A 51,374-nucleotide genomic window follows, 5' to 3' on the forward strand; every position below is an offset into this window, starting at 1 on the left:
CCCCCCCCCCCCCCCCCCCCCCCCCCCCCCCCCCCCCCCCCCCCCCCCCCCCCCCCCCCCCCCCCCCCCCCTTCCCCGCGATGACGGCCTGTCAGGCGACACAACTTCGCTCAGCTCCCACCCTCGGTTCTGCGACTGCTCACTTCCGCTGGCACATCATCTCCAGCCATACGCTTGCGGAACAACGCCGCCCGAGCCAGCAGCAAGGTGGTCACCGGCATGGTGATCGACAGCAGAATCGGGATTAGCCAGGCGTGCAGTACCGGGCCGGACTTGAGTGCCGAGAAATAGATGATCGAAGCCAGCGCCACGCACCAGGCACCCAATGTCGACGCCAGGGCGGGTGGGTGCATGCGCTGGAAGTAGTCCTTCATCCGTAGCAGACCGAATGCGCCAATCAGCGCAAACAGGCTGCCGAGCACCAGGAGGATGGCCACTGGAATCTCGATCCAGAGTGGCAATTGGCTGAAAGGATTCATTCGATCACCTCGCCACGCAGCAGGAATTTCGCCAGCGCAAACGAGCCGACAAAGCCAAACAGGGCAATCAGCAGTGCCGCTTCGAAGTAGGTGTCACTGGCATAGCGGATACCCAGCACCAACATCATCAGCATCGCGAGGATGTACAGATAGTCCAGTGCCAGAACCCGGTCCTGGGCCGACGGGCCTTTGAACAGACGGATCAGGGTCAGGGCCATGGCCACGGAAAAAAGCAACAGACTCAGCAGAACCGCATTCGAGAGCAGGGCACTCATTCGAAGATCTCCATCAATGGACGCTCATAAGTCGTCTTGAAGTGCTGGATGAATTGCGCATCGTTATCCAGATCGAATACATGCAGCAGCAAAATGCTGCGGTCCAGCGCCAGCTCCGACCAAACGGTGCCGGGAATCACCGTGGTGATCATCGACAGCGCGGCCAGGCCATTGGCGTCACGCAGCTCCAGCGGCACCTTGATGAACCTGGAGCGCGGCGCCCGGCGCCCGGCGTTCAACACGCCCCAGGCGACGGCGATGTTGGACACCAGCACATCGCGACCGACCAGGAAAAACAACCGCACAATGACCCCGGGCCGGCGAACGCGGATCGGCAGTGGCCGCAAGGGTTTCATCATCAGCGGCGCGACAAAGCCAAGCACGGCACCGAGCAGCAGGTTGCCGGGGCTGACAGACAGGTTCAGCACCAGCCACAACAGCCAGAGCGCCAGCGACAGCCATGGAGCAGGGAACAGACGCTTCATGGTTGCACCTGCGGCAGCGCAGCTTTGGCTTCGGGACTCGGTATTGTGCGCGTGCCCCGCACCGCCATGACGTATTGCTGCGGGTCATTCAGGGTGTCGGCAGCGGCCTGGGTATAACGCAGCAGCAGTTCGGCCTTGAACGTCAGCAGGATGCTCAGGCCCAACAAGGCGATGATCGGCACGCATTCCAGGCGTCGCAGCAGTGGCGACGGGCGCTCCTTGGGTGTCCAGAAGCGTTGAATGCCCATACGCGAGAAGGCGATCAGTGAAGCCAGTCCGGAAAGGATCAACAGCGCCAGCAAGCCCCAGGCGGCATTCGAAACTGGCTGGTCGGCGGCGTTGCCCAGGCCCAGTGGGTTGAGCAGGGCGCTGAGTAAACCGAGCTTGCCGATGAATCCCGACAGCGGCGGCATGCCGATGATCAGCAGGGCGCAGGCAATGAAGCTCAAGCCTAGAAAGGCCATGGTCCACGGAATCACCTGACCGACCACGGCTTTTTGATCGTCATCGAGGTTGGTGCCTTTGGGCGGCTGCAAGGACTCCATCGGTCTTGGCAAGGCTTCGATCTCATCGTCCAGCGGCATTTCATGGGCTGAGCGCGAACGTTCGATCAGTTCCGCCAGCAGGAACAGTGCGCTCAACGCCAGGGTCGAGCTGACCAGATAGAACAGCGCGCCGGCGGTGAGGTTCGGTTGGGCGAAACCGACGGCTGACAGCAGAATCCCCGCCGAGACCAAAATGCTCAGGCTCGCCATGCGTTCCAGCCGTTGCGCCGCGAGGATCGCCAGCGCCGCGCAGACGATCGTCGCCATACCGCCGTAGACCAGCCAGTCACCGCCAAAGTATGCCGAAGCACCGGCTTGCCCGGAGAACAGCAGGGTCCACAAGCGCAGCAAGGTATACACGCCGACCTTGGTCATGATCGCGAACATCGCCGCTACCGGCGCGCTGGCCGAGGAGTAGGCCGGCACCAGCCAGAAATTCAGCGGCCACATGCCAGCCTTGGCCAGGAACGCTACCGCGAGGATCGCCGCACCGGCATGCAGCAGGCCGCGATCAGCCTGCGGCACCAGCGGGATTTTCAACGCCAGGTCAGCCATGTTCAGGGTGCCGGTGACGCCGTAGATCAGCGCCGCGCCAATCAGGAACAGCGAGGAGGCAAGCAGGTTGATCGAAATGTAATGCAGGCCCGACGACACTCGTGCCCGGCCCGAACCGTGCAGCATCAACCCGTAGGAGGCTGCCAGCAGCACTTCGAAGAACACGAACAGGTTGAACAGGTCAGCGGTCAGGAAGGCGCCGTAAAGGCCCATCAACTGGATCTGGAACAGCGCGTGGAAACTCGCCCCGGCGCTGTCCCAGCGGGCCATGGCGAACAACAGGGCGCAGACGCCGATGATTCCTGTCAGCACCAGCATCAGCGCCGACAGGCGATCGACCACCAGCACAATGCCAAACGGTACCTGCCAGTTGCCCGGCAGGTACACGCCGATGGAACCGGGCACGCCTGTTTGCTCGGTCCACTGCAACAGCAGTACCGAAATCCCCAGACCAAGCATGCTCGAGAACAGGTTGATCCGGGCTTTGAGTGGTCGATGCTTTTCACCGAGCATCAGCATCAGGGCGGCTGTCAGCAACGGCAGCAGAATCGGTGCAGCAATCAGATGGGGCATCCCGCTCATTCTTTAGGCTCCCGGCCATCCACATGGTCGGTACCGGTCAGGCCCCGGGATGCCAACAGCACCACCAGAAACAGTGCGGTCATGGCGAAGCTGATGACGATAGCGGTCAGCACCAGGGCTTGCGGCAGCGGATCGGTGTAGTGCAGCAGGTCCTGCGGCACGCCGTCCTTGATGATCGGTTCCTTGCCGATAAACAGGCTTCCCATGCTGAAAATGAACAGATTGACTCCGTAGGACAACAGGCACAGACCCATCACTACCTGAAAGGTCCGGGGGCGTAGCAGCAGCCAGACCCCGGAAGCTGCCAGAACCCCAATGGCAATTGCGATGACTGCTTCCATCAGATGGCTCCTGGCGTGGCAATAGGTTTGGCCTGGATGCCCGGTTTATGGCCGCGCACCGATTGGTGAGCCAGGGCGGTGAGGATCAGCAGCGTCGAGCCGACTACCACGGCGTATACGCCGATATCGAAGAACAGCGCGCTGGCGATATGGATGTCGCCCACTATCGGCAGCCCGAGGTGCCAGGTGTGGGTGGTCAGGAACGGATAGCCGACGGCCATCGCGCCCAGCCCGGTGACGGTGGCGAACAGCAGTCCGGTGCCCATCCAGCGCACCGGCCGTAGACTCATCTGCGCCTCGACCCATTGGGTGCCGGCGACCATGTATTGCAGGATGAACGCCACCGACATCACCAGCCCGGCAACGAAACCGCCGCCCGGTTGGTTATGCCCGCGCATGAACAGGTAGAACGACACCACCACGGCAATCGGCAGCAACAACCGCACCAGCGCCGCCGGAACCATCATGAAGCCCAGTGCGGTGTCGCTGGCGTGGCGCGGGTTGACCAGGTCGGTCACCACGTCGGGTGCCAGCAAACGCTGCTGAGCCGGCAACTGCATGCTTTCCTTGGGCGGGCGGAAGCGTCGCAGCAGGGCGAATACGGTCAGGGCTACAGCCGCAAGCACAGTGATCTCGCCGAGGGTGTCGAAGCCGCGGAAGTCCACCAGCATTACGTTGACCACGTTGCTGCCACCACCTTGCGGCAGTGCGCGGCTGAGGTAGAACGAGGAGATATCGTTGGGCGTCTGACGGGTCAGCATGGCGTAGGACAACAGCGCCATGCCGCCACCGACCACCGTCGACAGCAGCAAGTCGCGCAGACGGCGAATGCGTGCCTTGGGCAGGCTGCTTGGCAATGGCGAGACGTCTTCGATCCGCCGTGGCAACCAGCGCAGACCGAGAAGGATCAACACCGTTGTTACCACTTCGACCACCAGCTGGGTCAAGGCCAGGTCCGGTGCCGAGAACCAGACGAAGGTCACGCACGTCATCAAGCCGCAGACGCTGACCATGGTCAGGGCCGCGAGCCGGTGATACTTGGCTTGCCAGGCAGCGCCGAGGGCGCAGGCCATTGCCAGCAGCCAGAGGGCAACGAACACGATCGAACCCGCAATCTTCGGCCGGTCACCCCAGTTCAGGCTGTAGTGGAGCATCGGGATCAACCCGGCGAGTACCGCCATCAGTACCAGCAGGAACAATTGGGTTTGCAAGCGCCTGGTGCTGACCCGCCGCTCGATGCGCCGGGCCGTGCGCATCATGAACACCAGGCTGCGCTCGAAGATCCGCTTGCCGTTGAAGTAATTGATGATCGGCGGGTAGTTGAAACGCCCGCGCTTGAGCTGATTGCGCAATAGCAGATAGAGCACGATGCCGCCGGACATGGCGATCAGGCTCATGATCATCGGCGCGTTCCAGCCGTGCCAGATAGCCAGGCTGTACTCGGGCAGTGTGCCGCCGACCACCGGCAGAGCGGCCGCTGCCAGCAGCGAGCCGACCACCTGAGCCGGGAAGATCCCCACCACCAGGCAGGTGAATACCAGCAACTCGACCGGCGCGCGCATCCAGCGTGGCGGTTCGTGGGGGGTGTGGGGAAGGTCAGTGGCCGCTGGGCCGAAGAATACGTCGACGGTGAAGCGCAGGGAATAGGCGACGCTGAACGTGCCAGCGATGGTGGCAATCACCGGCAGGGTCATTTCGACCCAGGCAGTGGCGGAAATGAACACGGTCTCGGCGAAGAACATCTCTTTGGACAGGAAACCGTTGAGCAACGGCACGCCGGCCATCGAGGCGCTGGCGACCATGGCCAGGGTCGCGGTGAACGGAATCAGCCGGATCAAGCCGCTGAGCTTGCGGATGTCGCGGGTGCCGCTTTCATGGTCGATGATACCGGCGGCCATGAACAGCGAGGCCTTGAAGGTGGCGTGGTTGAGAATGTGGAACACCGCCGCGACGGCGGCCAGCGGGCTGTTGAGTCCCAGCAACAGGGTAATCAGACCCAGGTGGCTGATGGTCGAGTAGGCGAGCAGACCTTTGAGATCGTTCTGGAACATTGCGCAGTAGGCGCCCAGCAACAGGGTGCAGGCACCGGCACCACCAACGATATAGAACCATTCTTCGCTGCCGGAAAGTGACGGCCAAAGCCGCGCCAGAAGAAACACCCCGGCTTTGACCATGGTTGCCGAGTGCAGATAGGCCGAGACCGGTGTCGGTGCGGCCATGGCGTGGGGAAGCCAGAAGTGGAAGGGAAATTGTGCGCTTTTGCTCAAGGCGCCGATCAGGATCAGGGGCAGTAGAATCGGGTAAAGGGCATGGGCGCGGATCAGGTCACCGGCAGCGAGCACCTTGTCCAGGTCGTAGCTGCCGACGACATGGCCGAGCAACATGACTCCCGCCAGCAGGCACAGGCCACCCGCGCCGGTCACCATCAACGCCATATAGGCGCCACGGCGGGCATCGGCGCGGTGGTGCCAATAGCCGATCAACAGGAACGAGAACAGGCTGGTCAGTTCCCAGAAAAATACGATTTGAATCAGATTGCCGGAGATCACCAGGCCGAGCATGGCGCCCATAAACGCCAGGAAAAATGCAAAGAAGCGCGGCACTGGATCTTCCGGTGACATGTAATAGCGTGCGTACAGCGATACCAGTGTGCCGATGCCGAGCACCAGCATCGAAAACAGCCAGGCAAAGCCATCCATGCGCAGGACGAAATTCAGGCCCAGGCTGGGCAGCCAGAAGAATTCTTCGCGAATGACGCCGCCGTGGGCGATCTGCGGGTAAAGCATGGCGACTTGTATCGTGCCGATCAGTGCAACCAGACCGGCCAGCAGGGATTCAGTATTACGCGCGTTGTGCGGCAGCAGGGCCGCCAGAAAGCTGCCGATAAAAGGCAAAAGCAGTAGAACTATCAGGGACATAGGCTTCTAATCTGCGGAGGTTTGTGAAGGATCATACGTGCCGTACCCCGGATCACCAACTGCCAAGCTGTGGCAGGATCCTACAAGGTAGGTGCAAAAGCGCTGATTTTCCTTGTGTTGACGCCCCGTCTGCGATCGTTCCCACGCTTTGCGTGGGAATGCCTCACTGGACGCGCAGCAATCGCTTTGGCAGTGACGCAGAGCGTCACGGGCTGCATTCCCGCGCGCAGCGTAGGAACGATCATCGTTGGCGGTCCAGGTTACCTCAGGGTTTCTCGCTCCAATGCTTCCTCAGCCTCAGCCTCAGCCGCACCTTTGCCCTTGGTCTTCAACTCGCTGACGATCACCGCCGCCACGATCAACCCTGCACCCAGCAAGGCAATTGCCGGTAACCGTTCACCCGCCAGGCGCCCGACGATCCCGGCCCATACCGGCTCACCGGCATAGATCAATGTCGCGCGGGTCGGTGAAACGCTTTTTTGCGCCCAGTTCATCGCCAGCTGAATCGCCGCACTGGCCACGCCCAGGCCCAAAGCGCTAATCAGCAGCAGCCAGGAAAATTCAGGAATGGCTTCCTGCGTCGGCACCACCATCAGAAATGCCAGCACCGACGTAATGGCCAGTTGCACAACCGTGACCCGGCGAACATCGACCTGCCCGGCGTAGGTGCTGATCAAAATGATTTCGGCAGCGATCGCGATGGTGCTGATCAACGTGGCAATTTCCCCCGGGCTGAAATTCAGCGATGCGCCACTTGGGCCGGAAAGCAGCATCAGACCGGTGAACGCCAGCATGATGCCAATGCTCGGCATCAATCCCGGTCGACGCCCGAACACCAACCATTGCAGCAACGGCACAAAAGGGACGTAAAGCGCAGTAATGAAGGCCGACTGGCTGCTGGGAATGGTCTGTAAACCCACGGTCTGCAGACCGTAACCCAGCATGATCGCCATCCCGATGAAGGCGCCGGCCTTGAACTCGAACAGGGTCAAATTGCGCAGGCTACGGTACGAGAACAGCGCCACGATGCTTGCGGCCGCAGCGAACCGCAAACCGACGAAAAACATCGGGCCGCTGACGGTCATCGCATTTTGCACCAGCAGAAATGTCCCGCCCCAGACCATGGTAATCAGTACCAGCGCACATTCAGCTTTGCTGAATCGCGAGAACAGGGGAGATGATTGGGGGGATTTCACCGACGTCATGGCCTTGCGCGCTACCTGAGTGGGACGCACAATGCGCCTGAATTTGGGCAGTATACTGCGCAATCCAGTAAAGTGAGCAATATAGTGCACAAAGATCCTGCGCAGCGCGCCTCCGTCCTTCAACACGTCAGTCAGAACGTACGTCGCCTGCGACATGTCGCGCAGTTGAGCCAGACGGCGCTGGCGGAAAAATCCGGCGTCAGTCGACGAATGCTGGTGGCCATCGAAGCTGGCGAGAAGAACGTCAGCCTGACGACGCTGGATCGGGTCGCCGAAGCCCTGGACGTTGCTTTCAGCGACCTGATCCAGGCCCCCGATGCCCGGGATTCGAGCCGCATCAATGAGCTGGCCTGGGCCGGGGTAATCCCTGGCAGCAAAGCGGTGTTGCTGGCCAAGGCGACGGCCAGCCGTGAAGTCGAGTTGTGGGAGTGGCGGCTGGAACCGGGCGAGCAGTATCTGTCCGAACCGGATGCCGAGGGCTGGAGCGAGCAGCTCTATGTGTTCGACGGTTGCCTGACGCTGATGCTCGGCGATCAGGCGCGCACGCTTGAAGCCGGGGAGTTCTTCATGTTCGCCAGTAACCAGCCTCACTCCTACCGCAACGATGGGCCGGTGGCAGCGCGTTTCGTGCGCAATGTGGTGATCTGATTCGGGCAGCGGGAACCACTACCATTTTGGGACGAATGACAAGTGAGAACGGCATGAGCGAAACCAAAAGACAGGCCACCCACGCCATCCGCAACGCTGACATTCTGATCGTCGGCGGTGGCTTGAGTGGCGCGTTGCTGGCGGCGCAGCTGTTGCGTCTGCCAGGCAAGCGTCAGGTACTGGTGATCGAGCCCCGTGCTGAATTGGGTCGGGGCGAGGCCTACAGCGCGGTCGAGTTGGGACATACCTTGAACGGCAACGCGGCGCGCATGAGCGTCGACCCGGACAATGCCGATGACCTGACCCAATGGCTGAGTGAGTTCATCGCCGCCGGTGGCTGGCCGGAGTCGGATCAACAACATGTGCCGGTCAGCGAGTTGTTCCCGCCACGGGGGATCTTTGGCCTGTATGTACAGCAACGACTGGCCGAAGCGCAGGCTGTTGGCGCGCGCAATGGCTCCAGCGTCGAGCATGTCCGTGGGGAAGTGGTCGATCTGCAAACGGACGAAACCGGGGCGCTGTTGACCCTCGGCGACGGCACGCAACTGCGCGGTGCGTTCGCGGTACTGGCCACGGGCATGTTCCCGGCCGCACACACGCCGCAAACCGAATCCAGCGGTCTGAACGCTGCAGCGGTGGACCCTTGGGATGTTTCGGCCATGACCCGACTCGATCCGCAGTCCATGGTGCTGATCATCGGCTCCGGGCTGACTATGGTCGATGCCGTGGTGTCGCTGGAACAGGCCGGACATCGCGGGCCGATCGAGGTGTTTTCCCGGCACGGACTGCTGCCCCATGTCCGCCGCCAACCGCCAGGTTGGGTGGATTTTCTTGCCGAGGATCACAGCATCCGCAGCCCGAGACAGTTGCTGCGCGAAGTGCGTCGTCATTGCCAGACAGCACTGGCGGCCGGTATCGACTGGCAGGCGCCGCTGGACACCGTACGTGCTCATATCGGCCGTTTGTGGAGCCAGGCGACCGATGTGCAACGCCGGCAGTTCGTGCGGCATGTACGGCCGTGGTGGGAGAGTCACCATCACCGTTCGCCGCCGTTGAGTGCCGAGTTGGTGGAGCGTTTGCACGCCGAGGGGCGCTTGCGGATTCATGCAGCGTCGTTCAAGGGCCTTGAGCACTCGGCTGACGGCCAGGTGAGTATTCGCATTCGTCGACGTGGAGAGGTGCACACCACCTTGGTCAGTGGTGCGGCGCTGATCAACTCCAGCGGGATCGAATACGACTGGCGCCGCGTGGCCCGGCCCTTGCCGCAGCAACTGCTGGCTCGCGGTCTGATTCAGCCGGGACCGCTGGCGCTGGGGATTGCCGCCGATGCGGGCGGCGCGCTGGTCAATGCCAATGGGCAGGTCGCCGACCGCTTGTTCACCATGGGCCCGCCATTGCGCGGGATGTGGTGGGAAAGTACTGCGGTGACGGATGTGGCCAGTCAGGCCAAGGCGTTGGCGTTGAGATTGGTGTAGGAGCGAGCTTGCTCGCGATGGACGTTAACGATAACGCGTGTTTGCTGGATAAACGCGCCGCCCTTGAGTCCATCGCGAGCAAGCCCGCTCCCACATTAGATTTTTTTGGTATCCGAGCCCCCTAGCGTTCAATACTCCGGTTCCACCGGGCATTCCACGCCGGGCGCCGTTCGTTGACTTGATCCCAGTCGACGGCGATGGCCGTTTGCAGATACTGCTTCATCGCCTCGACCTGACCGCGGGTCTTGTCGGTGGTCGGGGTGTTGGGGTTGGACGGGATCTGGTCGCCGTCTTCTAGGGCCGCGGCTTGCGCTTCGGGTGTCAGCAGGAAGGCCGCGAGTTTCTGTGCCAGTTCCGGTTGAGTGTTATTGGCAATGGCACATTCGGCGACGTTGAGCACCACCGCGCCTTCCTTGGGTTGCGCATATTCCACCGGCATACCGCGCAGTTTCAACGCTGTGACCTGGGTCGGGGTCAACGGGAACAGCGCGGCTTCGTCGGTCTGCAGCATCTCGGAAATTTTTGCCGAGCTGGGAATGTACTCCAGCACGTTGCGCCCGACCGTATTTGGCCAAGCCTTGAAACCGGGTTCGACATCGGTCTCGCTGCCGCCCTGAATGCGGTTGAACATCAAGAATCCATGCAGGCCGAAGGTCGATGAGGCCATAGACTGGAACACCACTTTGTCCTTGAACCGCGAGTCGGCCATGTCCATCCATGAGGTCGGTGCATTCCAGCCCTTTTCCTTGAACATTCGTGTGTTGTAGGCAAGACCGGTGACGCCCAGGCTGACAGCCACCGCCTGGTCCTTGATCCGCCCCTTGGTCGGGATCTGCGCCAGTGGCGCGCTGTCCTGGAGTTTGTCGCACAGGCCCATGGAGATGGCGCGGTACATGATGCCGTCGTCGAGGAAGATCACGTGCATCTGCGGGTTGTCCTTGCTGGCCTGGACCTTGGCCAGAATGTCAGCCGAGGTGCCCGGGACGATCACCACTTTGACGTTGTTGGCCTTCTCAAAGGGCGGCAGCACCTTGTCGGCATACAGGCGCTCCATAGTCCCGCCGTTCATGCCCAGATAAAGTGTCGGCTCGGCCTGAGCCGGGACGGCGGCGAGCAGAGCGGTCAGGGGCAGGCAGGACAATCCGATCAGTGCTTTGCGTTTGGCGTGGTTCATTGGCGCGACCTTCCTCTATCAAACAACTGGGATGGAGTGAAACCGGGTGATGGAAAACGCTTCGAGCGGTGTTGACGAAGCGCCGGTGCAGACCATTTCGGCCAGCACCTCGCCGACCGCAGGACCGATCTGAAAGCCCGCCCCGGCAAAGCCGAAGGCGTGCAACAGACCAGGCTGGGTGGAACTGGGGCCGATCACCGGCTGGCGATCCGGCAAGTAGCCTTCGGTGCCGCTCCAGGTTCGGATGGCCTGGGCACCTTCGAGAAACGGGTAGAGCTCGACGGCCTGACGCAGAATCTCCAGCACCGCGCTTTGTCCTGGCCGCGCCCGTGCGGTGTCGAGCGCAAAGCCTTGGCCGCCACCGAGTACGCAGTTACCCCGGGCAACTTGTCGGGCGTAAATGCCGCCGCCTTCGACCCCGGTGCTGACATCCATCACCATTGGTAGCGGTTCGGTGACCAACATTGCCGGGTGGCCGGAATGCATTGGCACTGGCTCGCCGAATTGCGCCGCGAGGCTGTCGGCCCAAGCTCCGGCGCAATTGAGCAGCCAGGGTGCGCGGACTTTTAACCCGCCTGCAGTCCGGACCTCAAACCGTTGTCCGTCATGAGACACGTCAGTGACGGCGCTCTGTTCATGAATCTGTGTGCCCAGTTGCCGTGCCGCACGGGCAAAGGCTGGCGATACCAGACGCGGATTGGCATGGCCGTCGTCCGGGCACAACGAGGCGCCCACCGCGACATCGCCGACCCAAGGGAAACGCGCGCGCAATTGCCCGCGATCGAGTACCTGCAACCCAAGGCCGAAGCCGCGGCTGTTGTCGGCGTAATCCTGCAAGGCGACCATGTCACGAAAGCTTCTGGCCAGTTTGAGATGGCCGCTGCGCTGATACTCGCCATCGATTCCGATCAACTCCGGTAGCCTGGCCCAGATTTCATGGGCCCGTTGCGACAGCGGCAATTGCGAGAGCGGGCGGCCCTGACGGCGTACGCCGCCGTAATTCACGCCACTGGAATGGGAGCCGCAGAAATCCCGCTCCAGCAGCACCACGCTACGCCCGGAGCGACAAAGCGCCAGGGCTGCCGAGGTGCCGACGATACCGCCGCCAATAATCACCGCATCGACTTCGTTCATTGCTCTGCCTCCAGACCGAAAGGCAGCGGCTTGATCGGCGCCTGCGCGCGCAAGCGGCCGATGGCGTGCAACTCGCGACCGCTTTCCCGGGCGATGATTTCCGCCGCCGCCGCGCCGCACATCCGGCCCTGACAGCGGCCCATGCCAACCCGGCAATGGGCCTTGACCCGATTGATTTCCCAATGACCTTCGCGGACCACGCTGCGCAACTCACCGGCGCGCACCTCCTCGCAGCGGCAGACCATCAGCTCATCCGTGGCTCCCTTGGCCCAGTGTTCGGGAAACACGAAGGCCTGCTCCAGACCTTCGCGGAACCGGTCGATGCGTTTCAGGGATTTTTCCAGGTCGGCAGAGCGCTCCGGATCGATGGGGTAACCAATGTCTTCCAGTACCGCCAGGGCGGCCCGTTCGCCGGCCATTTCCGCTGCCTCGGCGCCCATGATTGCGGCACCGTCGCCGGCCAGGTAGACCTCGGCGATGCTGCTGCGTCCGCTGGCATCGCGCTGCGGCAGCCAGGCGCGGTTCAACGGGTTCCAGCTGAACTCGCAACCCAGCAGATCGGCGAGCTGGGTTTCGCTGCGCAGGCCATGGGCAAATGCCACGGCGTCACAGTCCAGACGCTGTTCACCCTGGGCGTTGCGCCAGGTCAGGGAGTGCACCCCTCGCTCGCCGTCGATTCGTTCGAGGGTTGCACCTTGATGAACCGCAATGCCGTGAGCGGTCAGCCAGGATCGGTAATAGATGCCTTTGGCCAGGGTCGTCGGTTGCCCGAGCAAGCCGGGCAGGGCCCGAACCTGAGCGCTGAAGGGAGAACTGTCGAGTACCGCGAGCACTTTGGCGCCAGCCTTGGCGTACTGGTAGGCGACCAGGTACAACAAGGGTCCACTGCCAGCGAACACTACACGCTCACCAATGGCGCAGCCCTGGAACTTCAGCGCGATCTGCGCTGCACCAAGGCTGTAGACCCCGGGCAGCGTCCAGCCGGGCACCGGCAGAATGCGATCGGTGGCGCCGGTGGCGACGATCACCCGGGAATATTCGATGTGTCCGGCGCGGCCCTGACGCAGAGTATCGAGGGCGCCGGCTTCGGCATTCCAGACCAGTGTGTCGGGGCGATAGTCGAGCTGTTCGCGCAGCCCGTCGAGGGTGTCATGCAGGGCGATCGCCTTGCGCGCTTCAAAGCCATAGAGCATGGCCGCCGAGCGTTTGAAGTTCTCCGGCTGACGCCGATAGATCTGCCCGCCGCCGCGTGTTGCCTCATCCAGCAGACAAGGACGCAGGCCATGGGCGACCAGGGTTTGCGCGGCACGAATGCCCGCCGGACCGGCACCGACGATGACCACAGCAGGCGTCTTCATGACCTGCGCCCCGGTTCACGGCTGACGCTTTGCCCGGCTTCGAGCAGCGTCGAGCAGGCGCGCACCCGGCGGCCGTCGCCCAAGCGAACCCAGCAATCCTGACAGGCGCCCATCAGGCAGAACCCGGCGCGGGGTTCGGCGCTGAAGTCGCTGCCGCGCAGGTGTTCGCCGCTCGTCAGGACGGCGGTCAGCAAGGTGTCGCCGAGCAAGCCGCTGGCCGGTTGGCCATCGAGGGTAAAGTTCAGGGCCGGGCGGTCGCCTTCGGCCAGTCGTTTCAGCAGAGCCATGGCAGCCTCATTGTTTACCCACCAGAACCCGATCCAGGCCGTAGACCCGGTCGAGCAGAATCATGGTCAGCGCGGTCAGCGTAATCACCAGTGCCGACACCGCCGCCATCATCGGATCGATGGATTCGGTGGCGTACACGTACATCCGTACCGGCAAGGTCTGGGTGGCCGGCGAGGTGACGAAGATCGACAGCGTGACCTCGTCGAAACTGTTGATGAACGCCAGCAGCCAACCGCCAGCGACGCCGGGCAGGATCATCGGCAGGGTGATCTGGCGAAATAGCGTGAAACGCCCGGCACCGAGGGACTCGGCGGCCTGTTCGGCGCTGCGGTCCAGGCCGATGGCCGCCGCCAGCACCAGACGCAGTACATAGGGGGTGATCACCAGCACGTGGGCGAAGATCAGCCAGCTGAAACTGCCATTGACCCCCATCAAGGCGAACAACCGCAGCAGCGCCACCCCCAGCACCAGGTGCGGAATGATGATCGGCGAGAGGAACAAACCGTTGAGAAAGTCCCGTCCCGGAAACTGATGACGGGTCATGGCCAGGGCGGCGGGCACCGCGATCAGCGTGGCCAGGCTCGCCGCCGAAAACGCCAGAATCAGGCTGTTGTAGAACGCGTCGACAAAATCCGCGCGCTCGAACACCGCGCGAAACCAGCGCAGGGAAAAGTCCGTGGTCGGCAGGCTCAGGGTGTTTTCCGGGGTGAAGGCGACGAGGCAGACCACCGCCAGCGGCGCGAGCATGAACAGCACCACCAGGGCATGGAACAACAGGGCGAAAGGACCGTTTCTAGACATGTCGAATTATCCCAATGACTTCTTGTAGCGGCCTTCGATCATCCGGTTCCACGAGAGCATGATCGCCAGATTGATCAGCAGCAGCGCCATGGCAATCGCCGCGCCCATGGGCCAGTTGAGTTCCGAGAGGTACTGGTCATAGATCAGCGTGGCGACCATTTTCAGGCGCCGGCCGCCGAGTAGACCGGGGATGGCGAAGGAACTGGCCGATAAGCCGAAGACAATCAAGGTGCCGGACAGCACGCCGGGCATGATCTGCGGCAATACCACCAGACGCATGACCCTGGCGTGGCTGGCACCCAGCGAAAGAGCGGCCTGCTCGGCGGCGGGGTCAAGTTTCTGCAGCGAGGTCCAGACCGGAATGATCATGAACGGCAACATCACATGCACCAGTGCGATCACCACGGCGAACGGCGTGTAGAGCAGTTTCATCGGCGCGGCGCCGAGGGCTTGCAGGGTCTGGTTGACCAGCCCGTCGGCGCCCAGCAGCAAGCTCCAGCCGAAGGCCCGGACCACCACCGAAATCAGCAGCGGAGTGAGGATCAGAATCAGGAAAATCGAGCGCCAGGGCGTGCCCATCCGGCTGAGGATGTAGGCCTCGGGTACACCGATCAGCACGCAGAGCAGGGTGGTCAGGCCGCTGATCCAGAAGGTCCGTAAGAAGATCTCGTAGAAGTACGAGTCACTGAGCAGGCTGCTGTAGTGCTTGAGGGTGTAGGCGTCGTTTTTTATCCCGCTGCCGTAGTCGAAGACGTTGAACGACAGCACCAGGCTCAGACCCAGCGGCAGGATCAGCAAACCGAGGTACAAGGCCAGGGCCGGCGCGGACAGCAGATAGCCATGGCGCCCTTGTTTCATGGCCGCAAGCAGGATCATGCCGGCACCTCGTCGATGCTGAGCACCCGCAACAGTCCCGGCGACCAGTCCAGGCCGACCGCAGTGCCCTCGGCCAAGGGCGCCGAGCCGTCGTTGCGCCGTACTACCGTGATCTCGCCGAGGGCGGTGTCAACGCGGTACAGCCACTGGCTGCCGAGGAAGAACCGGCTGAGGAGTTTGCCTTGCAGACGACCTTTACCTGCTGACAACACATCGATTTTTTCCGGACGCAGGCTCAAGGTCAGTTCGCCCTGGCCACGACTGCCTCGAACCTGGGCGATACCGGCGCTGTCACGTTCGCCCGGCAGCAGATTGGCCTTGCCGACAAAACCGGAAATGAACTCGGTGCGCGGGTGTTCGTAGAGTTTGTAGGGTTCGTCGATCTGCGTGATGCGCCCGGCCTGCATCACCACCACGCGGTCGCTGATGGACAGCGCTTCGGCCTGATCGTGGGTGACCATCAGCGTAGTGATGCCGACTTCGCGCTGAATACGGCGGATCTCGAACTGCATCTCCTCGCGCAGGTTGGCGTCGAGGTTGGACAGCGGTTCGTCGAGCAGCAATACCGGCGGCTCGATCACCAGCGCCCGGGCCAAGGCGACACGCTGACGCTGGCCACCGGACAACTCCCGTGGGTAGCGTTCGGCATGCTGGGTCAGGCGCACCAGTTGCAGCACGGTGGCCACACGTTTTTGCACCTCGGCGCTCGGCACCTTGCGCATGCGCAGGCCGAAGGCGACGTTGTCCTGCACGCTCATGTGCGGGAACAGCGCGTAACTCTGGAACACTACGCCCAGGCCGCGGCTGCTGGGTTTGGCGTGGGTGATGTCGCGACCGTCGAGCAGGATCCGCCCGCGGGTGACTTCGACGAAGCCGGCGATCATTTGCAGGGTAGTGGTCTTGCCGCAACCGGAGGGACCGAGCAGCGAGACGAATTCGCCTTTTTCCACCGAGAGATGTGTGGCGACGACCGCATCGATCTCGCCATAGCGTTTGCATAGTCCTTCAAGTTGCACAAAGGCCATAACTGCGTTCCACCTGTGATTGTTATGCGCACCGAGGCGCGCTTTTTTGTAATGGGCAGATACGAAAAGAGGTCAGTGGCCTGTACGGCTAACAGAACTAGCCACACAGGCCACCAGGTGCGTTGGCGCTCGACTTGAGTCGGCTGCCGCTGTTGTTCGAATCGCCCCTGTATGGACGCAGATTAGGACGAAGACTAGGATGGGCTCAATGGCCTATTTCACTGAAAGAGCGACTATTTTCAATTTCATTCAGTGAGTAAATTTATCGTCGAGAAAAATCGTTATGAATTCCACTGAGCGGAACGAAAATAAAAATGAAGTCGGTGTAGGTGCGGTCTCAAGACTGTTCGCCGTGCTCCGCAGCCTGGGTGACACTGCGCAGGGTGGTGAGCGGGTCACGCAATTGGCCCAGCGTATCGGCCTGTCGCAGCCGACCACCCACCGTTTGCTGCGCAGCCTGATGGAGGAGGGCATGGTCGAGCAGGACGCGCGCAGCAAACGCTATCGCCTGAGCCTGGAGTTCTTCGCCCTGGCGGCCCGCGCCGGGAACACCGGCAATCTGCGTGAACTGGTGCGCCCGGCGCTGTTGCGGCTGTCGGCGTCGTTGGGCGACTCGCTATTTTTGCTGGCGCGCAGCGGGTTCGACGCGATCTGTCTGGACCGCAGCGAAGGGCCATTTCCGATCCGGACCTTTACCGGGGATATCGGCGGAAGGGTGGCGCTGGGCGTAGGTCAGGGCAGCCTGGCGATCCTCGCCTTCCTGCCCGAAGACGAGCGCGAAACGGTGATCCGCTACAACCTGCCGCGCCTCAAGGACTTCCATCTGTATGACGAGGTGTTTTTACGCTCGGAAGTCGAGAATGTCCGCAACCTCGGGTATGCCGGGCGCAACACCGGCGTACTGCAGGGCATGGCCGGAGTCGCGGTGCCGATTCTCGACCGTGAAGGCCGGGCAGTGGCGGCCTTGAGCGTGGCGACCATCAGTGATCGACTGGGGCCGGACCGCCTGCCTACAGTGGTGGAAATGCTCAAGCGCGAAGCCGCCGCGATCGGCCCGCGGATCAACCCGTTCGACCCGCTGCTGCGCCGGCCTTCGCAGGTATTTGGACAGGTGGAGTGAGGGAGGCTGGTGTCCGTCAATGAAGCATTGGGTGCCCCAAAAGATCGCGGCTTTAAAACCTTATCGTCTGCTGCAACATCTGCGCGACCGATGAGTCCGCCGGGCTGACCATCGCGTAGTTGTATCCGGCACCTGACCAGTACTCGGCCTGCAACTCGCCGTCCCGTCGACTGCCTCGCGGCAGCAGGTTGTTTTTCGGTCCCGGTGGGCGAATGTAGAAGCTGACCTTCCGCCCATTCTGATCCTCATATAGCACCATCGCCGCTGGCCCTTGTTCGGTGCTTAACAAGCGTCCGCTGACCGCTTTGAATCCGGCGTTCTGCAGGTCGGGCATACGGTTGGCCCGGGTGAAATAGCGGTCTAGCCAGGATTGCATGTCGCCGTTGCTCTGCACTTTAAAATCGGCTGGAAGGATGCCTTGCTGGGCGAACATCCGGTACGCCTGCATGGCGTCGGTCATCGGCGGTGGTGCGCCGACCATGGTCATTTCTCGTGCTTGCCAGCCGCTCAACCCACCCACACTGACGGCGATCAACAGCACGGCGGCGCTGGTCAGATTGCGTCGCGACTGACGCTTGAGGCGCTGGCGAATAACGGCCGGGTCGAGATCCGGGTTGGCCGGTTGCTGCAAGGCGCCGCTCAATGCCGCGCGCAATTGTTGTGCATCCTGCTGCCAGGCTTCGACTTGCGCCGCGACTTCAGGCTGAGCCGCCAGATAAGTCTCGACCAGGCGCCGATCGGCATCGCTGAGCTGATGGTCGACGTAGGCGTGCAGGTCGCTGACGCTTGGGGGCATGCTGATCATTTGAGTATCCGCAGAGAAGGGCTGGTGATTTCGCCGTCGCTGAGCTGGCGCAAGGCCTGGCGGGCGCGGGACAGGCGAGACATCACGGTGCCGGTGGGAACGTCGAGAATCTCGGCGACTTCCTTGTAGCTCAAGCCTTCCACCGAGACCCATAGCAGCAGCGCGCGCTGCTCGGCGGTCAGTCGATCGAACGCCTGGAGGGTCGACTGGGCGATCACCGTGCGTTCGACCGAGGGCTGCGCATCATCGCGGCCGGTGAAGAATTCCAGCATCCGCGCATAGCGCCGCGAGCGTCGATGGGCGTCGAGAAACTGCCGATAGAGAATCGAGAACAGCCAGGCACGCAGATCGCCCTCGGGACGTTTATCGGCCCAACTCGACAGCGCCCGCTCAAGGCACGATTGCAGCAGATCGTCAGCGCTGCTCGGGTTACGGGTCAACGACACGGCAAACCGCCGAAGCCTTGGGATGAGTTCGCGTAACTGTTCGTCGAGATCGTTCATGAAATGCTGGCTAGTCACTACGCTTGGGACTAGGAAGACGCCCGGCATTGAAGGGTATTCCACGCCTGTAAAAATAAATACCGAGCGATGGAATAAACCTTTCCGGGCTTCGTCTGATTGATCCTTCTCACCTGCGGCCCACGGCCCTGGAGTTTTTCATGGTTGATCGCTCACCGCCGCCTGCGCGGCCAATCAGGCCTGGGCTGAGTGCCATGAGCCTGACCGTACGCCTGGCGGGTATTGCCGTGGTGGTCGCGGCGATTGCCGGGGCGTTTGCCTATGTTCACGGTACCTTCGACCCACAGCGCCTGACGCCCAACGGGCTGGTCGATGTGCTGGAGAAAAACAATGGAGCGCATCCGGGGTTCCGGCGCAATCACGCCAAAGGCGTGTGCGTGGCCGGTTACTTCGAGAGCAACAGCCAGGCCCGTGAGTTTTCCAGCGCACAGGTGTTCAGTGAGGCGCGTACGCCAGTGGTGGGGCGGTTCGCGTTGCCCAGCGGCAATCCTTATGCGCCGGACAACAGCGTACCGATCCGCAGCCTGGCGCTGCGTTTCACTCAGGCCAATGGTCAACAGTGGCGCACGGGTATGAACAGCATGCCGGTGTTCCCGGTGGGCACGCCCGAAGCCTTCTATCAACTGCAACAGGCCAGTTCTCCGGACCCGGCCACCGGCAAGCCGAATCCTGCGGGCCCTGCGGCGTTCTTTGCCGCGCATCCGGAAACCGCGCCGTTCCTGCAGTGGGTCAAGACCGCTAAACCGTCGGCCAGCTATGCCACCGAAACCTACAACAGTATCAACGCGTTTTATCTGGTGAATGCTGCCGGTCAGCGTCAGGCCGTGCGTTGGGGCGTGGTACCGCTGAGTCAGGATGCGGCCGGAGCCAGCGCTCCTGAAGGCGGTGATTTTCTAGAGAAAGATCTGGTCCAGCGACTGGCCGCCGGACCGTTGCGTTGGCAGCTGAACATCACCCTGGCCAATCCCGGTGATCCCGCCAATGACGCCAGCAAAGCCTGGCCTAACGATAGAAAAGTACTGAATGCCGGCACGCTGGTGCTTGAGAGCACCCAGCCGCAAAGCAACGGCGAGTGCCGCGACATCAACTACGACCCGCTGATTTTGCCGAGTGGCATCGAAGGTTCCGACGACCCATTGCTGGCCGCCCGCTCTGCGGCGTACGCCAAGTCCTATCTGCGTCGCACCAGTGAAGTCAGCCAATTGCCCGCCGCTACACAGGAGTCGCACCCATGAGCGCCCAACCGAATCATTTCGCTCCCCTGGCGCGGCTGCTGCACTGGCTGATGGCGCTGATGGTCATCGCCATGCTGTTTATCGGCGCGGGCATGGTGGCCTCGGTGTCCGAGCGTCACGAATGGCTGATCCATATCCACAAACCTTTGGGTGTGGCGATTCTGCTGCTGGTCATCGTGCGTCTGGCCGTGCGCTTCTCGACCCGGCAACCACCGCTGCCGGCTGACCTGCCAGGATGGCAGGCGCTGGCGGCCAAGGCGTCCCATGTGTTGCTGTACGCCTTGATGCTGATACTGCCGCTGTTAGGCTGGACGATGATCTCGGCGGCTGGTGATCCGGTGATGCTTAGCAGTTCGCTGCAACTGCCGTCGATAGTGCCGGCCAATGCGCAGACCTTTGCCTTCCTGCGCAAAGCCCACGGTTATCTGGCGTACCTGCTGTTCTTGACCGTGCTGCTGCATCTGGCGGCGGCGCTGTTCCATGGTTGGGTGCGTCGTGATGGGGTATTGCAGAGCATGTTATTCGGCAAGGATCACAGCTGAACCCTGACGCGAGCAGGCTACGCCAGCTGCTACGCAGGTGTGCTGTTCCTCGCATCAGGTCTCTGCGGCGCATTGTTGGAACACGCCGCCTTTCAGGGTCAACAGCCAATACCCCAAGGCCACGGCGTTGATCCCTGCACCCAGCAGGCAAACACCGATCCAGCCTGACCAGGCATAGATTGCCGTCGAGCTGATCGAACCCAACGCGCTACCGATCGAATAGAACAGCATGTAGCCCGCGGCCAACCGGCTTTGGGCCTCGGGGCGCACGCTGTAGATCATGCTCTGGCTGGTGACGTGTACCGCTTGCAAGCCCAGGTCGAACGTAATCACACCGAGCAACAGTGCCCACAATGATGACTGAGTGAAGGCGATGGCCAGCCAGGAGACCAGCATCAGCGAAAGTGCCAGGCCGCTGGTCCATTGGGCCAGACCGCGGTCTGCCAGATGTCCGGCGCGTGCTGCGCCGAGCGCGCCAAAGGCACCGGCGAGGCCGAACAAGCCGATCTCGGTGTGTGACAGCGACAGCGGTGGTGCGCTCAGGGGCAGGACCATGGGGGTCCACAGCACCGTGCCCGCAGCGAAAATCAGCATGGCGATGACCGCTCGATCACGCAGGATTTTCTCTTCCTTGAACAGGGTAAATACCGAGCCAATCAACTGAACATAGGAACTGGCTGGCTTCGCGTGTTCGGTCCCCGGAAGCACACGAAACAGCAACAGGGCCATCAGCAATGTCAGTCCCGCTGAAAGCAGATAGACCGAACGCCAACCGGCAAGGTCGGCCATGCTCCCCGCTACCGTGCGCGCCAGCAGGATGCCGATAACGATGCCGCTGGTGACTACGCCCACCACCCGGCCACGTTCAGTCGGCAGCGCCAGGGTCGCCGCATAGGCCACCAGCACTTGAGTCACCACCGCCAACAGGCCGGTCAGCGCCATGCCGATCAGCAGCCAGAGACTGTTCGGTGCGAGGGCGATCATTACCAGTGCGAGTGTCGACAGTAGCGTCTGACCGACAATCAAACGCCTGCGGTTGAGCAAGTCTCCCAGGGGTACCAACAGCAGCAAGCCCAACCCGTAACCGACCTGGGTCAGGGTCACGACGATGCCAATGGTTGCCGGGTCCATGGCGAAGGCCTGAGCCATGGCATCAAGCAAAGGCTGCGCGTAATAGACATTGCCGACCGCCAGCCCGCAGGCAACGGCGAACAGCAACACCACGCCACTGTTCAGGCGTGGCTGCGTAGAAGGGTGACGGATCGGTGATTCAAGCTCCATGCCTGACTCCTGAAGTAGTTTCGTAATAAAACCAGTTGTACGGTAGTGAGGCTGGTTTTATAGTGCAACCACTTTCCTGTTCTTCGATCTGCGAGTTCAACCATGGTCCAACGCACAAGTCTTGCGGGCGCCGAGTGCCCGGTCGCCCGCTCACTGGACGCCATTGGCGACTGGTGGTCGTTACTGATCATTCGTGATGCCTTCGATGGCATTCGCCGCTTCGGAGAGTTCCAGCGCAGCCTCGGCATGGCCAGGAACATCCTCTCGGCGCGCTTGCGTACGCTCGTGGCCCACGGGATTTTCGAAGTGGTACCGGCATCCGACGGCAGTGCTTATCAGGAGTACGTGCTGACGGAGAAGGGCCAAGGCCTGTTCAACCTGATCATCGGTTTGCGGCAGTGGGGCGAGGCATTTTTCTATGAGGCGGGGGAGCCGCATTCGCTAATGGTCGACCGAGAGAATGGGCAACCGGTGCGGCGCCTGGAGTTGCGCGCTGAGGATGGGCGGTTGTTGGGGCCTGAGGATTGTCGGCGGGTGGCGGTGGAGTGAGTGGACTGCAAGCCCTCTGTTGATGGCATGCAGTCCGGACGCAGGCTTAGCGCAATATTTCGACCATATCCGCTACCGTACTCAACACATCCTTACCCAAGTCCATCGAACGCTTGCCCGACCAACCGGTCAGCGCATTCGGCGCATCATTGTTGTCCTTGAACGGCATCTCCAGGGTCAACGACAGGCAATCGAATTTCTCGCCGACACTGTTGCAGGCCAGAGTCATATTGGCTTTGCCCGGTTTGTCACGGGCGTAACCGTGGGTGGTCTGAAAATCGCGGGTCAGGTGTTTCAGGTGGCTGCGGAAATGGTTTTCGAGATTCTCTATCCGCGGCGTGTAGCCAGGATTGCCTTCGCAGCCGGCGGTAAAGACATAGGGGATTTCTTCGTCGCCGTGGATATCGAGGAACAGGTCGACACCGTACTTTTCCATTTGCTGCTGAACGAAGAACACTTCAGGGCTGATTTCCTGGCTTGCACTCTGCCAGGCGCGATTGAGGTCCTGGCCCATGGCGTTGGTCCGCAGATGGCCATGGAAAGCGCCATCCGGGTTCATGTTGGGCACCAGATAGAGGTCGGCGCTGGCCAGGAGTTTTTTCATCGCGCGATCTTCACGCAACTGCAGGCGCTCGATCACGCCTTCCATGAACCACTCGGCCATATGCTCGCCGGGGTGTTGTTGGGCGATGATCCAGACCTTGCGTTGACCTTCGGCGCCGGAGCCTTTGCGCAACAGCTGAATGTCGCGGCCTTCGACGCTTTTGCCGGTAGCAAGCAGTTCGGTGCCGGCCTTGGTCAGCGCCTGCTCGATCAACCAGTCGTGGCGGCCACGGCTATAGGGCTCGAAATACGCGAACCAGGCATGCGTTGCGCTGGCTTCGAGGCTGAAGCGCAAGGTGTCGCCCTCGAAAATCGTCGGCACACGAAACCAGTTGACGTGATCGTAGGAGGCGACGGCCTGGTAACCGTCCCATGCTTTGTTATAAGACGATTTGCTCGCGTTGCTCAGACGGAACCAATGTTCCTGACCCACATGCAGGCCGCTGGCTTTGAAGTGGAACCATTGGAAGTGCGGGCTGCGAGTGTCTGGCTTGATAGCCAGCAGCACTTGCAGTGGATTGCTGGTGTCCAGCACCTGGATATTGCCGCTGTCGAAGTTGGCAGTAATTTGAAATGAGCCTTGAACCGCGGCCATAGTCTGGATACCTGGGTATGATTTTTATGACGGCTACTTTACACGCAAGGGGGGAGGAAACAGGGGGCAATTTCGGGAAAAAGAAGGGGGGGCGTCGTCCTTGACGCAGCAGCAGCTTAGTGACTGTGTGGTGGGTTCTCAAGTGTTAATTTTTGGCGGATTTTCCCGGCGTTGCCGGGGAAAGGCTCTCTTGCAAAGCGATATTCTTTTGATATCATCGCCGCCTTCGAACAGCGCAGTACCCAGACTTCATTAGCCTGAAGCCAAGCCAGAAAACTGGCAAAAAAAGACCCGGCAAAAGCCGGGTCAAAAACCGTGATTAGCCTGATGAGGAGATATTCCAGGAGTCCGACCTAAGGTCTCTTGGGCTATCGACTGATCTCGCGACCAGCTGCATGCAATAATAATCATTATCATTTGCAAGTCAAATGTTTTCCCTCGCCTTATTGGAAATCTTTTTCCTGTCCGCTCCAATGCGCTTGCGCATTGAATCCATCACGTCGTCATTTCGTTGACCGTGCCGGCTACGCTATTCAATCGACGAGGTTTCCATCCAGCGATCTGTCCACCATGGCTTTGGCCAAATCAATCATATGCACCACCGAGAACGCCAGATCGCGGTGTGTGCCACAGAGGTTTTCCGCGGATTCATAAGCGGTTGCCGCTGCGCAACGCAACAGGCCCGAGGCGTGGACCATGGCTTCTTCGCTGCTGATACCGCGTTTGACATCAAAGAGTTTTTCCTCGACTTCGGACTCTGAAACAGCTGGTTTCAAGTAATAGTCCAGGGCGCGCTGCGCTGCGGCGTTGCCCTTGAACGAGGTGAAGGCGACGTCTGTTTCCATTTCCGACGAGTCATTGCTGGGTTTGATCATGATTGCGGGTGCTCTAATGATGGGGCAAGTCAGTAGATCCAAGACTAGTACATAGTGTATTTGTGACGATAATTTAAATACTACAATATGTGTATTGAGAGCCCGAGTACACAAAGTATTGTTCCGGCCATGGATAAATGGATCGAATTGGTCAAGGCCAAAATGAGTGATCTGAAGATCACTCAAGAGAAACTCGCAGAGCGCCTCGGAATGTCCCAGGGCGGCGTCGGCCACTGGCTGAGCAAACGTCGCCAACCCAAGATTGAAGACATGAACCGTGTTCTTCAGGAGCTGGGGTTGGGGTTTCTGGAAGTGGCGCTGGTAATCAAGGAACCCTCAGACTCGAATAATGAGGAGGGCGGGCACGAGGGCTACGAACTTTCACTGGCAGATAAGTACAACCCGTATTTCCGCTATCCGGTCAGTGATTGGCAAGGTGCGTGCGAAGCGCGCGAGACTGAGCCTGCGGGCTATTCCAGCGGGCGCTACGAGCTGTCCGATTATCATGCTCGGGGCGCGGCGTTCTGGCTGGTAGTGGTCGGGGACGCGATGACCGCCCCGAGCGGCATCAGTATTGCGCAAGATATGCTGATTCTGGTCGATCCGGCCGTTGAAGCGGTGCCAGGCAAACTGGTTATTGCTCGCTGGCCGGGCAGCGCTGAAGCGACCTTTCGCAAGTTGATCGAGGAGAGCGGGCAACGTTATCTCGTCCCGCTCAACCCGACTTATCCGAAAACCCTCTACACCGATGAATGCCGAATCATCGGCGTGGTGATACAAGCCACGATGAAGTTCTAGCCTGATCGGTCCTGCGCAACGCGTCGGACCGATCACTTCACCGCGCTTACTCCTCCAATTCCACCAACGCACTGCCTTCGCTGACCATCTCGCCTTCCAGGCAATACAGCGCTTTGATCACTCCGGCATGGGGTGCGCGAATGCTGTGTTCCATCTTCATGGCTTCCAGTACCACCAATTGCGCGCCGGCTTCGACGGTTTGGCCGGCCTCCACCAGCACTCGCACGATGCTGCCGTTCATCGGTGCTGTGAGGCCACCGTGATGGCTGTGGCTGGCCTCGACCTCGGCAATCGGATCGTAAGGCTTGATGCTGCGCAGATCGCCTTCCCAGTGCAGATAGAGCGTATCGCTGTGGCGTATTGCCCGATGTTGGCGACGCAGGCCGTCGCGCTCGATCAGTAACTGCTCGCCCGAAAGCTCGGCAGAGCGAGTGCCGGCAATATCCAGGGTGACCGCCTTGTCCTGCCCCTCACAAGTCAAATGCAGGGTGGTTTGTGCCGGCAACCCGAAACGCAAACCGCTGGCAATCGCCCACGGCGAACTGCGGTCATCTTCACGCACGGTGTCCGGCAGGCTTTGAGCAAAGGCTTGAGCCGCGGCTTGCCAGAACTCATCGTTCAGCTCGTTCGGTGCGGGCAGCAGTTGTTCCTGATAGCGCGGAATAAACCCGGTATCGAGTTCCGCCGCCGCGAAGGCCGGGTGGCCAACGATACGTCGCAGGAAGCTGATGTTGGTTTTCAGCCCGCCGATGGCGAACTCATCGAGCATGCTCAGTAACCTTAAACGCGCCTGCTCACGGTTCTCGCCCCAGGCGATCAGCTTGCCGAGCATCGGGTCGTAAAACGGCGAAACAATGTCACCTTCTTCCACGCCGCTGTCGACGCGACGTCCCGGGCCTGCTGCCGATTCGCGATACAGATCAAGACGGCCGGTGGCCGGCAAAAAATCATTGCCCGGATCTTCGGCATACAACCGCACTTCGATGGCGTGGCCCCGTAACGGGACCTGTTCCTGAGTCATTGGCAGCGCTTCGCCTTGAGCGACGCGAATCTGCCAGGCCACCAGGTCGAGGCCAGTAATGGCTTCGGTGACCGGATGCTCGACCTGCAAGCGCGTGTTCATCTCCATGAAGAAGAACTCGCCGCGCGAATCCAGCAAAAATTCCACGGTGCCGGCGCCGACATAACCAATCGCCTGAGCCGCGCGCACGGCAGACTCACCCATGGCCTGGCGCAATTCGGGACTCAGACCCGGCGCCGGCGCTTCCTCGACGACTTTCTGGTGGCGGCGCTGGATCGAGCAGTCGCGTTCGTTGAGGTACAGGCAGTTGCCATGCTGATCGGCGAACACCTGGATTTCCACATGGCGAGGCTTGAGCAGGTATTTCTCCACCAGCATCTGCGAATTGCCGAACGAGGATTGCGCTTCACGCTGAGCCGAGGCCAGGGCTTCGGCCAGCTGGCTGACATCCTCGACCACTTTCATGCCTTTACCGCCGCCACCGGCCGTGGCCTTGAGCAGCACTGGATAGCCGATGCGCTCGCAGGCGTCACGGAAGGTTTCCAGGTCCTGGGCTTCGCCGTGGTAACCGGGTACCAACGGCACGCCAGCGGCTTCCATCAGGGCCTTGGCGGCGGATTTGCTGCCCATGGCGTCGATGGCCGACGCGGGCGGGCCGAGGAAAATCAAACCCGCGGCTTCGATGGCGCGGGCGAACCCGGCGTTTTCCGAGAGGAAACCGTAACCGGGGTGAATGGCCTGGGCGCCGCTGGCGTTGGCAGCGGCGATCAGTTTGTCGATCTGCAGGTAGCTGTCAGCGGCTTTGCTGCCGCCCAGGTCGACGCGGATATCGGCTTCGCGGCTGTGCCGTGCATCGCGGTCGGTGGCGCTGTGCACCGCAACGGTGGTCAGGCCCAGGGCCTTGGCGGTGCGCATCACGCGGCAGGCGATTTCGCCGCGGTTGGCCACCAGCAGGGTGGTAAGAAGAGGGGCGCTCATCAACGCGGCTCCTTGGTGGTCGTGTCGGGCTGCCAGCTTGGCGGACGTTTTTGCAGGAAGGCGCGCAGGCCTTCCTGACCTTCGGGGCTGACGCGGATCCGCGCAATGGCGTTTTCGGTGTAGCGGCGCAGTGCCGGGGTCAGCGCACCGTGGCCGACTTCGCGCAGCAAGTCTTTGCTGGCGCGCATGGCGCAGGGGCTATTGAGCAGCAGGTTGTTGATCCAGAGCTCGACCTGTTGCTCAAGCTCGGCGGCCGGATAGCTTTCGGCAAGCAAGCCTATTTCCCGTGCCCGTTGCCCACCGAAACGTTCGGCGGTCAGGGCATAGCGCCGCGCCGCGCGCTCGCCGATGGCCTGGACCACGAACGGACTGATCACCGCCGGCGCCAGGCCGATGCGCACTTCCGAGAGACAGAACTGCGCATCGTCAGTACCGATAGCCATGTCGCAGCAACTGATCAAGCCGAGCGCACCGCCAAAGGCTGCGCCTTGCACTACCGCCAGGGTCGGGATCTTCAGCTTGGCCAGGTTGTACATCAGCTCTGCGAGCTCGCGGGCGTCGTCGAGGTTGGTGTGATAGTCGAGTTCGGCCGATTGCTGCATCCAGGCCAGATCGGCGCCGGCGCTGAAATGCTTGCCGCGCCCGCGCACCAGCAGAAAACGCAGGCTCGTGTCACTCTGGACCTGATCCAGGGCGATGATCAGTTCGCGGATCATCTCGGCGTTGAAGGCGTTGTTCTTTTGTTCGCGGCTGAGCCACAACGTGGCGAAACCACTCGGGTCAATCAGCAATTCCAGGGTATTGAAGTCGCTCATATTGTTTTGTCCTTCACTGCTTTTGGTAGGAGCGAGGCTTGCCCGCGATAAGCCATGACGCGGTCTGCCAGGTACATCGGGGCGCTTTCATCGCGGGCAAGCCTCGCTCCTACGGAATCACATGCGGAACACGCCGAAGCGGCTCGGTTCGATAGGGGCATTCAACGAGGCCGACAAGGCCAGGGCCAAGACATCGCGGGTCTGCGCCGGGTCGATGACGCCGTCGTCCCACAACCGTGCACTGGAGTAGTAGGGATGGCCTTGCCGTTCGTACTGGTCGAGGATCGGTTGCTTGATCTCGGCTTCCTGAGCGTCGGAGAAGGGATGACCGCCGCGCTCCGCCTGTTCACGCTTGACCTGCACCAGTACGCCGGCGGCCTGTTCTGCCCCCATCACGCCAATTCGTGCATTGGGCCACATCCACAAAAAGCGTGGATCGTAGGCGCGGCCACACATGCCGTAGTTACCGGCACCGAAGCTGCCGCCGATGATCACGGTGAACTTCGGCACCTTGGCGCAGGCCACAGCGGTCACCAGTTTTGCGCCGTGCTTGGCGATGCCACCGGCCTCGTATTTCTGGCCGACCATGAAACCGGTGATGTTCTGCAGAAACAGCAGGGGAATGCCGCGCTGACAGGCCAGTTCAATGAAGTGCGCACCTTTCTGCGCGGCTTCGGCGAAGAGGATGCCGTTGTTGGCGAGAATCGCAATCGGATAGCCGTGCAGATGGGCAAAACCGCAGACCAGCGTGGTACCGAACAGCGCTTTGAATTCATCGAACACCGAACCGTCCACCAGCCGGGCGATGACTTCACGCACATCGAACGGTTGCTTGGCGTCGGCCGGCACTACGCCGTACAGCTCATCGCTGGCAAACAGCGGGGCAATCGGTGCGCGCTGTTGTAGCTCACCGAGCTTGCGCCAGTTGAGGTTGGCCACGCTGCGTCGAGCGAGTGCCAGCGCGTGTTCATCGCTGTCGGCGTAATGGTCGGCGACACCGGAAATCTTGCAGTGCACATCGGCCCCGCCGAGGTCTTCGGCGCTGACCACTTCACCGGTGGCCGCTTTCACCAACGGCGGGCCGGCGAGGAAGATGGTGGCCTGCTGGCGGACCATGATCGCTTCGTCGGCCATGGCCGGCACGTAGGCGCCACCGGCGGTGCAGGAGCCCATGACCACCGCAATCTGTGGAATGCCCATGGCGCTCATGTTGGCTTGGTTGAAGAAGATTCGGCCGAAGTGCTCGCGGTCCGGGAACACTTCATCCTGACGCGGCAGGTTGGCGCCGCCGGAGTCCACCAGATAGATGCACGGCAGGCGGTTCTGCTGGGCGATGGTTTGCGCGCGCAGGTGTTTTTTTACGGTCAACGGGTAGTAGGAACCACCTTTTACCGTGGCGTCGTTGGCGACGATCATGCATTCGACGCCCTCGACCCGGCCGATCCCGGCAATCACTCCGGCCGCCGGAACATCTTCGCCGTACACCCCATAGGCCGCCAATTGGCTGATTTCCAGAAACGCTGAACCCGGATCGAGCAGGCGATTGATTCGCTCGCGCGGCAGCAGTTTGCCCCGCGAGGTGTGGCGCTCCTGCGCCTTGAGGCCGCCGCCTTGCTGGACCTGGGCGAGCAGGGTGTGCAGCGCGTCGACCTGTTCGAGCATGGCCGCGCTATTGGTCGCGAACTCCGCCGACCGCGGGTTGAGCTGGGTATGCAAAATTGCCATGGGGCGCTCGCTCCGTTAGCGGGTTTCGTTGAACAGTTCACGACCGATCAGCATGCGACGGATCTCACTGGTGCCGGCACCGATTTCATACAGCTTGGCGTCGCGCAGCAGGCGGCCTGCCGGGAATTCGTTGATGTAGCCGTTACCACCGAGGATCTGGATCGCGTCGAGGGCCATTCGGGTCGCGCATTCGGCGCTGTAGAGGATCACCCCGGCCGCATCCTTGCGGGCGGTTTCGCCACGCTCACAGGCTTGGGCCACGGCATAGAGATAGGCTCGGCTGGCGTTGAGTTGGGTATACATGTCGGCGACCTTGCCCTGGATCAGCTGGAATTCGCCGATGCTCTGGCCGAACTGTTTGCGGTCATGGATGTAGGGCACCACCAGGTCCATACAGGCTTGCATGATCCCGGTCGGGCCTCCGGAGAGCACCACGCGCTCGTAGTCGAGGCCGCTCATCAGGACTTTGACGCCGCCGTTGAGGGCGCCCAGCAGGTTCTCTTCCGGGACTTCGACGTCGTCGAAGAACAGCTCGCAGGTGTTCGAACCGCGCATGCCGAGTTTGTCGAACTTGTTGCTGCGGCTGAAGCCTTTCCAGTCACGCTCGACGATGAAGGCGCTGATGCCGTGGGGGCCTTTTTCCAGGTCGGTCTTGGCGTAGATCACATAGGTGTTGGCATCCGGGCCGTTGGTGATCCAGGTCTTGCTGCCGTTGAGGACAAAATGGTCGCCGCGTTTGTCGGCGCGCAATTTCATCGAAACCACGTCCGAGCCGGCATTCGGCTCACTCATGGCCAAGGCGCCGACGTGTTCGCCGCTGATCAGTTTCGGCAGGTATTTGGTTTTCTGTTCATGGTTGCCGTTACGGTTGATCTGGTTGACGCACAGGTTGGAGTGCGCGCCGTAGGAGAGGGCGACCGAGGCCGAGCCGCGGCTGATTTCTTCCATGGCTACCACGTGGGCCAGATAGCCCAGGCCGGCGCCGCCGTACTCTTCCGGCACGGTGATCCCGAGCAACCCCATGTCACCGAACTTGCGCCACAGGTCAGCGGGGAACAGGTTGTCGATGTCGATTTGTGCGGCGCGAGGCGCGATCTCTTTGGCGACGAAGGACTGAACCTGATCGCGCAGCATGTCGATGGTTTCGCCCAGGGCGAAGTTCAGGGTCGGGTAGTTCATGGGTCACCTTTGGTCTTTTTGTCAGGAGTGGAGAGCGCCTGATCAGCTCTCACCTTTACGTTAACGTAAGCCTGCGATGGGCGGCTGTCAATCACCCTTTACGTTAACGTCAACTTGAGCGAGAGTAGAGAGGCTTTCTGTAGGAGCGAGGCTGCCTGCGATGAACGATAACGCGGTTTTTCAGACGAATCGCGGCGCCCATTTCGCGGGCAAGCCACAATGACGGTCAGTTAAGGGCATGTGTAGGAGCGAGCTTGCTCGCGATGGACGTTAACGATGACGCGTGTTTTCTGGATAAACGCGTCGCCCTCAGATCCATCGCGAGCAATCGAGCGTCGACCGGCTGCTCCTACAAAGGCTGCGTTCGCTTGACTGACTGACATTGGGGCAAGCCCGGCTCCCACACACACACACACACACCCGCCAATAAAGACAATAGGGGTCGTTATGGATCAACCAGGTTCTTACCCAAGTCAGAGCTACACCCGTGGCTCGCAGGACAAAGCCTTGCTGGCGCAGACCATTGGTCAGGCGTTCGATAACACTGTAGCGCGATATCCAGAAGGAGAAGCGTTGGTGGTTCGCCATCAGCAACTGCGCTACAGCTGGAAACAATTGGCCGAGGCTGTCGATCTGCATGCCAGAGCGTTCCTGGCGCTGGGTTTGCAGGCAGGCGAGCGCCTCGGAATCTGGGCGCCGAACTGCGCCCAGTGGTGTATCAGTCAATTCGCCAGCGCGAAGATCGGTGTGATTCTGGTCAACATCAATCCGGCCTACCGCAGTTCCGAGCTGGAATATGTGCTCAAGCAATCCGGCTGCCAATGGCTGGTCTGCGCCGGGTCCTTCAAGACCTCTGATTACCACGCCATGCTGCAGGGCCTGGTCCCGGAACTGGCAGAACACTCCATCGGCCAGCTGCAGAGCGAACGCTTGCCGGACTTGCGCGGCGTCATCAGTCTTGATGCGCAGCCGCCATCGGGTTTCCTGCCGTGGTCACAGTTGTCTGCGTTGGGCGCCGGGGTGCAGACCGAACGATTGCATGCCCGGCAGAACAGCCTGCATTTCGATCAGGCTGTGAATATCCAGTACACCTCGGGCACCACCGGTTTTCCCAAAGGCGCGACCCTCAGTCACTACAACATTCTCAACAACGGCTATATGGTCGGCGAAAGCCTCGGGCTGACTGCTGCGGATCGTCTGGTGATTCCGGTGCCGTTGTATCACTGCTTTGGTATGGTGATGGGCAACCTGGGGTGTGTGACCCATGGCAGTACCATGATCTACCCCGGTGATGCCTTCGATCCGTTACTGACCTTGACCACCGTCGCTGAAGAGCAGGCCACGGGGTTGTACGGCGTGCCCACCATGTTCATCGCCATGCTCGATCAACCACGGCGCGCCGAGTTCGATTTGTCGAGCCTGCGCACCGGGATCATGGCCGGGGCGACCTGTCCTATCGAGGTGATGCGCCGGGTCATCAGCGAAATGCACATGAGCGAAGTGCAGATCGCCTATGGCATGACTGAAACCAGTCCGGTGTCATTGCAGACAGGTCCTGCGGACGAGCTTGAGTTACGTGTCACCACGGTCGGTCGAACCCAGCCGCAGCTGGAAAGCAAGATCATCGATGAGGCTGGCAACACGGTCGTGCGCGGTCAGGTGGGTGAGCTGTGCACCCGTGGTTACAGTGTGATGCTCGGTTACTGGAACAATCCGCAAGGCACTGCCGAGGCCATCGATCAGGCCGGCTGGATGCACACCGGTGATCTGGCGAGCATGAACGAGCAAGGCTACGTGTGCATCGCCGGGCGCAACAAAGACATGATCATTCGCGGCGGCGAAAACGTTTACCCCCGTGAGCTGGAAGAGTTCTTCTTCACTCACCCGGCGGTGGCTGATGTGCAGATCATCGGCATCCCGGATGCCAGGTATGGCGAAGAAATCGTGGCCTGGATCAAGCTCCATCCCGGCCACAGCGCCAGCGAACAGGAACTGCAAACCTGGTGCAAGGAACGCATCGCGCACTTCAAGACGCCGCGTTACTTCAAGTTCGTCGAGGAGTTTCCGATGACCGTGACCGGCAAGATTCAGAAGTTTCGGATGAGGGAGATCAGCATCGAGGAGCTGCGAGGCAAGGCCGAGTAACGGTAGGAGCAAGGCTTGCCCACGAAGAACGATGATGGGGAGGCTGTTGGATCGCGGTGTTCCCATCGCGGACAAGCCTCGCTCCTGCAGGTCACTGGGGTGATTTCACCAGCAGCCAGAAAGCACAAAGGGGAGCCGAAGCTCCCCTTTAATTTGTTGTTACGTGCTCTTTTTTTATTATTGAGGGGCGGTCTGTTGTTGTTTTTGGCAACCGTGGCCCTTTACCGCTGTTATTGTCGATCCCCATCCGGGATCAAGAGCAAACGTATTTTTTTGAGCGCTGATCTGCTTTTTCGCTGAGCGATCCAACCAGTTCGGGAGCTACCTGAAGGTAGTTTTATTGTTCTCTGCCCGGTTGCGGGTTACTTCGAAAAGCACCCTGAAAAGCACACCTTCTCCAAAAAAATCTGTTAGCTGCGTCTCTGCCGTGTTGTTTTTGTTATGCCAGAGTCGTTACGTCTTGTTTTTATTGGGGTTGCTGCAATTTTTTTATTCTTGTTATGCCATAGAGATAGCAGAAGCCATGCCAACTTTATAAAATCCTTTAAAATCAATAGCTTGGTAGTTTTGTAAGAAAATCCAATCTGCCAGAACCCAGTCATCTGTTTCCGTGTTACTCGTTTTTGATACGGGCTAGAGCTGGCGGTAACACCCAGACACACCCGTCCCCCTCACACTGCGCTCCGGGCCTTGGCCACGCGAGAACCCGTAGGGCGTCCCAATACCGTGCAAATCTGCTGTCCGGCGAGGATCAGGCGATCCATGTCGATCCCGGTTGTGATCCCCAGCCCGTTGAGCAGGTACAGCACGTCTTCGGTGGCGACGTTACCGCTGGCGCCTTTTGCGTATGGGCAGCCACCCAGACCGGCGATGGAGCTGTCGAACACCGCGATGCCTTCCAAAAGGCTGGCGTAGATATTGGCCAGCGCCTGGCCGTAGGTGTCGTGGAAATGTCCGGCCAGTTTTTCCCGCGGCACCTGTGCGCCAACGACGTCGAACATTGTGCGCGTGGCGCCGGCGGTACCGGTGCCGATGGTGTCACCCAGAGAAACCTCATAGCAGCCCATGGCGTAAAGCTCGCGGGCCACGTAGGCGACTTGTTCGGGCGCCACATGACCTTCATATGGGCAACCCAAGACGCAGGAGACGTAACCGCGCACACTGACGCCGTGCTGTTTGGCGGCGTCCATGATCGGTACAAAGCGCTCCAGGCTTTCGCTGATCGAGCAATTGATATTGCGTTGGGAAAACGCTTCGGACGCGGCGGCAAACACCGCGACTTCCTTGACCCCGGCCGCCAGCGCGTCTTCGAAACCGCGCAGGTTCGGTGCCAGCGCACCGTAGGTCACGCCCGGCTTGCGCTGGATCTGTGCGAAGACCTCGGCGGAACCGGCCATCTGCGGCACCCATTTGGGCGAAACGAAACTGCCGACTTCTATATAGCCAAGACCGGCAGCGGTCAGTGCATCGACCAGTTGCACTTTGTCCGCCACGCTGATGGGTTGGGCTTCGTTTTGCAGACCGTCGCGAGGGCCAACTTCGATGAGGCGCACATGGGTTGGGATAGACATAAGGAGGTCACCTGTTTTTTGTAATGTGATCGTTCCCACGCTCCGCGTGGTAACGCCGCCCTGGACGCTCCGCGTCCGCTGTTGGATGTGACGAAAAGCGTCACGGGATGCATTCCCACGCAGACGTGGGAATGATCATTGAATGGCTTTCTGATTCTCGATGGTTTGTTCCAGCGCCTGGGTACAGCGCTCTTCAGCCGTGTCCAGTTCCAGCTTCATCTGTTCGATATCGAGCATTTGCTGTTCAAGCTGCTCGCGACGTTCGGCGATTTTCGCCAGCATGCTGTGCAACTGTTTCTGGTTGCCGCTGGTGGGGTCGTAGAGTTCGATCAGCTCGCGGCATTCGGCCAGCGAAAAGCCAATGCGCTTGCCCCGCAGAATCAACTTCAGGCTGACTTTGTCGCGGGGCGAGTAGATGCGTTCCTGGCCACGCCGCTCGGGGGCGAGCAGACCTTGCTCCTCATAGAAGCGAATGGCGCGGGTGGTGATGTCGAGCTCGCGGGCGAGGTCGGAAATGCTGTAAGTCTGGCTGCTCATGGAAGCGCTCAAGAAAGGTCCTGGCACTAAGCTAATGGCTGCTTGACGTATACGTCAAGCACCTGTCTCTTGTAGGAGCGAGGCTTGCCCGCGATGAAAGCAACGCGGTGCAACAGAATGACCGCGTCATTGTTCTTCGCGGGCAAGTCGGATCGCCGCACCGCTCGCTCCTACACGGTTTGCGTGATTTTCAGGCCTTATCGAGTCTCTTCTCATGCGCCGTCACCTGCTGGCACAGCTCGATCATTTGTTCGCGCATCCAGCGGTTGGCCGGGTCCTGGTCGGTGCTTTCGTGCCAGTAGAGGTGGGTTTCAACCGGTGGTACGTCGTTGACCGGAAGATTGACCGAATACAGGTCATGCCGATGGGCAAAACGCTCCGGTACGGTCATGACCATGTCGGTCTGCTGCAGTACTTGCGAAGCCATCAGGTAATGCTGCGAGCGCAGGGCGATTTTGCGCTGGATGCCCATTTTGCCCAGCGCCAGGTCGACATACCCCAGCCCGCTGCGGCGGCTGGAAATATGGATATGGGTCAATGACAGGTAGTCATCGAGGGTGAGTTTCTCTTTGCCCGCCAGAGGATGCCCCTTGCGCATGGCGCAGACGTAGCGGTCTTCCATCAGCTTGACGTGGCGCACTTGCGGGTCGGTGTTGAGGGGCGCATCGACGGCGAAGTCAAGGCGACCGGCGGCCAGCTCCTTGGTGGTTTCCCGGCGTTTGGACAAAAAGCTCTCAATGATCACCGTCGGCGCCAGACGCCGAAGGCGCTGGAACAGCGGCGGCAGGATCACCGCTTCCGTGAGGTCGGTCATGCTGATGCGGTAGGTCTTGACCGCCTGCGCCGGGTTGAAAATCCGGCTTTCCTGCACCGACACGCGCAACAGCGACAGTGCATTGCGCACCGGACCGATGATGTTCTGCGCCATGGGCGTGGGCACCATGCCCTGGGCGGTGCGCACGAACAACGGGTCGTTGAAGGTCTCGCGCAGGCGGGCCAGAGCATTCGAGACGGCTGGCTGAGTGATGCCGACGATTTGCCCGGCGCGGGTCAGATTGGCTTCGGTGTAGATCGCGTCGAAGACGATGAAGAGATTCAGGTCGACCTTGCTCAGATTCATGGCGCGGCACTCTTACTTTTAGGTTTCGATCAATCGATCATATATCGGTGATGAATGTTAATACACGCCGAGAATAGGTTAGGTAAATTTTCGTAGCTGCTCTAGCATCAATTGCATGACCTCAACAACCTCCTAGAAGAAGGTAGCTGCTCATGGATTTCGCTTATTCCCCGAAGGTTCAGGAACTGCGTGAGCGCGTGGCCGCGTTCATGGACGCTTACGTTTATCCGGCTGAAGCGGTGTTTGAACGCCAGGTCGCCGAAGGTGATCGCTGGCAGCCGACCGCGATCATGGAAGAACTCAAACTCAAGGCCAAAGCTGAAGGTTTGTGGAACCTGTTCCTGCCCGAGTCCGAACTGGGCGCCGGCTTGACCAATCTGGAATACGCGCCGCTGGCGGAAATCATGGGCCGCTCCTTGCTGGGGCCGGAGCCGTTCAACTGCTCGGCACCGGATACCGGCAACATGGAAGTCCTGGTGCGCTACGCCAACGAAGATCAGAAACAACGCTGGCTGGAGCCACTCTTGCGCGGCGAAATCCGTTCGGCCTTCGCCATGACCGAGCCGGATGTCGCTTCCTCCGACGCCACTAACATGGCCGCCCGTGCGGTGCGCGATGGTGACGAGTGGGTGATCAATGGCAAGAAATGGTGGACCTCGGGTGCTTGCGATCCACGCTGCAAGATCCTGATTTTCATGGGTCTGAGCAATCCGGATGCACCGCGTCATCAACAGCACTCGATGATTCTGGTGCCGGCGGATGCCCCGGGTGTAACGATTGTCCGCCCACTACCGGTGTTCGGTTACGACGATGCGCCTCACGGCCACGCAGAAGTGCTGTTCGAAAACGTCCGCGTTCCCTACGAGAACGTGCTGCTGGGTGAGGGCCGCGGTTTTGAAATCGCCCAAGGTCGCCTTGGCCCGGGACGGATTCACCACTGCATGCGCTCCATCGGCATGGCTGAACGGGCATTGGAGTTGATGTGTAAACGTTCGGTGAATCGCACCGCGTTTGGTAAACCCCTGGCCCGTCTGGGCGGCAATATCGACAAGATCGCCGACTCGCGGATGGAAATCGACATGGCGCGGCTGCTGACACTCAAAGCGGCGTACATGATGGACACTGTCGGCAACAAGGTGGCGAAAAGCGAAATCGCCCAGATCAAGGTTGTCGCCCCCAATGTGGCCTTGAAGGTCATCGACCGGGCAATCCAGATCCATGGCGGGGCCGGGGTTTCCAATGATTTCCCGCTGGCCTATATGTATGCCATGCAGCGTACCCTGCGCCTGGCCGACGGCCCGGACGAGGTTCACCGCGCGGCGATCGGAAAGTTCGAGATCGGTAAATATGTGCCCCAGGAGATGATGCGTAGCGGGCATTAAGACCGCGTCGCTTTCATCGCGAGCAAGCCCGCTCCCACATTGGATTTTCGGCGTGTGCACAATCTGTGCTCGACGCTGATCTAATGTGGGAGCGGGCTTGCTCGCGATAGCATCAGCCCAGTCAATGCAGCACTTCCAGGACTCAATACACCCAAACCTCCACCCGCCGGTTTTTGATCCGGCCTTCATCCGCGCTATTGGCCGCCACTGGCATTTCGGCGCCAAAGCCGCGGATTTCGCGAAACACCACACCGTTTTTGACCAGTTCGCGTCGCACCGCCATGGCCCGTAGCTTCGACAACAAAGCCGCCCGCGCTGTATCGCTCTTGGCATCGCCAAAACCCACCAGCGTGACGTGTTTATTGAGTTTGTCGTGGAGCCTTAAATAGTCGAGCACCCGCGACAAATCCTGCCGGGCCTTGTTGTCCAGGGTGGCGCTGCCTTCGGCGAAGCGAAAATTCACCGTCAGCCGTTGTGCCTGGCGGGCGATGGCTTGATAGCCTTCAGGCATCTGTGGGCTGGGCGCTACCGTCATCGCTTGTACTGTCTGAGCGATAAAACCATTGGCCGCAACAATTGACTGGCCTTTGCTGCTTTGGGCGAATGCCACCAACGCGTTGGCCCACGGGTTTTGCCCGTTGGGAGGCAGGTAAAAGAACAGGCGCCGCGACAGCGGATAGTCTTCGGTGGCGATCAGGCTGGCGCGGGGCAACATCGGCTGCGAGTCGCCGTCGACAATCGCCAAGGCTTTGGCCTGCCGCACATACGGCAGGCCGATAAAGCCAATGCCTTGAGGATCCTGGCTGACCGCGTCGGAAAGCTGTTCGCTGGATTCGAAGCGTTGAGCCGCGCTGTCCAGGGTTTTGCCATGATGACTCAACACCAGCTCCTTGAAGGTGTCGTAGGTGCCCGAATGATCATCCCGGGCATACAGGTGGATCGGCCCGCCAGTACCGCCAAGTTCTTCCCAGTCTTTCACCTCGCCACTGAAAATCCGTGCCAGTTGCTCGGTGTTTAATTGGCTCAAGGGGTTGTGCGGGTGAAGGATAATCGCCAGCCCATCAATGGCGATCACTTGCTCGGCACCGGGGCTTTTCAAGTCGCCAAGGGCTTCCAGGTCGACCAGCTCACTGTCCTTGATCGGCCGCGATGAAGCAGCCAGGTCGGCGTTCGCCGTTTTAAGTGCACTAAAGCCGGTGCTGGAACCGTGGGCGGCGATATCCACCACGACCCGGCGTCCTTGCTCGGTTTTGCCGACGATGCGCTGCTCGTTGTCTTTACCCTGGATGACGTTGTGAACCTCGCGCAAGCCTTGCGCTTCCATCAGCCCCCTGACCAGCGCCGGACCCAGCGCGGCACCGATAGTGTTGGAACCCTGAATACGCAGGGCAGGGCCATGGTCCGGGGTCGCTAGCTCGCTGGCGAAGACCGGAAAAGGCAGCAAGCCGCAAAGCATCGTCACAAACAGCGCGCGCAGCATCAGGCCGGCACCTTCTAAGGTCAAAGGAAGTGCCGGAAGAATAAGTCAGTAAGGTTGCTGCAATATGACAGCTTGCCAGCAGCTGTGAGATCGTTCCCACGCGGCGCGTGGGAACGATCAAACGCAATCAGCTCAATTCGAGCCAGATCGGCGCATGATCGGAAGGTTTTTCCATGGCGCGCAAATCGTAGTCGACACCGGCAGCCTTGATTCGCGGCAACAGACCTTGAGAGGCCATGATCAGGTCGATGCGCAGACCGCGTTTGGGCTCGTCTTCGAAGCCGCGACTGCGGTAGTCGAACCAGCTGAAGCGATCCGAGACATCCGGGTTCAGGTGACGAAAACTGTCCACCAGGCCCCAGTTTTTCAGGCGGGCCATCCACTCGCGCTCTTCCGGCAGGAAGCTGCACTTGCCGGTTTTCAGCCAGCGCTTGGCGTTGTCCGCACCGATACCAATGTCACAGTCTTCCGGGGAAATGTTCACGTCACCCATCACGATCAGCGGCTGGTCGCTGCTGAACTGCGTTTCCAGCAGCTGCTGCAAATCGTTGTAAAAACGTTGCTTGGCCGGGAATTTGGTCGGGTGGTCACGGTTTTCACCCTGTGGGAAATAGCCGTTCATGATGGTCACCGGTACGCCGTTGGCATCGGCGAAAGTGCCCCAGATAAAGCGTCGCTGAGCGTCTTCTTCATCACTGGCAAAGCCTTTATGCAGTGCGATCGGTGCCAGACGCGAGAGCAGGGCGACGCCGTAATGGCCCTTTTGCCCGTGGTAATGCACCTGGTAACCCAGGGCCTGAACTTCGGCCAGGGGGAACTGGTCGTCATGGACCTTGGTTTCTTGCAGGCCGATCACGTCCGGCTGGTGCTTCTCGATCAGCGCGGCCAGCTGATGGGGCCGGGCGCGCAGGCCGTTGATGTTGAACGAGACGATCTTCATGGTCGACAGTCCTGGCAAAACTGCGATGCTAGCCGACAAGTCCGACGGCGGCCAGCGTGGCGGTTCGCAAAACGGGGCGCTGACCGGTTGCGGGGAGGTGTCGCGCCTGCGTGGCGGGTTGACCACAATCTCTTAGTCTGGTCTATACCTTGTGGGAGAGGGCCTTTTGAGTCGCGTCCAGGGGAGATCAATCGTTATGCCTGAAACCTCAACAGCCATCGCCGACATCCATATGCTCGACAGCGGCTATTCCCGCGAAGCGCGTTCCTTGCTGTATCAGGCCTACCGGCATGAGCCGACCTTTGGTTTTCTGTTCGAGGCAGAGCGATCCGGTTATGAGCAACGGGTCCGGGCAACGGTGCGTGAACTGGTCAAACAGCATTTCTTTCAGGATTTGCCAGCCATCGGCCTGCTGGTCAATGATCGACTGATCGGCATTGCCCTGATCGCACCACCGCAACGCCGCCTGGGCATCACCGAAAGTTGGGCCTGGCGCCTGCGTATGGTGCTGAGCGCCGGGTTTCGTTGCACGCGCCGTTATCTGGAATACCACGCGGCGGTGGCGGCCTGCCTGCCGTCCGATGCGGTTCACGTCCTGCCGCTGCTGGGAATTCACCCGCAGTTCCAGGGCAAGCACTTCGGCGAACAACTTCTGGCAGCGGTGCATAACTGGTGCGCAGTAGACGAGCACTCTGAGGGCGTGGTGCTCGATACCGGAGACTCTCGTTATCTGGAGTTCTATAAGCGTCAGGGTTACCAGGAGATTGGTGAGGTCGCTATAGGACCTGTACGCGAGCATGTGTTTTTTCACCCCAATCCGCAGGTGTTACAAACAGCAACTGCTTAATGTAGAGCTTTGCAGTCACTGCCGGGCTCTATCACGCTCCCAAGCTCGTGATAGCATCCGTGCCCTATGAAGTATCCAGGAAGATTCACCAGCGGCTTGCTCATGCTGGTCACAAGCTGTGTGGCGTTGGCACAAAGTGAATTGGATGTGCGGATCAAACCGTCAAACGATGAACTGAAGGCCAACGTAGAGGGCTATATCGGTGGCCTTGGCGATCGTAACGAAGAAGCCTTGTTGCGCTTCAGTCGTGGCGCCGAAGAGCAAGCGAGAAAGGCCGCCCAGGCCTTGGGCTTCTATCAGCCGCAGATCAATAGCGAAGTCAGCGGCGGCAAGTCGCCACGGTTGGTGTTGAACATTGACCCCGGTGAGCCTGTGCACCTGCGTAATGTCACCCTGCGTATCGATGGCCCCGCAGCCTCCCTCAAAGCCTTCCGCGTACCGAAAAGCGATCAGCTGAAATCCGGCGCCGTGCTCAATCACGGCCATTATGAAGAGGCCAAGCGGCTGATCCAGAATCAGGCATCGCGCTACGGCTTTTTCAGCGGACGTTTTACCAGCCAGAAATTATCAGTCGATCCCCAGGCCGGTGTCGCCGACATCGAACTGATCTATGACAGCGGCCCGCGCTATGCCTTGGGCAAGGTCAGCTTCGCCGGTGACACACCGTTCGATGAAGATTTGCTGCAACGCATGGTGCCGTTCAAGGCCGGCGCCCCCTACGATTCCGAACTGATCGCCGAACTCAATCAGGCGTTGCAGTCGAGCGGCTATTTTGAAGGCATACGGGTCGATGCCGCGCCCGCCGCCGCTGCCAACGATGTGATCCCGGTGGCGGTGCGGCTGGAAACCCGCAAGCCACGGACCATGGGCCTGGGCCTGGGTTTCTCCACCGATGTCGGTCCGCGCGCCAAGGCTAACTGGACCCGGCATTGGGTCAACCCCCAGGGTGACAGTTACGGCTGGGAGACCGAAGTGTCCGCACCGCGGCAGAACGTCGGCGTGTGGTATGACGTGCCGCTGGACCCGCCGCTCACCGATAAACTGCGCTTTGCCGGTGGCTATCAATATGAAGAAATCGCCCATACCGATAGCCTGAGCAAGCTGCTCACGGTCGGTCCCGAGTGGCACAGCAAGTTGCCCGGCGGCTGGCAACGAGTGATCTCGCTGAAATGGCAACGGGAAGAGTTTCGCCTCGGCGACGATTCGGGGCTGAGCAACTTGCTGATGCCGGGTGTCAGCTATTCCTACTTGCGCAGCGACAACCGCGTCGATCCGCACAATGGCTATCGTCTGCAATTCGACGCCAAGGTGGCCAAGGAAGGGTTGGCGTCGGACACCAACTTGCTCTATGGCACTGCACTGCTCAAAGGCTTGACCACCGTCTGGGACAAGCACCGCTTCCTGGGGCGCGTGCAGTTCGGCGGCAGCGCCACCAATGGCTATAAATCGGTTCCGCCATCACTGCGTTTCTTCGCCGGTGGTGATCAAAGCGTGCGCGGGTACGACTATCAGAGCCTGTCCCCGGAAAACTCCAATGGTGATCGCATCGGTGGTCGCTACATGGTCACTGGTAGCGTCGAGTATCAATACTCCATCGCCGAGAAATGGCGGGTCGCGACCTTCATCGACCAGGGCAACTCGTTCAACACACTCGAACTGCCGAACCTCAAGACCGGCGTCGGCATCGGCGTACGCTGGGTCTCGCCGGTCGGACCGCTGCGTCTGGACCTCGCCCATGCGATGGATGACCAAGGCGGCATTCGGTTGCACTTTTCCATGGGGCCTGAGCTTTGAATCGTGGTTTGAAAATAGCGCTGCTGGCGATACTTACGCTGGTGATGGTGGTTTTGCTGGCGCTGGCTACGTTGCTTGGAACCCAGGCTGGCAGCCAGTGGGCCCTTGGGCGGGTACCGGGTTTGACGGTAGACAATTTCCAGGGCCGTCTGGGCGGCCAATGGAGCGCCGACCACCTGCTCTGGCAGCAGGACAGCAGCCGGGTCGAACTGATCAAGCCGGTTTTTGCCTGGTCGCCGTTGTGTCTTGCGCGCGTGACCTTGTGCATCGAGCAACTGCGCGTCGAGCAGGTCAGCCTGCAATTTCCATCGAGTACAAATGAGAGCAGCGGACCCGTCAGCCTGCCCGAACTGAAACTGCCACTGGCTATCGAGTTGGGTGAAGTGCAGATCGGCCGCCTGCTGTTCAACGGCAGCGAACAACTCAAAGGCTTGCAACTGGCGGCCCGGTGGACGGCCAAGGGCTTGCAGATCGATGCCGTGCACCTGCAACGCGATGGCCTGAGCCTGGACCTGTCGGGCCTGTTGCAACCGAGCGGTAACTGGCCGCTGACGGCTGAAGGCACGTTGACCTTGCCGGCGCCGGGCACCGCACCGTGGGCGCTGGCGTTGAAAGTCGACGGCGATTTGCTCAAGACCCTTAACCTCAAAGCCGACAGCAGCGGCTACCTGCAAGGCCAATTGACCGGTGAGCTGCAACCGCTGGTGGAGAATCTGCCTGCTCAAGTGCGCATCACTGCGAATGGCTTCAAGCCCAGCGCCGACTTGCCGGACACCCTGCAACTCAATCAACTCGAATTGACCGGCAAGGGCGATCTGAAAGACGGTTATCAGCTGTTTGGCAAAGCTACCTTGCCTGCCGAGCAGGGGCCGGTCGACCTGCTGCTGCAAGGTAAGGTCGACGCCAAGGGCGCACAAATTGCCGCGCTGGACCTCAGTGCCAGCGCCGAGCAAAGTCTCAAGCTCACCGGGCAACTGGACTGGAGCGAAGGCTTCAGCGTTGAAGCCAGGATCGACTGGCTGAACTTCCCTTGGCATCGGCTCTATCCGCTGATCGACGAACCGGCAGTGGCGCTGCGTACCTTCAACGCTGAAGTGTCCTATCGCGATGGCAACTATCTGGGCAATTTCAAGGCCGCGCTCGATGGCCCGGCGGGGGCGTTCAGCCTGAGCAGCCCGTTCAGTGGCGACCTGACAAAAATCTTCTTGCCGCAGTTCAAGCTTGCGGCCGGGCAGGGTAAGGCCGAAGGGCATTTGAATCTGCAGTTTGCCGATGGCATCGCCTGGGACACGGCGCTGGACCTGTCGGCGATCAACCCGGCGTATTGGCTGGCGGAGTTGCCGGGCAATCTCGCTGGACCGTTGCGCAGCAAAGGCGAAATGAAAAACCGGCAACTGAGCCTGAATGCTGACCTGGACCTCAAGGGCAAACTGCGCGGTCAACCTGCCGTGTTTCAGGCCAAGGCCGATGGTGGCGGTGAGCAATGGAGCCTGAGTGCGCTGGATATTCGCCTGGGTGACAACCGCATTAACGGCAAGGGCAGCCTGCACAACCAACTGGCCGGGCAGCTCGATATCCAGATGCCGCGCCTTGGCCAACTCTGGCCGCAATTGCGCGGTCAGCTCAATGGGCGTCTTGATCTCACCGGCACCTTGAAAGCACCGCAAGGCAAGCTAAGCCTGCACGGTCTGCAATTGGTGATGGCCGACAATCGCCTGCAAAGCCTGAACCTGGACGCCAGCCTCGACAGCGCCCAACGCGCGCGTATCGACCTCAAAGGCAGCGGTATCCAGACTGCAAATACGCAATTGGGCACGCTGACGGCCAGCGGCCAGGGCGATGTCAAAAACCAGAAATTGCAACTGGACCTCCAGGGGCCGATGCTCAAGCTGGCGCTGGGGCTGGACGGCAATCTGGATAAAGGCAACTGGCGCGGACGTTTGGCCAGTGGTGACATACAGGCTGGCGGCCAGGACTGGAAGTTGCAGAACCCGGCGAAACTCGAACGCCTGGCCGACGGCAAAGTGACCTTTGCCGCTCATTGCTGGATGTCTGGGCAAGCCAGCCTGTGCGGTGAAGACCAGCGGCTGATGCCTGAACCCAAGCTGCGCTACCACCTCAAGCAGTTCCCGATTGAAAGCCTGGCGCAATGGTTGCCGAAGGATTTCGCCTGGCAGGGAAAGCTCAATGCCGACCTGCAACTCGATCTGCCGGCCAGCGGCCCGAAAGGCCAGATCATGGTCGACGCGAGCGGCGGTACGCTGCGTATGCGCGAAAAAGGCCAGTGGCTGGATTTCCCTTACCAGACACTCAAGCTCAATAGCACCCTGGGCCCCAAACGCATCGATACCCAGCTCGACTTCGTCGGTGCCAGGCTCGGCGAACTGATGGTGCAGGCGCAGGTCAACCCGTTTCCGAAGAACAAGCCGCTGACCGGCTCTTTCCGGCTCAACGGTCTGGATCTGTCGGTGGCGCGGCCGTTTGTGCCGATGGTCAAGAAGCTGTCCGGGCATTTGAACGGCAATGGCAGTTTGTCCGGCGGTTTATTCGCGCCCCAGGTCAATGGCAGCCTGACCCTTAGCGATGGCGAAATCTCCGGGCCGGAATTGCCCACCAGTTTCGAGGCGCTGCAGATTCAGGCGCTGATCGTCGGTGAAAGCGTGCAACTGAACGGTGGCTGGAAAAGCGGCAAAGCCGGGCAGGGCACATTGAATGGAAATGTAGCCTGGGGCGAAGCGCTGGTGGTTGATTTGAGCCTCAAAGGCTCGCAGCTGCCGGTCACGGTCGAGCCCTATGCGGTGCTGGAAGTGGCACCGGACCTGAAAATTTCGATGAAGAACGACAAGCTGGCGATTGCCGGCAAGGTGCAGGTGCCTAAAGGCGAAATCACCATCCGTGAGTTGCCGCCATCGACGGTCAAAGTCTCGGATGACACAGTGATCGTTGGCCATCAGACCGAAGAGGGCAAGCCGCCGATGGTCATGGCGATGGACATCGACGTCGAGGTGGGTAAGGACAAGCTCAGCTTCAGTGGCTTTGGCTTGACCGCCAATCTACAAGGCCAGGTGCATATCGGCGACAACCTGGATACCCGAGGCGAGCTCTGGCTCAACGATGGCCGTTATCGCGCCTACGGCCAGCGCCTGACCGTTCGTCGTGCACGGTTGTTGTTCGCAGGTCCCATCGATCAACCGTATCTGGACATCGAAGCGATTCGTCAGACCGACGACGTGATCGCCGGCATTCGCCTGAGCGGCAACGCCGAGCAGCCAACCACGCAGATCTTCTCCGAGCCGGCCATGAGCCAGGAGCAGGCGTTGTCCTATCTGGTACTGGGGCGTCCGCTGAGCACCACCGGAGAAGACAACAACATGCTGGCCCAGGCGGCGCTGGGTCTGGGGCTGATGGGCAGTTCGAGTATTACCGGTGGTCTGGCCAAGGACCTGGGGATTCAGGACTTCCAGCTCGACACTCAGGGCAGCGGCAACACCACCAGCGTGGTCGCCAGCGGCAACATCTCCGAGCAGCTCAGTTTACGCTACGGGGTTGGGGTGTTTGAGCCCGCCAATACCATCGCGCTGCGTTACAAGCTGAGCAAGAAGGTCTATCTGGAGGCCGCCAGCGGTATCGCCAGTTCACTGGATATCTTCTACAAGCGGGATTTCTAAACCCTGTCCCCGATTGAGGGCTGCTCTCTGTGGCGAGGGGGCAAGCCCCCTCGCCACAATGACCGCGCAAGTCGTGGTTTCAGTGACTCAGCACTCTCCCTTCTAAGCATCAATCGCTCATAACCCCTTCGCCCTGAAACCCGCCATTTATCACCTGATTACAAAGCCTCCTAACTATTTCGTTGACATTCGCTGCCTAGGCAGTAATATCTCGAAACAGACTCTCTGCCTAGGCAGCTAATTGGTGGTCAGATGAAACATTTCACGCCGGACGATTTTAAAAATTGCCATCTCGGTCTGCTGCTGGGGCGCGCTGCGCTGCTCAAGGACCGGATCATCGACACGCACATGGAACCCCACGGCATCACCGCCGCGCAGTTCAAGGTGCTGATCATCATGGCCCAGTTCGGCGTCGATACACCGGCCGAGTTGTGCCGGCATCTGTCGCTCGACAGTGGCTCGATGACCCGGATGCTTGATCGCCTGGAGCAGAAAGGTTTTCTCGCACGCAAACGCTCTGAAGAAGACCGGCGTCAGGTGCAGTTGGTGCTGACCGAGGAAGGCCAGAAGCTTGCCGACAGGCTTCCTCATATAGGTGCCGAGGCAATGAACGAACTGGCCGGCGCTATCACCAGCGAAGAGCTGAAAACCCTGGAACAGATCCTGAAGAAAATTTTGCTGGCGGCCGGTGACTCGATCACCTTGCTGCGGGTAGGTGACAAGTGAGCAGCAAAACCTTGCGTACCGGCCTCAGCCTGGTGCTGTTGGCCATGAGCCTGGCCGGGTGCGCCAGCTACAGTGGCCTGAACACCCAAGGCGTGAGCCTCGATGCGAAAACCTTGAAGGCTGGGCAATCCCTCAGCGGTGTAACCCTGTCGCCGGCAGCGTGGCCAAAGAGCGACTGGTGGAAAAGCCTCGGCGACCCACAGCTCGATGGTCTGATCCGTGAAGCCCTGCACGACAGCCCGGACATGCAGATCGCCGACGCCCGTGCCCACCAGGCCAGCGCCGCCGCTTATGCTGCCGATGCCGCGCGGATGCCGACCCTCGATGCCAGCGCCAGCGTCAGCCGCTCACGGTTGGCTCGTGACAAGGACCCGACCAGAGTGGGTGGCACTTACTCCACAGTGCGCAGTATCGGCGCCAGCTTCAATTACACCTTCGACCTCTGGGGCGGCCAGCGTGCCACCTGGGAAGCGGCGCTGGGCCAGGCCCGTGCTGCCGAAGTCGATCAGCAAGCCGCGCAACTGACCTTGTCGGCCGACGTTGCTCGCGCCTACAGCAACCTGGGCCAGGCCCACATCGTCTATGACCTGGCCAACGATGACCTCAAGCGCACTCGGCAAATGCTTGATCTGAGCAAGCGTCGGCTGAGTTCCGGTATCGACAGCCAATACCAGTATCAACAAACCGAAAGCCTGGAAGCCAGCTCCGAAGCCACGTTGATCGACGCCGAAAAGACCCTTCAGAGCGCGAAAATCGCCCTGGCCGTGCTGCTCGGTAAAGGCCCGGATCGTGGCAACGACGTTGCCCGGCCGAAAATCCTTCAGGCCAGCGCCGTGGCGTTGCCATCGACACTGCCGGCCGAGTTGCTCGGTCGTCGCCCGGACCTGATCGCCGCGCGCTGGCGGGTCGAGGCGGCGAGCAAAAACATCGACGCCGGTAAAACAAAGTTCTACCCGAATCTCAACTTGAGCGCGGCCGCCGGCGCCGAATCGTTGTTGGGTGACGCGATGTTTGGCTCGGCGAGCCGCTTCTTCAATATTGTGCCAACCGTGTCGTTGCCGATCTTCGATGGCGGCCGCTTGCGCGCCAACCTCGATGCTCGCGACGCCGACTACGACCTCGCCGTCGCGCAGTACAACAAGACTCTGGTGAAAGCGTTGGGGGATGTCAGCGACACCATCTCCCAATTGCGTGACATCGGCCGGCAGATCGGTGCGCAGCAACACGCCACCGACATCGCTCAGGATTCTTACAACACCGTGGTCCAGCGCTTCGGTTCCGGTATCGGTAACTACCTGGACGTGCTCAGCATCGAGCAGCAACTGCTGCAGGCCCAGCGTCAACTGGCAAACCTGAATGCCGAGCAAATCGATCTCTCGATTCAACTGATGCAGGCTCTGGGCGGCGGGTTTCAGGCCGACACCATGGCCGCGGCCAACCCAACCCCAGCCACGCGGACTGAATAATTCAAGGTACTTGTCATGGCCACTGAAGAAACCAACCAAACCCCTGAAAATGCCCAAGACACGGGTAATCCAGGCAAACGAAAATTCATGCTGCTGGTGCTGACGATCCTGGTGATTCTTGGCGGCCTCGGTGTCTGGGGCTGGCACGAACTCTACGGACGTTGGAACGAAAGCACTGACGATGCCTACGTCAACGGCAACGTAGTGGAAATCACTCCGCTGGTCACCGGCACGGTTGTCAGCATCGGTGCCGACGACGGCGACCTGGTTCATGAAGGCCAGGTGCTGATCAACTTCGACCCGAACGACGCGCAAGTCGCTCTGCAAAATGCCCAGGCCAATCTGGCCCGCACCGTGCGCCAGGTGCGCGGCCTGTACAGCAACGTTGATGGTATGAAAGCCCAGGTCAATGCACAGAAAGCTGAAGTGCAGAAGGCTCAGGACAACTTCAATCGCCGGAAGAATCTGGCGGCGGGCGGGGCGATTTCCCAGGAAGAACTGTCCCACGCTCGGGATGACCTGACCTCGGCGCAAAACGCCCTGGCCAACGCTCAGCAGCAGCTCAACACCACCAGCGCACTGGTCGACGACACCGTGGTTTCGTCTCATCCAGACGTCCAGGCCGCCGCTGCACAAGTGCGTCAGGCTTACCTGAACAACGCCCGCAGCACACTGATCGCACCAGTCACCGGGTACGTCGCCAAGCGCACCGTACAGTTGGGTCAACGGGTTCAGCCGGGGACGGCGCTGATGGCGGTCATCCCGCTGGATCAACTGTGGATCGACGCCAACTTCAAGGAAACCCAGCTGCGTGACATGCGCATCGGTCAGCCGGTGGACATCGAAGCCGACCTCTACGGCAGCGAAGTGAAATACAGCGGCACCATCGATAGCCTTGGCGCCGGGACCGGCAGCGCGTTTGCCTTGCTACCGGCGCAAAACGCGACCGGTAACTGGATCAAGATTGTTCAACGGGTGCCGGTGCGGATTCACATCAACGCCGAACAACTGGCCGAACACCCGCTGCGGGTTGGCCTGTCGACGATGGTCAACGTCAACCTGCACGACCAGAGTGGCCCGGTGTTGGCGCAACAGCCGCAGCAAAAGGCCTCGTTCAGTACCAACGTCTACGACCGTCAGTTGGCTGACGCCGACGCGATGATCACCCGCCTGATCCACGACAACAGTTCAGTGGCGAGCAAAACTGCTCAGCGCTGATTCGCCAATCCGTCAGCTGCGGCCATAACGGTCGCAGTGACTGCCTCGTTTCAAAGGATTCGCGATGAGCAATAACGCCTCTTTCACTCCGCCCAGCCTGCTGCTCAGTACCATCGGTCTGTCGCTGGCGACGTTCATGCAGGTGCTCGACACCACCATCGCCAACGTGGCCTTGCCGACAATTTCCGGCAACCTGGGCGTGAGTTCGGAGCAGGGCACCTGGGTTATCACTTCGTTTGCCGTGAGTAACGCCATCGCGCTGCCGTTGACCGGTTGGCTCAGTCGGCGCTTCGGTGAAGTGAAGCTGTTTATCTGGGCGACACTACTGTTCGTCCTGGCATCGTTTCTGTGTGGAATCTCTACCTCCATGCCTGAGCTGGTGGGTTTTCGGGTCCTGCAAGGGGTGGTGGCGGGGCCGTTGTATCCAATGACCCAGACCCTTCTGATTGCGGTCTATCCGCCGGCGAAACGGGGGATGGCACTGGCACTGCTGGCGATGGTCACGGTGGTCGCACCGATTGCCGGTCCCATCCTCGGCGGCTGGATCACCGACAGTTACAGCTGGCCGTGGATCTTCTTCATCAACGTGCCCATAGGCCTGTTTGCCGCGTTCGTGGTTACCCAACAGATGAAAAAACGCCCGGTGGTCACCAGTCGCCAGCCGATGGACTACGTCGGTCTGATCGCGTTGATCATCGGTGTCGGGGCTTTGCAGATCGTCCTCGATAAAGGCAACGATGCTGACTGGTTCGAATCCAGCTTCATCATTGTCGGCACGGTGATTTCGGTGATCGCCCTGGCGTTCTTCGTGATCTGGGAAATGACCGATGAACATCCGGTGGTCAACCTGCGGCTGTTCGCCCACCGCAATTTCCGCTATGGCACCATCGTGCTGGTATTGGGTTACGCCGGGTTCTTCGGGATCAACCTGATTCTGCCGCAATGGTTGCAGACGCGGCTGGGCTACACCGCGACCTGGGCCGGTTTTGCCGTAGCACCGTTGGGCATCTTGCCGGTGTTGCTGTCGCCCTTCGTCGGCAAATACGCATCGAAATTCGACATGCGGGTGCTGGCGGGCGGCGCGTTCCTGGCCATCGGCATGAGCTGTTTCATGCGCGCCGGGTTTACCAATGAAGTGGACTTCCAGCATATCGCCCTGGTGCAGCTGTTCATGGGGATCGGCGTGGCGCTGTTCTTCATGCCGACCCTGACCATCCTGCTATCGGATCTGCCGCCGAGCCAGATCGCCGACGGCTCGGGTCTGGCGACGTTCCTTCGGACCCTGGGCGGCAGCTTCGCCGCGTCACTGACCACCTGGATCTGGATTCGCCGGGCCGATCAGCATCACGCCTACCTGACTGAAAGCATCAATACCTTTGAGCCAGCGACCCGCGAGGCGTTGACGCATCTGGGCGGGGCAGGGGTCAAGGCTTACACGCAGCTGGATCAGATGGTGATCAGCCAGGCATACATCATGTCCACGGTGGATTACTTCAGCCTGCTGGGCTGGATGTTCATGGGCCTGATTCTGATTGTCTGGCTGGCCAAGCCTCCGTTCGCGGCCAAGGCCGGGCCGGCGGCAAGCGGACACTGACAGCTGTAGGAGCCTGGGGGGGGGGGGGGGGGGGGGGGGGGGGGGGGGGGGGGGGGGGGGGGGGGGGGGGGGGGGGGGGG

Annotated in this window: 45 protein-coding genes; 17 read left to right on the top strand and 28 right to left on the bottom strand. The window is 60.7% G+C overall.

Features of this window, described 5'->3' with window-relative positions; genetic code table 11:
* Positions 1-110 precede the first annotated feature (110 nt).
* The 7 genes from AC07O1_RS27705 to AC07O1_RS27735 all read right to left on the bottom strand — a co-directional run bounded on the left by AC07O1_RS27705 (position 111) and on the right by AC07O1_RS27735 (position 7,475).
* Positions 111-479, bottom strand: a complete 369-nt coding sequence (locus tag AC07O1_RS27705; protein ID WP_495090848.1) for a Na+/H+ antiporter subunit G — start codon at positions 477-479, stop codon at positions 111-113.
* Positions 476-754 (bottom strand): K+/H+ antiporter subunit F, encoded by a 279-nt coding sequence (locus tag AC07O1_RS27710; protein ID WP_494995614.1) that lies wholly within the window; start codon positions 752-754, stop codon positions 476-478. Before AC07O1_RS27710 ends, AC07O1_RS27705 begins: the two co-directional genes overlap by 4 nt.
* The gene (locus AC07O1_RS27715) at positions 751-1,239 is read right to left on the bottom strand and encodes a Na+/H+ antiporter subunit E (RefSeq protein ID WP_495090849.1); all 489 of its coding nucleotides are present in this window, start codon (positions 1,237-1,239) and stop codon (positions 751-753) included. Before AC07O1_RS27715 ends, AC07O1_RS27710 begins: the two co-directional genes overlap by 4 nt.
* A complete protein-coding gene (locus AC07O1_RS27720; RefSeq protein WP_495090850.1) occupies positions 1,236-2,921 on the bottom strand; it encodes a monovalent cation/H+ antiporter subunit D in 1,686 nt (561 codons plus the stop codon). Before AC07O1_RS27720 ends, AC07O1_RS27715 begins: the two co-directional genes overlap by 4 nt.
* Positions 2,918-3,262 carry a Na+/H+ antiporter subunit C gene (locus AC07O1_RS27725; protein WP_494995617.1) on the bottom strand — a complete coding sequence of 115 codons (345 nt, stop codon included), beginning with the start codon at positions 3,260-3,262 and terminating at the stop codon, positions 2,918-2,920. The genes AC07O1_RS27720 and AC07O1_RS27725 overlap by 4 nt, the downstream gene beginning before the upstream one ends.
* Positions 3,262-6,180 (bottom strand): monovalent cation/H+ antiporter subunit A, encoded by a 2,919-nt coding sequence (locus tag AC07O1_RS27730; RefSeq protein WP_495090851.1) that lies wholly within the window; start codon positions 6,178-6,180, stop codon positions 3,262-3,264. The genes AC07O1_RS27725 and AC07O1_RS27730 overlap by 1 nt, the downstream gene beginning before the upstream one ends.
* Positions 6,181-6,440: 260 nt before the next feature.
* A complete protein-coding gene (locus AC07O1_RS27735; protein ID WP_495090852.1) occupies positions 6,441-7,475 on the bottom strand; it encodes a DMT family transporter in 1,035 nt (344 codons plus the stop codon).
* Between AC07O1_RS27735 and AC07O1_RS27740 the strand changes: the two genes are divergently transcribed.
* Complete coding sequence (locus AC07O1_RS27740; protein WP_494995620.1) at positions 7,470-8,033, top strand: helix-turn-helix domain-containing protein; 564 nt, start codon at positions 7,470-7,472, stop codon at positions 8,031-8,033. The genes AC07O1_RS27735 and AC07O1_RS27740 overlap by 6 nt on opposite strands.
* Before the next feature lie 53 nt (positions 8,034-8,086).
* Complete coding sequence (locus AC07O1_RS27745; RefSeq protein WP_495090853.1) at positions 8,087-9,508, top strand: FAD/NAD(P)-binding protein; 1,422 nt, start codon at positions 8,087-8,089, stop codon at positions 9,506-9,508.
* Between the two features lie 121 nt (positions 9,509-9,629).
* Here AC07O1_RS27745 and AC07O1_RS27750 read toward each other — a convergent pair whose 3' ends face one another.
* From AC07O1_RS27750 to AC07O1_RS27780, 7 genes are read right to left on the bottom strand one after another with little or no spacing between them, the layout of a single operon-like run.
* Positions 9,630-10,682, bottom strand: a complete 1,053-nt coding sequence (locus AC07O1_RS27750; RefSeq protein ID WP_495090854.1) for an ABC transporter substrate-binding protein — start codon at positions 10,680-10,682, stop codon at positions 9,630-9,632.
* Between the two features lie 18 nt (positions 10,683-10,700).
* A complete protein-coding gene (locus AC07O1_RS27755) occupies positions 10,701-11,816 on the bottom strand; it encodes an NAD(P)/FAD-dependent oxidoreductase (protein WP_494995623.1) in 1,116 nt (371 codons plus the stop codon).
* Complete coding sequence (locus tag AC07O1_RS27760) at positions 11,813-13,174, bottom strand: FAD/NAD(P)-dependent oxidoreductase (RefSeq protein ID WP_495090855.1); 1,362 nt, start codon at positions 13,172-13,174, stop codon at positions 11,813-11,815. Before AC07O1_RS27760 ends, AC07O1_RS27755 begins: the two co-directional genes overlap by 4 nt.
* On the bottom strand, positions 13,171-13,461 hold the full coding sequence (locus AC07O1_RS27765; RefSeq protein ID WP_494995625.1) for a (2Fe-2S)-binding protein: 291 nt from the start codon (positions 13,459-13,461) through the stop codon (positions 13,171-13,173). Before AC07O1_RS27765 ends, AC07O1_RS27760 begins: the two co-directional genes overlap by 4 nt.
* A 7-nt stretch (positions 13,462-13,468) precedes the next feature.
* On the bottom strand, positions 13,469-14,263 hold the full coding sequence (locus tag AC07O1_RS27770; RefSeq protein WP_494995626.1) for an ABC transporter permease: 795 nt from the start codon (positions 14,261-14,263) through the stop codon (positions 13,469-13,471).
* A 6-nt stretch (positions 14,264-14,269) separates the two neighbouring features.
* Positions 14,270-15,139 carry an ABC transporter permease gene (locus AC07O1_RS27775; RefSeq protein ID WP_495090856.1) on the bottom strand — a complete coding sequence of 290 codons (870 nt, stop codon included), beginning with the start codon at positions 15,137-15,139 and terminating at the stop codon, positions 14,270-14,272.
* Positions 15,136-16,164 carry an ABC transporter ATP-binding protein gene (locus tag AC07O1_RS27780; RefSeq protein WP_495090857.1) on the bottom strand — a complete coding sequence of 343 codons (1,029 nt, stop codon included), beginning with the start codon at positions 16,162-16,164 and terminating at the stop codon, positions 15,136-15,138. Before AC07O1_RS27780 ends, AC07O1_RS27775 begins: the two co-directional genes overlap by 4 nt.
* A gap of 283 nt (positions 16,165-16,447) precedes the next feature.
* On the opposite strand from AC07O1_RS27780, the gene AC07O1_RS27785 reads away from it, so the two are divergent.
* Positions 16,448-17,284 (top strand): IclR family transcriptional regulator, encoded by an 837-nt coding sequence (locus AC07O1_RS27785; protein ID WP_495090858.1) that lies wholly within the window; start codon positions 16,448-16,450, stop codon positions 17,282-17,284.
* Positions 17,285-17,336: 52 nt separating this feature from the next.
* On the opposite strand, the gene AC07O1_RS27790 is transcribed toward AC07O1_RS27785, so the two are convergent.
* The gene (locus AC07O1_RS27790) at positions 17,337-18,089 is read right to left on the bottom strand and encodes an anti-sigma factor family protein (RefSeq protein WP_495090859.1); all 753 of its coding nucleotides are present in this window, start codon (positions 18,087-18,089) and stop codon (positions 17,337-17,339) included.
* Positions 18,086-18,592, bottom strand: coding sequence for an RNA polymerase sigma factor (locus AC07O1_RS27795; protein WP_495090860.1), 507 nt, complete (start codon positions 18,590-18,592; stop codon positions 18,086-18,088). Before AC07O1_RS27795 ends, AC07O1_RS27790 begins: the two co-directional genes overlap by 4 nt.
* 158 nt (positions 18,593-18,750) lie before the next feature.
* Between AC07O1_RS27795 and AC07O1_RS27800 the strand changes: the two genes are divergently transcribed.
* The gene (locus AC07O1_RS27800) at positions 18,751-19,845 is read left to right on the top strand and encodes a catalase family peroxidase (RefSeq protein ID WP_495090861.1); all 1,095 of its coding nucleotides are present in this window, start codon (positions 18,751-18,753) and stop codon (positions 19,843-19,845) included.
* Positions 19,842-20,387: a cytochrome b gene (locus AC07O1_RS27805; RefSeq protein ID WP_494995633.1), complete on the top strand. Its 546-nt coding sequence runs from the start codon at positions 19,842-19,844 to the stop codon at positions 20,385-20,387. The genes AC07O1_RS27800 and AC07O1_RS27805 overlap by 4 nt, the downstream gene beginning before the upstream one ends.
* Before the next feature lie 54 nt (positions 20,388-20,441).
* On the opposite strand, the gene AC07O1_RS27810 is transcribed toward AC07O1_RS27805, so the two are convergent.
* Positions 20,442-21,668 (bottom strand): MFS transporter, encoded by a 1,227-nt coding sequence (locus tag AC07O1_RS27810; RefSeq protein WP_495090862.1) that lies wholly within the window; start codon positions 21,666-21,668, stop codon positions 20,442-20,444.
* Between the two features lie 102 nt (positions 21,669-21,770).
* Here AC07O1_RS27810 and AC07O1_RS27815 point away from each other — a divergent pair, with 102 nt between their 5' ends.
* On the top strand, positions 21,771-22,217 hold the full coding sequence (locus AC07O1_RS27815; protein WP_495090863.1) for a winged helix-turn-helix transcriptional regulator: 447 nt from the start codon (positions 21,771-21,773) through the stop codon (positions 22,215-22,217).
* Positions 22,218-22,263: 46 nt separating this feature from the next.
* On the opposite strand, the gene AC07O1_RS27820 is transcribed toward AC07O1_RS27815, so the two are convergent.
* Positions 22,264-23,415, bottom strand: coding sequence for a M14 family metallopeptidase (locus AC07O1_RS27820; RefSeq protein ID WP_495090864.1), 1,152 nt, complete (start codon positions 23,413-23,415; stop codon positions 22,264-22,266).
* A 533-nt stretch (positions 23,416-23,948) separates the two neighbouring features.
* Complete coding sequence (locus tag AC07O1_RS27825) at positions 23,949-24,290, bottom strand: DUF6124 family protein (RefSeq protein WP_495090865.1); 342 nt, start codon at positions 24,288-24,290, stop codon at positions 23,949-23,951.
* 129 nt (positions 24,291-24,419) lie between these two features.
* Between AC07O1_RS27825 and AC07O1_RS27830 the strand changes: the two genes are divergently transcribed.
* A complete protein-coding gene (locus AC07O1_RS27830; RefSeq protein WP_495090866.1) occupies positions 24,420-25,088 on the top strand; it encodes a LexA family protein in 669 nt (222 codons plus the stop codon).
* Between the two features lie 46 nt (positions 25,089-25,134).
* On the opposite strand, the gene AC07O1_RS27835 is transcribed toward AC07O1_RS27830, so the two are convergent.
* The 4 genes from AC07O1_RS27835 to AC07O1_RS27850 all read right to left on the bottom strand — a co-directional run bounded on the left by AC07O1_RS27835 (position 25,135) and on the right by AC07O1_RS27850 (position 30,806).
* On the bottom strand, positions 25,135-27,087 hold the full coding sequence (locus AC07O1_RS27835; protein ID WP_495090867.1) for an acetyl-CoA carboxylase biotin carboxylase subunit: 1,953 nt from the start codon (positions 27,085-27,087) through the stop codon (positions 25,135-25,137).
* Positions 27,087-27,902: a gamma-carboxygeranoyl-CoA hydratase gene (locus AC07O1_RS27840; RefSeq protein WP_495090868.1), complete on the bottom strand. Its 816-nt coding sequence runs from the start codon at positions 27,900-27,902 to the stop codon at positions 27,087-27,089. Before AC07O1_RS27840 ends, AC07O1_RS27835 begins: the two co-directional genes overlap by 1 nt.
* Positions 27,903-28,019: 117 nt before the next feature.
* Positions 28,020-29,627 carry a carboxyl transferase domain-containing protein gene (locus AC07O1_RS27845; RefSeq protein WP_494995641.1) on the bottom strand — a complete coding sequence of 536 codons (1,608 nt, stop codon included), beginning with the start codon at positions 29,625-29,627 and terminating at the stop codon, positions 28,020-28,022.
* Between the two features lie 15 nt (positions 29,628-29,642).
* Positions 29,643-30,806 (bottom strand): isovaleryl-CoA dehydrogenase, encoded by a 1,164-nt coding sequence (locus tag AC07O1_RS27850; RefSeq protein WP_495013302.1) that lies wholly within the window; start codon positions 30,804-30,806, stop codon positions 29,643-29,645.
* A gap of 447 nt (positions 30,807-31,253) precedes the next feature.
* Between AC07O1_RS27850 and AC07O1_RS27855 the strand changes: the two genes are divergently transcribed.
* The gene (locus AC07O1_RS27855) at positions 31,254-32,951 is read left to right on the top strand and encodes an AMP-binding protein (RefSeq protein WP_495090869.1); all 1,698 of its coding nucleotides are present in this window, start codon (positions 31,254-31,256) and stop codon (positions 32,949-32,951) included.
* A 671-nt stretch (positions 32,952-33,622) separates the two neighbouring features.
* Here the strand turns inward: AC07O1_RS27855 and AC07O1_RS27860 are convergent.
* The 3 genes from AC07O1_RS27860 to AC07O1_RS27870 all read right to left on the bottom strand — a co-directional run bounded on the left by AC07O1_RS27860 (position 33,623) and on the right by AC07O1_RS27870 (position 36,179).
* The gene (locus tag AC07O1_RS27860) at positions 33,623-34,522 is read right to left on the bottom strand and encodes a hydroxymethylglutaryl-CoA lyase (protein ID WP_495090870.1); all 900 of its coding nucleotides are present in this window, start codon (positions 34,520-34,522) and stop codon (positions 33,623-33,625) included.
* Between the two features lie 135 nt (positions 34,523-34,657).
* Positions 34,658-35,059, bottom strand: a complete 402-nt coding sequence (locus tag AC07O1_RS27865) for a MerR family transcriptional regulator (protein WP_494995745.1) — start codon at positions 35,057-35,059, stop codon at positions 34,658-34,660.
* Between the two features lie 190 nt (positions 35,060-35,249).
* Positions 35,250-36,179 (bottom strand): LysR family transcriptional regulator, encoded by a 930-nt coding sequence (locus tag AC07O1_RS27870; protein ID WP_495090871.1) that lies wholly within the window; start codon positions 36,177-36,179, stop codon positions 35,250-35,252.
* A 152-nt stretch (positions 36,180-36,331) separates the two neighbouring features.
* On the opposite strand from AC07O1_RS27870, the gene AC07O1_RS27875 reads away from it, so the two are divergent.
* The gene (locus tag AC07O1_RS27875; RefSeq protein ID WP_495090872.1) at positions 36,332-37,561 is read left to right on the top strand and encodes an acyl-CoA dehydrogenase; all 1,230 of its coding nucleotides are present in this window, start codon (positions 36,332-36,334) and stop codon (positions 37,559-37,561) included.
* 142 nt (positions 37,562-37,703) lie between these two features.
* On the opposite strand, the gene AC07O1_RS27880 is transcribed toward AC07O1_RS27875, so the two are convergent.
* Both AC07O1_RS27880 and xthA read right to left on the bottom strand, forming a co-directional pair.
* Positions 37,704-39,044 carry a substrate-binding domain-containing protein gene (locus AC07O1_RS27880; protein ID WP_495090882.1) on the bottom strand — a complete coding sequence of 447 codons (1,341 nt, stop codon included), beginning with the start codon at positions 39,042-39,044 and terminating at the stop codon, positions 37,704-37,706.
* 124 nt (positions 39,045-39,168) lie between these two features.
* Positions 39,169-39,981 (bottom strand): exodeoxyribonuclease III, encoded by an 813-nt coding sequence (xthA, locus tag AC07O1_RS27885; protein ID WP_495090873.1) that lies wholly within the window; start codon positions 39,979-39,981, stop codon positions 39,169-39,171.
* Here xthA and AC07O1_RS27890 point away from each other — a divergent pair.
* The 8 genes from AC07O1_RS27890 to AC07O1_RS27925 all read left to right on the top strand — a co-directional run bounded on the left by AC07O1_RS27890 (position 39,980) and on the right by AC07O1_RS27925 (position 51,294).
* Entirely contained in the window at positions 39,980-40,117 is a 138-nt protein-coding gene (locus AC07O1_RS27890) for a hypothetical protein (RefSeq protein ID WP_495090874.1), read from the top strand. The genes xthA and AC07O1_RS27890 overlap by 2 nt on opposite strands.
* 60 nt (positions 40,118-40,177) lie before the next feature.
* Positions 40,178-40,828: a GNAT family N-acetyltransferase gene (locus AC07O1_RS27895; RefSeq protein WP_495090875.1), complete on the top strand. Its 651-nt coding sequence runs from the start codon at positions 40,178-40,180 to the stop codon at positions 40,826-40,828.
* Between the two features lie 66 nt (positions 40,829-40,894).
* Complete coding sequence (locus AC07O1_RS27900) at positions 40,895-42,622, top strand: autotransporter assembly complex protein TamA (RefSeq protein ID WP_495090876.1); 1,728 nt, start codon at positions 40,895-40,897, stop codon at positions 42,620-42,622.
* Positions 42,619-46,290, top strand: coding sequence for a translocation/assembly module TamB domain-containing protein (locus AC07O1_RS27905; protein WP_495090877.1), 3,672 nt, complete (start codon positions 42,619-42,621; stop codon positions 46,288-46,290). The genes AC07O1_RS27900 and AC07O1_RS27905 overlap by 4 nt, the downstream gene beginning before the upstream one ends.
* Positions 46,291-46,542: 252 nt before the next feature.
* A complete protein-coding gene (locus AC07O1_RS27910) occupies positions 46,543-47,016 on the top strand; it encodes a MarR family winged helix-turn-helix transcriptional regulator (protein ID WP_495090878.1) in 474 nt (157 codons plus the stop codon).
* Complete coding sequence (locus AC07O1_RS27915; protein ID WP_495090879.1) at positions 47,013-48,482, top strand: efflux transporter outer membrane subunit; 1,470 nt, start codon at positions 47,013-47,015, stop codon at positions 48,480-48,482. Before AC07O1_RS27910 ends, AC07O1_RS27915 begins: the two co-directional genes overlap by 4 nt.
* 15 nt (positions 48,483-48,497) lie before the next feature.
* The gene (locus AC07O1_RS27920; RefSeq protein ID WP_495090880.1) at positions 48,498-49,700 is read left to right on the top strand and encodes an HlyD family secretion protein; all 1,203 of its coding nucleotides are present in this window, start codon (positions 48,498-48,500) and stop codon (positions 49,698-49,700) included.
* Positions 49,701-49,764: 64 nt separating this feature from the next.
* Positions 49,765-51,294 carry a DHA2 family efflux MFS transporter permease subunit gene (locus tag AC07O1_RS27925; RefSeq protein WP_495090881.1) on the top strand — a complete coding sequence of 510 codons (1,530 nt, stop codon included), beginning with the start codon at positions 49,765-49,767 and terminating at the stop codon, positions 51,292-51,294.
* Positions 51,295-51,374: the final 80 nt, after the last annotated feature.

The sequence above is a fragment of the Pseudomonas sp. GW821-FHT07G10 genome, assembly GCF_059418545.1.

What these genes read in the sequence shown, in the direction of transcription:
- AC07O1_RS27900 (WP_495090876.1), top strand. Translation starts at nt 40,895, where the DNA reads ATGAAGTATCCAGGAAGATTCACCAGCGGCTTGCTCATGCTGGTCACA.
- AC07O1_RS27725 (WP_494995617.1), bottom strand. Translation starts at nt 3,262, where the DNA reads ATGGAAGCAGTCATCGCAATTGCCATTGGGGTTCTGGCAGCTTCCGGG.
- AC07O1_RS27875 (WP_495090872.1), top strand. Translation starts at nt 36,332, where the DNA reads ATGGATTTCGCTTATTCCCCGAAGGTTCAGGAACTGCGTGAGCGCGTG.
- AC07O1_RS27770 (WP_494995626.1), bottom strand. Translation starts at nt 14,263, where the DNA reads ATGTCTAGAAACGGTCCTTTCGCCCTGTTGTTCCATGCCCTGGTGGTG.
- AC07O1_RS27760 (WP_495090855.1), bottom strand. Translation starts at nt 13,174, where the DNA reads ATGAAGACGCCTGCTGTGGTCATCGTCGGTGCCGGTCCGGCGGGCATT.
- AC07O1_RS27845 (WP_494995641.1), bottom strand. Translation starts at nt 29,627, where the DNA reads ATGGCAATTTTGCATACCCAGCTCAACCCGCGGTCGGCGGAGTTCGCG.
- AC07O1_RS27855 (WP_495090869.1), top strand. Translation starts at nt 31,254, where the DNA reads ATGGATCAACCAGGTTCTTACCCAAGTCAGAGCTACACCCGTGGCTCG.
- AC07O1_RS27780 (WP_495090857.1), bottom strand. Translation starts at nt 16,164, where the DNA reads ATGGCCTTTGTGCAACTTGAAGGACTATGCAAACGCTATGGCGAGATC.
- AC07O1_RS27730 (WP_495090851.1), bottom strand. Translation starts at nt 6,180, where the DNA reads ATGTCCCTGATAGTTCTACTGCTTTTGCCTTTTATCGGCAGCTTTCTG.
- AC07O1_RS27890 (WP_495090874.1), top strand. Translation starts at nt 39,980, where the DNA reads ATGGTCGACAGTCCTGGCAAAACTGCGATGCTAGCCGACAAGTCCGAC.
- AC07O1_RS27860 (WP_495090870.1), bottom strand. Translation starts at nt 34,522, where the DNA reads ATGTCTATCCCAACCCATGTGCGCCTCATCGAAGTTGGCCCTCGCGAC.
- AC07O1_RS27850 (WP_495013302.1), bottom strand. Translation starts at nt 30,806, where the DNA reads ATGAACTACCCGACCCTGAACTTCGCCCTGGGCGAAACCATCGACATG.
- AC07O1_RS27775 (WP_495090856.1), bottom strand. Translation starts at nt 15,139, where the DNA reads ATGATCCTGCTTGCGGCCATGAAACAAGGGCGCCATGGCTATCTGCTG.
- AC07O1_RS27895 (WP_495090875.1), top strand. Translation starts at nt 40,178, where the DNA reads ATGCCTGAAACCTCAACAGCCATCGCCGACATCCATATGCTCGACAGC.
- AC07O1_RS27795 (WP_495090860.1), bottom strand. Translation starts at nt 18,592, where the DNA reads ATGAACGATCTCGACGAACAGTTACGCGAACTCATCCCAAGGCTTCGG.
- AC07O1_RS27805 (WP_494995633.1), top strand. Translation starts at nt 19,842, where the DNA reads ATGAGCGCCCAACCGAATCATTTCGCTCCCCTGGCGCGGCTGCTGCAC.
- AC07O1_RS27715 (WP_495090849.1), bottom strand. Translation starts at nt 1,239, where the DNA reads ATGAAGCGTCTGTTCCCTGCTCCATGGCTGTCGCTGGCGCTCTGGCTG.
- AC07O1_RS27840 (WP_495090868.1), bottom strand. Translation starts at nt 27,902, where the DNA reads ATGAGCGACTTCAATACCCTGGAATTGCTGATTGACCCGAGTGGTTTC.
- AC07O1_RS27750 (WP_495090854.1), bottom strand. Translation starts at nt 10,682, where the DNA reads ATGAACCACGCCAAACGCAAAGCACTGATCGGATTGTCCTGCCTGCCC.
- AC07O1_RS27710 (WP_494995614.1), bottom strand. Translation starts at nt 754, where the DNA reads ATGAGTGCCCTGCTCTCGAATGCGGTTCTGCTGAGTCTGTTGCTTTTT.
- AC07O1_RS27755 (WP_494995623.1), bottom strand. Translation starts at nt 11,816, where the DNA reads ATGAACGAAGTCGATGCGGTGATTATTGGCGGCGGTATCGTCGGCACC.
- AC07O1_RS27925 (WP_495090881.1), top strand. Translation starts at nt 49,765, where the DNA reads ATGAGCAATAACGCCTCTTTCACTCCGCCCAGCCTGCTGCTCAGTACC.
- AC07O1_RS27815 (WP_495090863.1), top strand. Translation starts at nt 21,771, where the DNA reads ATGGTCCAACGCACAAGTCTTGCGGGCGCCGAGTGCCCGGTCGCCCGC.
- AC07O1_RS27835 (WP_495090867.1), bottom strand. Translation starts at nt 27,087, where the DNA reads ATGAGCGCCCCTCTTCTTACCACCCTGCTGGTGGCCAACCGCGGCGAA.
- AC07O1_RS27870 (WP_495090871.1), bottom strand. Translation starts at nt 36,179, where the DNA reads ATGAATCTGAGCAAGGTCGACCTGAATCTCTTCATCGTCTTCGACGCG.
- AC07O1_RS27830 (WP_495090866.1), top strand. Translation starts at nt 24,420, where the DNA reads ATGGATAAATGGATCGAATTGGTCAAGGCCAAAATGAGTGATCTGAAG.
- AC07O1_RS27820 (WP_495090864.1), bottom strand. Translation starts at nt 23,415, where the DNA reads ATGGCCGCGGTTCAAGGCTCATTTCAAATTACTGCCAACTTCGACAGC.
- xthA (WP_495090873.1), bottom strand. Translation starts at nt 39,981, where the DNA reads ATGAAGATCGTCTCGTTCAACATCAACGGCCTGCGCGCCCGGCCCCAT.
- AC07O1_RS27800 (WP_495090861.1), top strand. Translation starts at nt 18,751, where the DNA reads ATGGTTGATCGCTCACCGCCGCCTGCGCGGCCAATCAGGCCTGGGCTG.
- AC07O1_RS27910 (WP_495090878.1), top strand. Translation starts at nt 46,543, where the DNA reads ATGAAACATTTCACGCCGGACGATTTTAAAAATTGCCATCTCGGTCTG.
- AC07O1_RS27785 (WP_495090858.1), top strand. Translation starts at nt 16,448, where the DNA reads ATGAATTCCACTGAGCGGAACGAAAATAAAAATGAAGTCGGTGTAGGT.
- AC07O1_RS27705 (WP_495090848.1), bottom strand. Translation starts at nt 479, where the DNA reads ATGAATCCTTTCAGCCAATTGCCACTCTGGATCGAGATTCCAGTGGCC.
- AC07O1_RS27745 (WP_495090853.1), top strand. Translation starts at nt 8,087, where the DNA reads ATGAGCGAAACCAAAAGACAGGCCACCCACGCCATCCGCAACGCTGAC.
- AC07O1_RS27765 (WP_494995625.1), bottom strand. Translation starts at nt 13,461, where the DNA reads ATGGCTCTGCTGAAACGACTGGCCGAAGGCGACCGCCCGGCCCTGAAC.
- AC07O1_RS27865 (WP_494995745.1), bottom strand. Translation starts at nt 35,059, where the DNA reads ATGAGCAGCCAGACTTACAGCATTTCCGACCTCGCCCGCGAGCTCGAC.
- AC07O1_RS27825 (WP_495090865.1), bottom strand. Translation starts at nt 24,290, where the DNA reads ATGATCAAACCCAGCAATGACTCGTCGGAAATGGAAACAGACGTCGCC.
- AC07O1_RS27810 (WP_495090862.1), bottom strand. Translation starts at nt 21,668, where the DNA reads ATGGAGCTTGAATCACCGATCCGTCACCCTTCTACGCAGCCACGCCTG.
- AC07O1_RS27920 (WP_495090880.1), top strand. Translation starts at nt 48,498, where the DNA reads ATGGCCACTGAAGAAACCAACCAAACCCCTGAAAATGCCCAAGACACG.
- AC07O1_RS27720 (WP_495090850.1), bottom strand. Translation starts at nt 2,921, where the DNA reads ATGAGCGGGATGCCCCATCTGATTGCTGCACCGATTCTGCTGCCGTTG.
- AC07O1_RS27790 (WP_495090859.1), bottom strand. Translation starts at nt 18,089, where the DNA reads ATGATCAGCATGCCCCCAAGCGTCAGCGACCTGCACGCCTACGTCGAC.